General features: G+C 55.8%; 41 protein-coding genes. 21 read left to right on the forward strand and 20 right to left on the reverse strand.

Annotated elements, in window-relative coordinates; translation table 11 throughout:
* On the reverse strand, positions 1-975 hold a 975-nt coding region (gene xylA / locus VH413_15015; protein ID HEX3800002.1), incomplete at its 3' end, for a xylose isomerase.
* A gap of 380 nt (positions 976-1,355) precedes the next feature.
* On the opposite strand from xylA, the gene VH413_15020 reads away from it, so the two are divergent.
* From VH413_15020 to VH413_15060, 9 genes are all read left to right on the forward strand, one after another.
* Complete coding sequence (locus VH413_15020; protein HEX3800003.1) at positions 1,356-2,951, forward strand: glucose-6-phosphate isomerase; 1,596 nt, start codon at positions 1,356-1,358, stop codon at positions 2,949-2,951.
* Between the two features lie 2 nt (positions 2,952-2,953).
* Positions 2,954-4,888: a tRNA uridine-5-carboxymethylaminomethyl(34) synthesis enzyme MnmG gene (locus VH413_15025; protein HEX3800004.1), complete on the forward strand. Its 1,935-nt coding sequence runs from the start codon at positions 2,954-2,956 to the stop codon at positions 4,886-4,888.
* A 173-nt stretch (positions 4,889-5,061) separates the two neighbouring features.
* On the forward strand, positions 5,062-5,394 hold the full coding sequence (locus VH413_15030) for a PadR family transcriptional regulator (protein ID HEX3800005.1): 333 nt from the start codon (positions 5,062-5,064) through the stop codon (positions 5,392-5,394).
* Positions 5,395-5,428: 34 nt separating this feature from the next.
* The gene (locus VH413_15035; GenBank protein ID HEX3800006.1) at positions 5,429-5,845 is read left to right on the forward strand and encodes a permease prefix domain 1-containing protein; all 417 of its coding nucleotides are present in this window, start codon (positions 5,429-5,431) and stop codon (positions 5,843-5,845) included.
* 10 nt (positions 5,846-5,855) lie between these two features.
* Positions 5,856-6,713 (forward strand): hypothetical protein, encoded by an 858-nt coding sequence (locus tag VH413_15040; GenBank protein ID HEX3800007.1) that lies wholly within the window; start codon positions 5,856-5,858, stop codon positions 6,711-6,713.
* 58 nt (positions 6,714-6,771) lie between these two features.
* The gene (locus VH413_15045) at positions 6,772-7,599 is read left to right on the forward strand and encodes a hypothetical protein (GenBank protein ID HEX3800008.1); all 828 of its coding nucleotides are present in this window, start codon (positions 6,772-6,774) and stop codon (positions 7,597-7,599) included.
* 9 nt (positions 7,600-7,608) lie between these two features.
* On the forward strand, positions 7,609-8,481 hold the full coding sequence (locus VH413_15050; protein ID HEX3800009.1) for a permease prefix domain 1-containing protein: 873 nt from the start codon (positions 7,609-7,611) through the stop codon (positions 8,479-8,481).
* A gap of 87 nt (positions 8,482-8,568) precedes the next feature.
* Positions 8,569-9,981, forward strand: coding sequence for a VCBS repeat-containing protein (locus tag VH413_15055; GenBank protein ID HEX3800010.1), 1,413 nt, complete (start codon positions 8,569-8,571; stop codon positions 9,979-9,981).
* A 205-nt stretch (positions 9,982-10,186) separates the two neighbouring features.
* Positions 10,187-13,792 carry a PVC-type heme-binding CxxCH protein gene (locus VH413_15060; GenBank protein HEX3800011.1) on the forward strand — a complete coding sequence of 1,202 codons (3,606 nt, stop codon included), beginning with the start codon at positions 10,187-10,189 and terminating at the stop codon, positions 13,790-13,792.
* 141 nt (positions 13,793-13,933) lie between these two features.
* Here VH413_15060 and VH413_15065 read toward each other — a convergent pair whose 3' ends face one another.
* The 13 genes from VH413_15065 to VH413_15125 form a co-directional block, all read right to left on the reverse strand.
* A complete protein-coding gene (locus VH413_15065; protein ID HEX3800012.1) occupies positions 13,934-15,430 on the reverse strand; it encodes an ABC transporter permease subunit in 1,497 nt (498 codons plus the stop codon).
* Positions 15,431-15,436: 6 nt separating this feature from the next.
* The gene (locus VH413_15070) at positions 15,437-16,324 is read right to left on the reverse strand and encodes an ABC transporter ATP-binding protein (GenBank protein ID HEX3800013.1); all 888 of its coding nucleotides are present in this window, start codon (positions 16,322-16,324) and stop codon (positions 15,437-15,439) included.
* Positions 16,321-16,734: a GntR family transcriptional regulator gene (locus tag VH413_15075; protein ID HEX3800014.1), complete on the reverse strand. Its 414-nt coding sequence runs from the start codon at positions 16,732-16,734 to the stop codon at positions 16,321-16,323. The genes VH413_15070 and VH413_15075 overlap by 4 nt, the downstream gene beginning before the upstream one ends.
* 316 nt (positions 16,735-17,050) lie before the next feature.
* Positions 17,051-18,565 (reverse strand): amidophosphoribosyltransferase, encoded by a 1,515-nt coding sequence (gene purF, locus VH413_15080; protein ID HEX3800015.1) that lies wholly within the window; start codon positions 18,563-18,565, stop codon positions 17,051-17,053.
* A gap of 2 nt (positions 18,566-18,567) precedes the next feature.
* A complete protein-coding gene (purL, locus tag VH413_15085) occupies positions 18,568-20,919 on the reverse strand; it encodes a phosphoribosylformylglycinamidine synthase subunit PurL (protein HEX3800016.1) in 2,352 nt (783 codons plus the stop codon).
* A 6-nt stretch (positions 20,920-20,925) separates the two neighbouring features.
* Positions 20,926-21,165 (reverse strand): hypothetical protein, encoded by a 240-nt coding sequence (locus VH413_15090; GenBank protein HEX3800017.1) that lies wholly within the window; start codon positions 21,163-21,165, stop codon positions 20,926-20,928.
* A gap of 24 nt (positions 21,166-21,189) precedes the next feature.
* Positions 21,190-21,405, reverse strand: a complete 216-nt coding sequence (locus tag VH413_15095; GenBank protein ID HEX3800018.1) for a hypothetical protein — start codon at positions 21,403-21,405, stop codon at positions 21,190-21,192.
* Positions 21,406-21,447: 42 nt separating this feature from the next.
* Positions 21,448-22,161, reverse strand: coding sequence for a phosphoribosylformylglycinamidine synthase subunit PurQ (gene purQ / locus VH413_15100; GenBank protein HEX3800019.1), 714 nt, complete (start codon positions 22,159-22,161; stop codon positions 21,448-21,450).
* Complete coding sequence (gene purS / locus VH413_15105) at positions 22,158-22,394, reverse strand: phosphoribosylformylglycinamidine synthase subunit PurS (protein ID HEX3800020.1); 237 nt, start codon at positions 22,392-22,394, stop codon at positions 22,158-22,160. The genes purQ and purS overlap by 4 nt, the downstream gene beginning before the upstream one ends.
* A gap of 291 nt (positions 22,395-22,685) precedes the next feature.
* Positions 22,686-27,110, reverse strand: a complete 4,425-nt coding sequence (locus VH413_15110) for an amylo-alpha-1,6-glucosidase (GenBank protein ID HEX3800021.1) — start codon at positions 27,108-27,110, stop codon at positions 22,686-22,688.
* Positions 27,111-27,256: 146 nt separating this feature from the next.
* The gene (locus VH413_15115) at positions 27,257-27,415 is read right to left on the reverse strand and encodes a hypothetical protein (protein ID HEX3800022.1); all 159 of its coding nucleotides are present in this window, start codon (positions 27,413-27,415) and stop codon (positions 27,257-27,259) included.
* A gap of 8 nt (positions 27,416-27,423) precedes the next feature.
* On the reverse strand, positions 27,424-27,834 hold the full coding sequence (locus VH413_15120; GenBank protein HEX3800023.1) for a PIN domain-containing protein: 411 nt from the start codon (positions 27,832-27,834) through the stop codon (positions 27,424-27,426).
* Complete coding sequence (locus VH413_15125; protein ID HEX3800024.1) at positions 27,831-28,133, reverse strand: type II toxin-antitoxin system PrlF family antitoxin; 303 nt, start codon at positions 28,131-28,133, stop codon at positions 27,831-27,833. The genes VH413_15120 and VH413_15125 overlap by 4 nt, the downstream gene beginning before the upstream one ends.
* Before the next feature lie 444 nt (positions 28,134-28,577).
* On the opposite strand from VH413_15125, the gene VH413_15130 reads away from it, so the two are divergent.
* Positions 28,578-29,426: a hypothetical protein gene (locus tag VH413_15130; GenBank protein HEX3800025.1), complete on the forward strand. Its 849-nt coding sequence runs from the start codon at positions 28,578-28,580 to the stop codon at positions 29,424-29,426.
* A gap of 5 nt (positions 29,427-29,431) precedes the next feature.
* A complete protein-coding gene (locus VH413_15135; protein HEX3800026.1) occupies positions 29,432-31,174 on the forward strand; it encodes an ATPase, T2SS/T4P/T4SS family in 1,743 nt (580 codons plus the stop codon).
* Positions 31,175-31,198: 24 nt separating this feature from the next.
* Here VH413_15135 and VH413_15140 read toward each other — a convergent pair whose 3' ends face one another.
* A complete protein-coding gene (locus VH413_15140) occupies positions 31,199-32,866 on the reverse strand; it encodes a sigma-70 family RNA polymerase sigma factor (protein HEX3800027.1) in 1,668 nt (555 codons plus the stop codon).
* A gap of 23 nt (positions 32,867-32,889) precedes the next feature.
* Between VH413_15140 and VH413_15145 the strand changes: the two genes are divergently transcribed.
* From VH413_15145 to VH413_15170, 6 genes are all read left to right on the forward strand, one after another.
* Complete coding sequence (locus VH413_15145) at positions 32,890-33,246, forward strand: hypothetical protein (protein HEX3800028.1); 357 nt, start codon at positions 32,890-32,892, stop codon at positions 33,244-33,246.
* A gap of 291 nt (positions 33,247-33,537) precedes the next feature.
* Positions 33,538-35,118, forward strand: coding sequence for a phosphoglycerate dehydrogenase (gene serA, locus VH413_15150; GenBank protein ID HEX3800029.1), 1,581 nt, complete (start codon positions 33,538-33,540; stop codon positions 35,116-35,118).
* Between the two features lie 39 nt (positions 35,119-35,157).
* The gene (locus VH413_15155; protein HEX3800030.1) at positions 35,158-36,270 is read left to right on the forward strand and encodes a peptidylprolyl isomerase; all 1,113 of its coding nucleotides are present in this window, start codon (positions 35,158-35,160) and stop codon (positions 36,268-36,270) included.
* A gap of 718 nt (positions 36,271-36,988) precedes the next feature.
* A complete protein-coding gene (locus VH413_15160; protein HEX3800031.1) occupies positions 36,989-38,194 on the forward strand; it encodes a cysteine desulfurase family protein in 1,206 nt (401 codons plus the stop codon).
* A 208-nt stretch (positions 38,195-38,402) separates the two neighbouring features.
* On the forward strand, positions 38,403-39,512 hold the full coding sequence (gene dnaN / locus VH413_15165; GenBank protein ID HEX3800032.1) for a DNA polymerase III subunit beta: 1,110 nt from the start codon (positions 38,403-38,405) through the stop codon (positions 39,510-39,512).
* On the forward strand, positions 39,512-39,697 hold the full coding sequence (locus tag VH413_15170) for a hypothetical protein (protein ID HEX3800033.1): 186 nt from the start codon (positions 39,512-39,514) through the stop codon (positions 39,695-39,697). The genes dnaN and VH413_15170 overlap by 1 nt, the downstream gene beginning before the upstream one ends.
* A 505-nt stretch (positions 39,698-40,202) precedes the next feature.
* On the opposite strand, the gene VH413_15175 is transcribed toward VH413_15170, so the two are convergent.
* Positions 40,203-41,336 (reverse strand): PEP-CTERM sorting domain-containing protein, encoded by a 1,134-nt coding sequence (locus VH413_15175; protein ID HEX3800034.1) that lies wholly within the window; start codon positions 41,334-41,336, stop codon positions 40,203-40,205.
* Between the two features lie 115 nt (positions 41,337-41,451).
* On the opposite strand from VH413_15175, the gene VH413_15180 reads away from it, so the two are divergent.
* Positions 41,452-41,694, forward strand: a complete 243-nt coding sequence (locus VH413_15180) for a hypothetical protein (protein HEX3800035.1) — start codon at positions 41,452-41,454, stop codon at positions 41,692-41,694.
* 126 nt (positions 41,695-41,820) lie between these two features.
* On the opposite strand, the gene VH413_15185 is transcribed toward VH413_15180, so the two are convergent.
* Positions 41,821-43,230 carry a hypothetical protein gene (locus tag VH413_15185; protein HEX3800036.1) on the reverse strand — a complete coding sequence of 470 codons (1,410 nt, stop codon included), beginning with the start codon at positions 43,228-43,230 and terminating at the stop codon, positions 41,821-41,823.
* A gap of 358 nt (positions 43,231-43,588) precedes the next feature.
* On the opposite strand from VH413_15185, the gene VH413_15190 reads away from it, so the two are divergent.
* Complete coding sequence (locus VH413_15190) at positions 43,589-44,683, forward strand: hypothetical protein (GenBank protein HEX3800037.1); 1,095 nt, start codon at positions 43,589-43,591, stop codon at positions 44,681-44,683.
* A 224-nt stretch (positions 44,684-44,907) separates the two neighbouring features.
* Here the strand turns inward: VH413_15190 and VH413_15195 are convergent, their stop codons facing one another.
* Genes VH413_15195 through VH413_15205 form a run of 3 tightly spaced genes read right to left on the reverse strand, consistent with a single transcriptional unit; the run spans position 44,908 to position 48,880 of the window.
* The gene (locus VH413_15195) at positions 44,908-47,763 is read right to left on the reverse strand and encodes an MMPL family transporter (GenBank protein HEX3800038.1); all 2,856 of its coding nucleotides are present in this window, start codon (positions 47,761-47,763) and stop codon (positions 44,908-44,910) included.
* Positions 47,764-47,774: 11 nt separating this feature from the next.
* Positions 47,775-48,512, reverse strand: a complete 738-nt coding sequence (locus tag VH413_15200; protein HEX3800039.1) for a YebC/PmpR family DNA-binding transcriptional regulator — start codon at positions 48,510-48,512, stop codon at positions 47,775-47,777.
* A gap of 29 nt (positions 48,513-48,541) precedes the next feature.
* A complete protein-coding gene (locus VH413_15205; protein HEX3800040.1) occupies positions 48,542-48,880 on the reverse strand; it encodes a YbjQ family protein in 339 nt (112 codons plus the stop codon).
* A gap of 280 nt (positions 48,881-49,160) precedes the next feature.
* Here VH413_15205 and VH413_15210 point away from each other — a divergent pair, with 280 nt between their 5' ends.
* Positions 49,161-49,538: a hypothetical protein gene (locus tag VH413_15210; protein ID HEX3800041.1), complete on the forward strand. Its 378-nt coding sequence runs from the start codon at positions 49,161-49,163 to the stop codon at positions 49,536-49,538.
* A 131-nt stretch (positions 49,539-49,669) separates the two neighbouring features.
* Positions 49,670-50,266, forward strand: coding sequence for a hypothetical protein (locus VH413_15215; GenBank protein ID HEX3800042.1), 597 nt, complete (start codon positions 49,670-49,672; stop codon positions 50,264-50,266).
* Positions 50,267-50,631: the final 365 nt, after the last annotated feature.

Here is a 50,631-nt window from a genome sequence, read left to right on the forward strand (position 1 = left end):
GATCGAAAGCATGCACTGTGTCGTCAGATAAATGTCCGTCGGAAATTGGTCCGTGTCCCAGCCCAGCAACGCATCGCCCGTGTTCGCGTCAATCGAACCCAGCGCATTCGCCGCCACCGCGGTTTCCATTTCATGCTGCATCGTGTGACCCGCCAGCGTCGCGTGGTTCGTTTCCAGATTCAATTTGAGATGATCAATCAAATCATACTCGCGCAAAAAGTTCAGGCACGCCGCCGCGTCGGAATCATATTGGTGCTTCGTCGGTTCCTTCGGCTTCGGCTCGATGTAAAATTGCCCCTTGAACCCGATCTTCTTTTTGTAATCCACGGCGAGATGCAGAAACCGCGCCAGATGATCCAGCTCGCGTTTCATGTCCGTGTTCCACAACGTCGAATAACCTTCGCGCCCGCCCCAGAAAGTAAAACCTTCGCCGCCGAGTTCGTGCGTCACTTCCATCGCCTTCTTCACCTGCGCCGCCGCGTAGGCGAACACATCCGCGTTGCAGCTCGTCGCCGCGCCGTGCGCGTAACGCGGATGCGCGAACAAACATGCCGTGCCCCAAAGTAATTTAATACCCGTGCGCTTTTGCTCCTGCTTGAAAACTTTTACGATCGCGTCGAGATTTTTGTTCGATTCCTTGAGCGTCTTGCCTTCAGGCGCCACGTCGCGATCGTGAAACGCGTAATACGGCGCGCCAAGTTTTTCGATGAATTCAAACGCCACGCGCGCGCGGTTCTGCGCATTGGCGATCGATTCGGAATTGTCATCCCACGGGCGGATGGCGGTGCCGACGCCGAACTGGTCGGAGAGCCGGTTGCGAAACGTGTGCCAATACACGACCGAGAACCGCAGCCAGTCTTTCATCGCGCGGCCTTCGACGATTTCGCCGGCATTATAATATCTGAAGGCGAGCGGATTTTTGGATTGCGGGCCTTCGAACTGGATTTTGGAAATCTTGGGGAATGCGGAAGACATGGTGGCAAAAATGTTTTTTTTCGTTATTGGTTCAAGCGCGCCATTGCTAGTTCATTGGTTCCAGAAATTCAAGCGACAAAAACGGGGATGGAGGATTGTCCATGCGTATCCTAAAATTGTCCATTGGACTTTTGCCGGTACTTATGGTTCGCATACCTCTCAGCAATCATCCATTCATTTTGACGCGCAGAGAAGAGCCAAAATCATCCACGGATGGAGCACCGATTAAAAACTGGTTAAGAATTTTCTTTTCCGTGTCCATGACTCTTTCTCCCAGTGGCCGTCCGCAAGGACCTCTGCGCCTCTGCGTCAATCCGTTTTTTTCTTTACCCTTTAGTGGTTGTTAAAAAAACTCATCTCTATATACTCCGCCGCTAATTATGAATTCTTCCAAACCCGAACTTTGGCAGCGCTTCCAGAAGTATTACACCGAATTCCCCTCGCTCGGTCTGGCTATGGACTTGAGCCGGATGAATTTCAAGGATGACTATTTCGAAACGATGAAAACCCCCATCCAAAAGGCCTTTATCGCCATGGCCGAATTGGAGAAGGGCGGCATCGCCAACCCCGACGAGAAGCGCATGGTCGGGCATTATTGGCTGCGCAACGCCGCGCTCGCGCCCACGCCTTCGCTCGGCAAGGAAATCACCGATTGCCTCGCGAGCATCAAATCGTTCGCCGCGGAAGTCCATAAAGGCGCGGTCAAAGGCGCGAAGGGCGCGTTCAAAAACCTGCTGGTCATCGGCATCGGCGGCTCGGCGCTCGGACCGCAATTCGTTTCCAATGCCCTCACCCAGGGACCAGCCGACAAGCTGCAGATCCATTTCTTCGACAATACCGACCCCGACGGCATGGACAAAGTCCTGGCCAAAATCGGCAATGAACTCGGCGTCACGCTGACAGTGGTCATCTCCAAGTCCGGCGGAACCAAAGAAACCCGCAATGGCATGCTCGAAGCCGAAGCCGCCTACAAAAAGGCCGGTTTGGACTTCGGCACGCACGCGGTAGCCGTCACCGGGCCGATGAGCGAATTGGACAATTACGCCACGAAGAACAAATGGATTAAGCATTTCCCGATGTGGGATTGGGTGGGTGGCCGCACCAGCGAACTTTCCGCGGTCGGTCTGCTTCCGGCGGCTTTGCAAGGCTTTGATATCCAAGCGATGCTCGATGGAGCGAAGGCTTGCGATGATATTACCCGCGTGCCTGACGTTTCCAAGAATCCTTCGGCCCGACTGGCCTTGATGTGGTATTACATCGGTAACGGTAAAGGCAGTAAAAACATGGTTATTTTGCCCTATAAAGACCGTCTGGAGCTGTTTTCCAAATATACACAACAATTAGTAATGGAATCGTTAGGCAAAGAAAAGGACTTGGACGGCAAAGTCGTCAACCAAGGCATTGCGGTCTTCGGCAATAAAGGCTCAACCGATCAACATTCTTATGTTCAACAACTTCGGGAAGGTGTGTTGAATTTCTTCATGACCTTTATCGAAGTTCTCAACGATCGTAAGGAAAAATCCATGCTGGTCGAACCGGACGTGACCTCCGGCGACTATTTACAAGGTTTTTTGCTCGGAACCCGCACTGCTTTGCACGAAAACGGCCGAGAATCCATAACGATAACGATAAAGGAAGTGACTCCATTCTCCGTAGGTGTTTTGATTGCCCTGTTCGAGCGTTGCGTTGGTTTTTACGGAACCTTAGTCAACGTGAACGCCTACCATCAGCCTGGCGTCGAGGCCGGCAAGAAGGCTGCGGCGGCGGTGATTTCTCTTCAACTCAAAATGCTGAATTATTTGAGCGAGAAAAAAGGCCATGCTCTGACTTCCGCCCAATTGGCCAGCGGCATTGGTGCGCCGGACGATAACGAAACCGTTTTCAAACTTTGCGAACATCTGGCGGCGAATCCCGATCACGGCGTCAAGAAGACCCTGGGCAATTCTCCATTTGATGCGACGTATCAAAAGGTTTAGAGATAGAGATGTTCGTTTATCAGAAGAAGTATGACGTCATCGTCATCGGTGCCGGTCATGCTGGCGTGGAGGCTGCCCTGGCGGCGGCGCGGATGGGTTGCCAAACTCTGCTCCTGACGATCAACGCCGATACCATCGGGCAGATGTCCTGCAACCCCGCCATCGGCGGATTAGCCAAGGGACATTTGGCTCGCGAGATTGATGCCCTCGGCGGTGAGATGGGCAAAGCCACCGACCTCACCGGCCTCCAATTTCGGATGCTCAACACCAAGAAAGGTCCCGCCGTTTGGGCTCCGCGCGCACAATGCGATAAGAAGGCTTACCAATTTCGCTTAAAATGGGTTTGCGAACGCGAACCTAATTTGGACGTTAAACAAGGTCAAACCGCAAAATTGTTGCATCGCGACGGACAAGTTTTCGGAGTTGAAACGACTTTGGAAGTTCAATATCACGGAACCACGGTTATCGTCACCACCGGAACTTTTTTACGCGGTTTGATGCACATCGGCCAGAACCAGCAATCCGGTGGCCGGGCTGGGGAATCAGCGGCGATGAGTTTGTCCGGCTCACTCAAGGAAGTTGGAATCGAACTGGGCCGTCTGAAGACCGGCACCCCACCCCGCTTGCTGCGCCGCTCGATTGACTTTTCCAAGACCGAAGCGCAAGGTGGTGACGAGCCCGTCCCCTACTTCACCTATTGGAAAGACGATTTGTTCCACGTGGAACATTCCGGGCTGAATCCCCAGGATGTCGGCCATTCCAATGGCAAATACCCTCCCGGCTCGACTCTTGACCGGCTGAACGGCCAACTCCCCTGCTATATTACTTATACGACCGACGCCACCGCGCAAATCATCCTTGCGAACATCCATAAATCGCCGATGTATTCCGGCGTCATTGAAGGCGTCGGACCGCGCTATTGTCCATCCATCGAGGATAAGATAGTCAAGTTCCCGGAAAAGGAGCGCCAGCAGATTTTCCTCGAACCGGAAGGCATTGCCACGGACGAAATTTATGTCAACGGCTTCTCGACCTGCCTGCCGTATGAAGTCCAGGTCGAAATGGTCCGCACGATCATCGGCTGTGAGAATGCCGAGATTATGCGCCCCGCCTACGCCGTCGAATACGACTTTGCCTTCCCAACGCAACTTCATTCCTCGCTCGAAACGAAAGCCGTTCGCAATCTTTATCTAGCCGGCCAAATCAATGGCACTTCCGGCTACGAAGAAGCCGCCGCCCAAGGCCTCATGGCCGGCATCAACGCCAGCCGCAGGGTCCAAAGCCGCGAACCCATCATCCTACGACGAGACCAAGCCTACATCGGAGTATTGATTGATGATTTGGTTACCAAGGGAACGGTAGAGCCATATCGCATGTTTACTTCGCGGGCAGAATACCGGCTTTTACTTCGCCAGGATAATGCCGACCTGCGTCTTTCCGAAATCGGCCATGACGTTGGCCTATTGCCCGATCGTAATTATCAAAAGTTTGAAGCCAAGAGGCAAGCCATCGAATCCGAGATTGCGCGACTCGAAACAACCCGCATCGGACAGGAGACGCTTATCCAAATGCTGCGCCGACCGGAAGTGACTTACAAGGATCTGCCCGCTCGCGATGAAAGTCTTTCCGAAGAGGTCGTCCAGCAAGTCGAGATCAACATCAAGTATGCCGGCTACATTGATCGGCAGGAGATTGAAGTCGAAAAATTCAAATCCCTCGAAGGCAAACAGATTCCCGAATCTTTCAACTACGACACCGTCCACAGCCTCCGCACCGAAGCGCGCCAAAAACTGAACAAGATCCGCCCGGCAACAGTCGGCCAGGCCTCGCGCATTTCGGGAGTGTCGCCTTCCGACATCGGAGTTCTCCTCGTTTGGCTGAAGCGCGGTGATTCAAGCGCGGCGCGCGAAGCCGATTGCTCGGCGACGGTCGAGTAGCCGCGTTTCATTCCCGGTATTTTTTTTACGCATTTCGCATCGCTTGTCGGCCAATTTTTTTTGCCGCTTCGTGACAGCAAAAAGTCAGGACGAGACACATAAAAATATTTATTGACTATACATAGCTTCGCAATGTATAGTGTCTCTATGCAAAGCACAAAAGGGTTTTACCTATGATCACCAAGGAACTTGTCGCCGCCTCCGCCGAACCGTTGGTCCTCGCGCTGCTCGCGAAAGGCGAGAGTTACGGCTACGCCATCATCCAGGAAATAAAGAGTTTGTCGGACGGCGAAATCGAATGGACCGACGGCATGCTTTATCCCGTGCTGCATCGCATGGAGGACAAAGGCTTGATCAAGGCGCGCTGGGCAGAATCGGAAACCGGGCGCAAACGAAAATATTATTCCATCAAACAGGACGGCAAAAAGGCGTTGCAAAAACAGCGCGACCAATGGCTCACCGTGCACGGTACTTTGTCCAAACTCTGGAAGGAGAAATATGTTTAATCTCGAACGCGAAATTGAAAATTGGCGCCGTGGAATGCTGCGCGGAGGCGTGCGTCCCGCGGAAGTATTGGATGAACTGGAAAGCCATCTCCGCGAAGACATCGAACGAAAAATGAAGTCTGGTTTAAGTGAGCAACCGGCTTTTGATAGCGCAATCCAACAAATCGGCAACGCCGCCGCCCTCAAGCCGGAATTCAAAAATGGAAAGGCAAAAGAGGAACACGCAGTCTCGATCGCGCTGGCCGCCGCCGCCTGTCTTGTGAGCCTGTATGGAGGAGGCTTTGTTATCTACTGGTCGGTTATTGATCTGCAAACACCGCCCGGCGAAAAATATCGAGCCGTCGCACTGGGATGTTTTCTACTCGGCACTGTCATGGTATTGAGCGCGAGCTACGCGGAATTTCTCTGCATAAAAAACCTAATGAAGCGGCGGGCGCTGAAGCTGAAATAACGAAGCGCATATGTTTAATCTCGAACGCGAAATAAAAGCTTGGCGCCGCGAAATGAGGCGCGCGGGGATTCGGACCTCAAATACACTCGACGAATTGGAAAGCCATTTGCGCGCCGAGTTTGAGATATTAACAGCCTCAGACGGAAACGACAAAGAAGCTTTTCAAACGGCAAAATCACACGTGGGCAAGTCCCATCTCCTAAGCGTCGAATTTGATAAAGTAAAAAATTCGAAGTGTTGGCCCGTCATTATTAGTCGGGCATTTTGGATCGTCTTGCTCGTCCTGTTCATTGGCATGTGGCCGGTGAAATCCATTCCCCAACATTCTTTCTTCGATTTTCGGACACTGGCGGTAGCGACCGTCTTTGCCTTATCTGCCGGCCATTCCGCGTGGTATTTGGCTGGCGTGCTGTGCATCGTCTTTATCTGTTTTCGTTCCACGCACACACTAACGAACGCAAGAGCTGCCGCCTTGGAACAGGCGGTATGGGGCTTCAGCCTCCTCGCCGCGGGATTCGTTTTTCTCGCTTTCATACTGGGAATTATCGGAAACCATCATTTCATGGGGGTCTTTTGGGACTGGAACTCTTTTTGGATATGGACACTGGTCCGGTTGATTTTTTTGGCCGGTTTTATTTTCGCACAAAGATTTGCTGGATGGAGCCAGCATAAAAACGTGGTGCTTTATTTGGCTGGCGCGCTGGTGATCAATTTGGCTTGGACGATTATCAGCACAACGGGCGTTAACATTATGGCAATTTGGCGGCTGATGTTTTGGCCCGCGTGGTTTTCATTGGCGGTTCAAGCGCTGGCTTTAGCTTGGACGGTGATGCCAGCGCGCCGTGAATCAACGAGAGAATTCATCTGAACCCCGGAGAACATTTATGTTCGATCTCGAGCGCGAAATAAAAGCTTGGCGGCGCGAAATGATGCGCAACGGCGTGCGCACGACGGAAGTCTTGGACGAATTGGAAAGCCATTTGCGTAATGAGTTCACAAAATTGCTTTTGCCGCACACAACCGAGACGGTTGCATTTGAAAACGCACTCATGCGTGTAGGCAAACCCGCCGCCTTGTCCACCGAGTTCAACAAGGTCTCTAAAACAAAATTTTGGCCAGTCACCTTGATATGGATCGCATTTTTCGTGCTGTCGGCATGGTGGGATTTACGGTGTGCTTTTAATTGGTCCGATCGTCCGCTGCTGCTGGTCAACGCCGTCAGTTTGTTGTCCGGTTATCTGGCGTCGTACATGATAGACGCCCTGTGCCTCATCTACATTTTGTATTGGCGATTCAGAACAGCGACTCCCGCTCGCGCGACCGCGATTGATCGAGCCGTGCTGACTCTCAACAAAATAGCGATTGGGTTCGTGCTGATCGGATTCGCTTTTGGAATCGCCTACAACCGAACGGCAACCGGTCAATACTGGCACTGGCACATAGGCGAAATCGAAACCCTCTTTCGACTCATGTGGCTCGTGATCTTCTCACTGATACTCCGATTTGGCAGTCTCTCGCAACGTGCAACCTCTTTGCTATTTATGGCCGTGGATCTGGTGGGCAATCTCACCTTGTCAGCGGCTGTGCTCGCGCTTTTTCCCGATCCCACCAGACACATTAAAGTGATGATCTCACACTTCGGATTTATCTATGTGTTGCAATTATTGGGCTTGATCATGGGTTCGTTGCCCGAACGAAATGAACCTTGGCGAATAAATCACCAAATGAATCGAGCGAGGAAGGCTCAATCGTGAAAGGAAAACATGTTTGATTTCGAGCGCGAAATAAAAAACTGGCGGCGCGAACTCACGCGCGCCGGCATTCGATCATCCAGTGTGCTCGACGAACTCGAAGGCCACTTGCGCAATGAAACCGCCTCTCTCACCGCGTCCGGCAAACCAGGACCGGAAGCATTTCGCCTCGCCGCCTCGCGCATGGGAAATGCGTACGAGTTACATGCTGAGTTTAAAAAATTAAAAGTGCGTCCGATTTGGCCAGTGACGATCGGAACAACTTTTTGGGGCGTGAGCGTCGCCCTGCTGGCCTTCGCGGTGATTTCTTTGTTTGTAACTCGTGAGTCCTATCTGCGGATTCATCATGAGCCAATAGACCCGCTTGATCTTGCGGGAATGTTTGCCTTGTTCAGTGGATTTACGGCTGAGTTTCTCGCGGGCGCATTTGCCATCAGTTACTTTTCCTATGAGCGGTTCCACGCGCTGACTTCCCGCCGCGAACAATCGCTGGAACAAGCCGTCACACGCTTCAATTTAATCGCCGCCGGCCTGGTTGGCATCACGTTCATAGTGGGAATCTGCTCCAATCTTCAAAACGAAGGCTATCTTTATCATCCAAAGTTTCGTGAGGCGGGACATCTATGCAGTCTGGTGTGGCTATTTTCCTTCGCGTGGCTTTTAAGGTCAGGAAAATTCAACACTCGCGTAATCATGTTGCTATGCAGTGCGGGCAATATCGTCCTGGGCATTGATTGGTTTGTCGCGGGCTTTATCTCGAAAGAAGGCACGGGCGCGTTTTTTAGTTGGCGGTTTTGGCCGGTGCATGCATTCATCGCAATTCATTTTTTGGTTATCATTTTGGGAATGACCACGCTTAAGCAAGAGACGCTGGCGAAATCTTGAATTAGTAACTCGTAGGCCAGCCAGTTTCAATCGGCTTGACCTGGCAAATTGAAAGTGCCAGATATAGGCATGCTCAAATCTCCGGCGATGGCTATTCTTCTGGCGCTCGGCATTGCGGGATGTTCGTCGGATAATCACGCATCGGAGGCGAGCAAGAAAAAGTCCACCCCGAAGCCTTCGACCAACTCCATCGCCGCAGTTACTAATACCGCGCCGGAATTTTTGCTGCACTCGTTTAAAAAAATCCAGATCTCCGATAAGTTCTGGAGCGAAGGCGCAAACTTCGGTGACTTCAATCGCGATGGCCAGATGGACATTGTCTCCGGCCCGTTTTGGTACGAAGGCCCGGATTTCAAAAAGCGCCACGAATATTATCCCGCCACTAAAACTTTCACGCGCACGAAAAGCGATGGCACGACGGAAACCATTCCCGGCTTTGAAGGCGCGCTCGGCACGAAGAACACTTACTCGGACAATTTTTTCGCGTTCGTCTATGATTTCAACGGCGATGGCTGGCCGGACATTTTAATTTATAATTTTCCCGGGCTCGACGCGTCGTGGTACGAAAATCCCAAGGGCACGGACGGCCCGTGGCAGCGGCACATGATTTTTAACCAGGTGGACAACGAATCGCCGGCGTTCACGGACATCAATGGCGATGGCAAGCCGGACATCGTTTGCAATTCCGGTGGTTATTTTGGCTACGCGACCGCTGATTGGGAACATCCCGAGAAGCCGTGGAAGTTTCATCCGATCACGCCGAGCGGCGGCTGGCAAAAATTCACCCACGGCCTCGGTGTCGGCGACGTCAATGGCGATGGCCGCATGGATTTGCTTGAGAAGGACGGCTGGTGGGAACAGCCGGCGTCGCTCGCGAACGATCCAGTGTGGAAATTTCATCCGTTCCCCTTCGCGCCCGAACGGGGCGGCTCGCAGATGTATGTCTATGACGTGAATGGCGACGGCAAAAACGATGTCATCACCGCAATCGCCGCGCACGGTTATGGCCTCGCGTGGTTCGAGCAAACCAACACGGCGGACGGCGGCATCACCTTCATCAAGCACGTGATTCTGCCCGAACAGACCACGAAAGAACGCCCGCCGCCGGGTCGTTATGGCGTGCAATTTTCCCAGCTTCATTCCGTCGCGCTGGCGGATGTGGATGGCGACGGGCTCATGGACATCATCACCGGCAAACGCTTTTGGGCGCATGGCCACAACGGCCCCGATCCGGATTCCGACGGGCCCGCGGTGCTTTATTGGTTCAAGCTCACGCGTCCCGCGAAAGGCCGCGCGGAATTTGTGCCGCACATGATTGATAATTATTCGGGCGTGGGCACGCAGGTCGTCGCGGGCAACATCAGCAACTCGAAATATCCCGACATCGTCGTCGGCAACAAACGCGGCACGTTCGTATTTTTGCATCAGACCAAAGCGGTGAGCAAAATGCAGTGGGATGCTGCGCAACCGAAAGCCGCCAGTTCCGCGCCTATGCAATAAAAATGAAACGTATTTCAAAACCACCATGCGCTTCTTCTCCCTCTCCCCGCGACAACGCGGGGAGAGGGTTGGGGTGAGGGGCTGTTTATCTCGAAAAGCCGCTGGTTCGGCGCTCCTGGGGCGCCGCTGTTGTTGGAGGGTAGTGGCGAATATTAAGCGAGGCGGCGCGTCAGTAAATGCAGACAAACCCGTTCGATTTTTCAATATGAAATTAGCGCATAGAATTATTTTGCTGGCCGTGGCATCGCTTCCCTTCGTCATGAACGCCAGCCTCGCTCAAGAGATGCCGCCGCCGGACGTGATCAAGTTCGCCGGACTTTCGCCGGAAGATGCCGCGAAGGAAATGACGTTGCCGCCGGGATTCAAAGCCATTTTATTCGCCGGCGAACCAGATGTGATGCAGCCGATTTCATTTGCGATTGATGATCGCGGGCGGATCTGGGTGGCGGAAGGTTATACTTATCCGAAGCGCGCGCCGGAAGGGCAGGGCAAGGATCGCATCGTGGTTTTTGAAGATACGAATGGCGACGGCAAGTTCGACCGCCGCACGGTGTTCATCGAGGGATTGAATTTGGTCAGCGGCATGGAGGTGGGTTTCGGCGGTGTGTGGGTCGGCGCCGCGCCGTATTTCATGTTCATTCCGATGCAGGATGGCGACATGCCGAAGCCGAGCGGGCCGCCGCAAATTTTGCTCGATGGCTGGGGTTACCAGGACACGCACGAGACGTTGAACACGTTTAAGTGGGGCCCGGACGGCTGGCTGTATGGCTGCCACGGAGTTTTCACAGTGTCAAAAGTCGGCAAGCCTGGCACGCCGGAAAATGAACGCACCACTGTGACGGCGGGCGTGTGGCGTTATCATCCGACGCGACACACGTTTGAATATTTTGCCGAAGGCACGAGCAATCCTTGGGGAATTGATTTCGATGAAAATGGCCAATGCTTTACCGAGGCCTGCGTGATTCCACATTTGTGGCACATGATTGAAGGCGGCCGCTACATGCGCCAGGGTGGCCAGCATGTGAACCCTTATATTTTCGACGACATCAAAACCATCGCCGACCACTTGCATTACGCGGGCAACCAGGGGCCGCACGCGGCGAACGGACGCTCGGCTTCGATGGGCGGTGGACACGCGCACGCGGGCCTGATGATCTATCAAGGCGGCGCGTGGCCGACAAATTACAACGGTCAGATTTTCATGAACAACGTCCACGGCGCGCGCATGAACATGGATATTCCCGAACGCCAGGGTTCCGGTTTCGTCGGCCATCACGGGAAAGATTTTATTCTCTACAATGATTCGTGGTCGCAGGTGCTCAACATGCAGTCGGACCAAAACGGCTCCATGTACATGATTGATTGGTACGATAAAAATCGCTGCCACAGCACGGACGTGAATGCGCATGACCGCTCGAACGGGCGCATCTTCAAAGTCGTTTACGGCGATACAAAATGGACGCCGGTGGATTTGCAGAAAAAGTCGGATTACGAATTGGTCGCCATGCTGGGCGCGGGAAATGATTTTTACGCGCGGCACGCGAGCCGGATTTTGCAGGAGCGCGCCGCCGCCGGCACGCTGAGCGCACAAGCCAAAGAACGCCTTTTGGGACTTGTCAGTCCAGACGGAAGCACTGCCGACACCTTGGTTTCGGCGACTTACGGCATCGCATCAAAAGACACTTATGAACTGCGCGCGTTGTGGACTTTCCATGACATCGGCGCGTTGACGGAAGACCTCGCGTTGAAATTGTTGCGCAAGCCGAATGAATATATTCACGCCTGGACGATTCAATTTCTCGCGGAGGACAAAAATATTTCGGATGCGGTAATGAAAGAATTTGTTCGCCTGGCGCACGAGGACAAGTCGCCGGTGGTGCGGCTTTATCTGGCGTCCGCAATGCAGCGCGTTCCGGCGGCGCAGCGTTGGGATGTCGTCGAAGCGCTGGATGCGCACAGCGAAGACGCCAACGACCATAACCTGCCATATATGTATTGGTACGCGGCGGAGCCGTTGCCGACGGTGGATATTGTGCGTTCGTTGAAGCTGGCGGAGGCGTCGAAAATTCCGCGGATGTTGCAATTCACCGTGCGGCGCGTCGCCGCGATTGGCACGCCGCTCGCGTTTGGCTCGATCACAGAAAGTCTGGGGCGCGTCAGCGAAGATTCGCAGCGGCTGGATATTTTGAATGGCTTGAGCACAGCGTTGAATGGCCGCCGCAAGGCCGACATGCCGGAAGGCTGGTACGCGGTCGAAACCAAAATGAACGCGAGCGCAAATGCCGACGTGCGGGCGCAGGCAGAGGCGTTGTCGCTGGTGTTCGGCAGCCCGAACGCGCTGGCTTCGTTGCGCAAAACGGTGATGGACGGAACGGCTAAACCGAATGCGCGGCGCACAGCGGTGGCTTCGCTGTTGTCGGTGCATGACCCGGAATTGCCGGGATTGTTGCTGCAACTTTTGTCCAATCCCGAGCTTCAAGAATCAGCGTTGCGCGGGCTCGCGGCTTATGACGATGCGAAAACTCCCGGCGCGATTCTCGCGATTTATTCCACGCTGCCGCCGCCGCACAAACGCGATGCTTTGAATACGCTGGCATCGCGAATTGATTTTGCGAAACCGTTGCTCGATGCCATCGCGGCAGGCTCGGTGCCGCCCAAGGATTTGACGGCGGACGTGGTGCGGCAGTTGCGCGGATTGAAGAACACGGAAGTGGAGGCGGCAATTTTAAAATTGTGGGGCGTTTCGCGCGACAGTTCGGCGGACAAAAAAGCGGAGATCGCGAAATACAAAGGTATCTATTGGGCGGGCGGTTCGGTGCCGGGCGATGGCCCGCGCGGGCGGTTGGTTTTTTCGCGCACCTGCCAGCAATGCCACACGCTCTTCGGCACGGGCGGACACGTCGGGCCCGACCTCACCGGTTCGGCGCGCGCGGATTTGGATTATATCGTGTTGAACATCGTGGATCCGAACGCCGTGATCCCGAATGATTATCGCGCGTCCATTCTCGAGACGAAGGATGGTCGCAGCATCACGGGCATCGTGACCAAGCAAGACGATCACGCGCTCACGGTCGTCACCGCCAACGAAACTCTGGTGCTGCCGCGCAACGAAATCACTTCGCAAACGCTCAGCCCGCTCTCGATGATGCCGGAAGGTCTGTTGCAATCACTCAGCGATCAGGAAGTGCGCGACTTGCTTTATTATTTGGGCCGGCCGGGGCAGGTTCCGTTTCCAACCGTAAGCGAGATTCCCGCGAACGCCGCGGATTTTTTCAACGATAAGGATTTGTCCGCATGGGATGGTGATACGAATTTGTGGCGCGTTGAGAATGGAGAAATCGTGGGCAGCACGAAGACGGGCTTGAAGCACAATGAATTTTTGAAGAGCCGCATGGAGTTGGAAAATTTCCGGCTGAGGTTGAAAGTGAAACTCACACCGAACAGCGAGAACAGCGGCGTGCAGTTTCACAGCGAGCGCAGCGGCGATTACAAAATGAAAGGTCCGCAGGCGGACATCGGTTTGGGTTGGTGGGGAAAATTATACGAGGAGAATGGCCGCGCGATCCTTTCCAACCAACCCGGCGATGCGTTCGTCAATACGAACGAGTGGAACACTTATGAAATCCTCGCCGTGGACGGCAAGGTTCGCACGGCGCTCAATGGCCACCTATGCGTGGACATGGACGATGCACAAATCGCGCGCCGCGGTATCACGGGTTTGCAGATGCACGCGGGCGGCCCGATGGAAGTGCGGTTTAAGGAACTGAAACTGGAGTTGAATCCGAAGTTTGAAATGATGACGGTGAAGTGATGTGGATGGTTTTCACTTTCACGGGAGGGCGAGCGTACTCGCGAGCCCCATATCTATTGAGGGTTTGAAAACAATAATCCAGTTACGGCTCGCGAGTACGCTCGCCCTCCCATTGACAAGTTTTCAATCAGTCCATTGTCACTAGATACCGAAAACCTCTATCAGCGACGGGATGCTGGCGGCGGCGATGATGACGCCGGTCTGAATTTTTTTTCTACGGGAATTTAATTCTCCGCCGCGAAAATTGAAAAAAGACATGCAGCAAACCAAGGCAAACATCGAACACAGCCATTCTAATACCATCGTGCGCGTCAGGCCGTTTCGTGCGTCCCCTACGGGAAAATAATTCTTTAATAAAAATAATAAAAATGGCAGATAATAATTCAAAAGTCCCATCAAGGCGGCACAGGCGGTGATCAGCAGAAACGCAAAAATGATTGCTCGCATGGCGTTAAGCGAAATGGACGAGGCGAAAACGAACGCGCCGAACGCCAGCACATAAGCCATCGTGAACAGGGCGAAGTCGAGAAGGTCGGAGCTGTCGGATCCTTTGAGGCCGTGTTCCACGGCAAACCAAAGCACGGGTATTATCACTCCGAGCACAATTAGCGAGGCGATTGAAACACCCATTTTTACTAACCATTGTTTGAGTGGCGATATCGGAAGAGTCAGTTGCCAGCCGATGGTCCCCCAGTTGCGTTCTTCCGCCGTTGAAATCGCGCCAAGGAGGATGGGGAGCAAAACAATATATATGGCAGCGTCGGCGAATCGCAATGCGTTGGCCGTTTCCGATTTCGTAAGCCTCCAGTCAATTGTCCCGAAGACGAATATCACAAACGCCACAAATGCAACCAGGTAAACGGAGCGTTGGAGTTGAAGTTCTTTGCGGATGAGGCTGGCGAGTGGACTGGTGTAGCTGGGGAGTAATTTCTTCAGCGGCTGGCTCAAGGCGGCTTCCCACGATTCCGGCAGCTTCACTTCCTGCGAGTGCGAATCAATCACTTGAAAATTCATGAACACGCAATAGCCAAACCAACAGACCGTCGCGCAATAAATGGCGCCGGGAACGCCTATCGCCCAGCGGGGATGTTGCTGAAAAAAGTCCTGCAAGAACGGCACGTCAGGATGCGAGGTATATTGTGCCGCTCCCCAGCAGATAAAGAAAAAACCACCGGCTAAAGCGAGCGGCATCAGCACCATCAGCGCAGCGCCGCCGATGAGATTCTTGCTTATGAGCGGCATTAATGAGGCGGAACAAAAGGCGATCACAATCTCCGGTCCAAAAACACGAATCATTTCATGGAGGGTAACGATTTCCCCGCCGCGATATAAAAATTCCAAGCTAAGCATCGCGGCACCGGCAGCGAGGATCAACGCGACCCCCAGGACTAGCAGTTTCTCGAACCAAACTTGCCGCCGTGAAACCGGTTGTGCCAGCAACAAGAGCAGGGTGCGGGAGTCTAGTTCACCGCCAAATGAACTGGCCGCCAGCAGACATGCGCAGCCCGCGAAGACGAGGTTAATAATCCCGACGGTGTCATTTCCCCGAAGCAGCCACGCGAGCGCCGCAGGCAAAAACACCGCGAGGCAAAAAGGGCCCCGCAACAACCGCATTTCTTTTAAGGTTCGCGTGTTCATATTCTCCTATTGCAAGGCGGCCACGAAAATTTCTTCGAGCGTGAGAGCCTCAGTGGTCACCGTTTCGGGGCGCAGGGCGTTGAGTTGCGCGAGGACTTTTTCGGATTCACCATTAACGATGAGTTCGACTTCGCGGCCTTCACGCCGCACGCGTTTTGCGCCGGGAAAATCCGTGACGGCCGGCATGGCGGCAAAGCGCGCGCGGATTTTTTTGTAGCGCGAGCGCGCCTCGTCGGCGTTCAGCGACACCGTTTCACGGCCATTGTCTATGATGGTAAAATCGTCAATCAACCCTTCAAACTCGGTGATCAAATGCGTGGAAACAAAAACGGTGCGGCTCGGATCAGCGGCTTGATACGCGCCGATGACGGTCTGGATGAATTCGCGCCGCACGATGGGATCGAGGCCGGAGGTCGGCTCGTCGAGAATCAGCAAATCGGGTTCGGGACAGACCGCGCCGATCAGGGCGACCTGGGTCTTCTGGCCTTTGGACAATGAATTCGCTTTCTGTTTTTCGTCGAGGCGAAATTGGCCGAGAAGTTCGCGTTCAGTTTTTTTGTTCCAATGTTTGCGGAAGGACGCGAGATAATCCAGCGTGTCGCGCACGGTCATCCACGGGTAAAACGCGACGAAATCCGGGACGTAAGCGATGCGCGATTTGACGGCGACTTCATCCTTGCGCGGGTCGAGGCCGAAGACGCGCACGGAGCCGGACGAGGGTTGCAACAGATTCAACAGGCACTTGATGGTCGTGGTTTTGCCCGCGCCGTTGCGGCCGAAAAAGCCGTAGCATTTGCCGGGTTCGACGCGCAGGCTGAGGTCATTGACGGCATCCATCTTTCCGTATTTGCGGACGAGATGCTTGATTTCGATTGCGGGTGTTTCGGTGTTCATAGGTTGCGGGCCTCGTCGTTGGACTTGTTTTGATCGGCAAAAGCTTTGAGACGTTCCTTTACCATCGCGAGAAAATCGGCATCGCTGACTTGAAGGTTGTGGGCCTGGACAATGGCGGCATCAATGTCCGCGGCGAGAAGATTTTCGCGCACCTGCCGTTTGAACGGCGAGTTGCCTTCCGAAACAAAACAGCCCTTGCCCGCGATGGTTTCGATGATGCCCTGGCTTTCGAGTTCGGCGTAAGCCTTGGAGACGGTATTGCGGTTGATGCGCAACTGTTCCGCCAGCGGACGGATCGAGGGCAGCGGTTCCCCCGGCCGCAATGCCCCCGAAGCCGTCGCGGACTTGATCTGGTCCACCACCTGGAGATAGACCGGTTTGCCGGACTTGTAGTTGAGTTGAATAACCATCGCTTGGCGTCTGTTGTTTTACTGTCATAGGATACTAGGACAGTTTAAAGAAAAGGTCAAGAGGTTTTTTGAAAATACTTTTTTGGGAGGGCGAGCGTACTCGCGAGCCGTGACATTTTCGAGAGGCTAGACGAACATTACGGCTGAAAATGACAAGGCCGAGTTGCTGCTGGTACGTTTACTTTATCGGATATTCAAAGCCCGGCGGCGTCAAGTAACACCTTTTTTGCGGCACTTTGGAGAATAGATTGATCTGGAAGAAATAAAGCCATGATCATGTCACGGCTCGCGAGTACGCTCGCCCTCCCTTTTTAAGTTATAGCAGTTTTACCTGCAACTCTTCGCGGGTGAGTTCTTCGCCGAGGCCTTGCGTGCCAGCGCGGCGGCGTTCCATGATGTGCTTGTCCACGAGGGGATCGTAGGCGACGGGATATTTTCCGTCGTAACAGGCCATGCAGAAATTTTCCTTGGGCAAACCGGTCGCGCGGACCATGCCTTCTTTCGACAAATAGGAAAGCGAATCGGCGTTGAGATATTTGCGGATCTCTTCGAGGGTGTGATTGGCCGCCATGAGTTTGCTGCGGTCGGGAAAATCAATGCCGTAAAAGCAGGGGTTCATGTGCGGCGGACAACTGACCATCACGTGCACTTCCTTCGCGCCGGCTTCCTTCAAATTGTTGACGCGGGATTTGCAGGTGGTTCCGCGCACGATGGAATCGTCCACGACAATGACGCGTTTGCCCTTCACCAGTTCGTGAATCAAATTCAATTTCACGCGCACGTCGAAGTCGCGGATGAGTTGCGACGGCTGAAGAAAACTGCGGCCGACATAGTGGTTGCGCACGAAGGCCATCTCGTAGGGAATGCCGGATTCGAGCGAGTAACCGAGCGCGGCGCAGTTGCCGCTGTCGGGCACGGGGATGACGAGATCGGCCTTGACGGGATGTTCGCGGGCGAGTTCGCGGCCCATTTCCACGCGGACTTTATAGACGTTTCGATTAGCGATGGTGCTGTCGGGTCGCGCGAAATAAACGTATTCAAAAATGCAGAATGCGCGTTTGTCCTGCTCGGGAAAAGCCTGAATGCTGCGCAAACCATTCTCGTCAATGATCACGATTTCGCCGGGCTCGACATCGCGGACGAATTCGGCGTGGATCAAATCAAACGCGCACGTCTCGCTGGCGAGCACCCATGCGCCATCCACCTTGCCAAGGGAGAGCGGGCGAAAACCGTAGGGATCGCGCACGCCGATCAATTCGCGCTCGGTCATGATGGCGAGCGAATACGCGCCTTCGATGCGGCGCACGGTTTCGACGAGATTATTTTCCTGGCCGTCGAGCGTGGGTTGCGCGAGGAGATTCAAAATGATCTCGCTGTCCACGCTGGTCTGGAACATCAAGCCTTGCGCTTCAAGTTCGTCGCGCACCTTGGCGGCGTTGGTCAAATTGCCGTTGTGCGCGACGGCGATCTGGCCGAGGCGGCAATTACCGGTGAGCGGCTGGGCGTTGCGCAGATGCGACGAGCCGGTGGTGGAATAACGCGTGTGGCCGACGGCCATCGAGCCTTTCAACAGGTCGAGGGATTCGCCCTTGAAAATTTGCGAAACGAGACCCATGCCGCGGTGCTCGTGAAAACGCGCGCCGTCGCAAGTGACGATGCCCGCGCTTTCCTGCCCGCGATGTTGCAGCGCGTAAAGGCCGTAGTAAGTGAGTTGCGCGGCGTTGGGGTGGCCAAAGATGCCGAACACGCCGCAATAATGTTTCGGATAAATCTGCGCGTCATCCCCGGCCAGCGCAGCCGTTTCCAAGGGGTCGTTCGACGTGAGTTTCATCGTCAGTTCATTGCGCGCGCGATCGCATTCCACCAGGCGTCATACAAATCGCGCGTATCCGCTGTTATTGTTCCCTCACTTGTTTTTATTTGCAAGGCCGGGCCGCGCACCGTGCCGATTTGCAAGGCGGGAACGCCGAGAATTTTCGCCTGCGCCAAAACTTTGTGCGCGTGCAACGCCGCGACGGAAATAACCACGCGACTTTGGGTTTCGCCAAACAGGAGCGCGTCCAAACGGGTTTTAGCGACTGCGGACAAATCAATTTCCGCGCCGATCAAGCGCGGGGTTTCGCGGGCGACCTGTTGCGAGATGCAACTTTCGGCGAGCGCAACTGCCAAGCCGCCTTCACTGCAATCGTGCGCGCTTTTCACGACGCCGGAGCAGATCAACGAATGCAAGGCGAGGTGCAATTCTTTTTCCTTCGCCAGACCGCAACGCGGCGGCGTGCCGGTTTTGAGGCCGTGAATCTGTTGCAAATATGCGGAGCCGCCGAGACCGAGAATGGGATCGGTGGTGTCCACGACGTCGCCTAATAAGATAATGGCGTCGCCCTCGTCCTTGAACCATTGCGTGGTGACGTGCTCGAGTTTGTCAACGAGGCCAACCATCGCGACGGTGGGCGTGGGGTCAATCGGGCCGTTGGGATTTTGATTATAGAGACTGACGTTGCCGCCGGTGACGGGAGCGTTGAAAGCGCGGCAGGCTTCGGCGAGGCCGCGAACGGATTCACGCAGTTGCCAGAAAATTTCCGGGTTGTGCGGATTGCCGTAGTTCAAATTATCCGTGCTGCCGAGCGGCACCGCACCGGCGCAGGCGAGATTGCGCGCGACTTCGGCGACGACCGTTTTCGCGCCTTCGTAGGGATCGAGATACACATACGCGGCGTTGCAATCCACTTTCATGGCGATGAATTTTTCCACCGCGCTTTTGCCATCGCTATTCTCCGCACCGGGCACGGAGTCAGCCTTGATGCGCACAACCGCGGCATCCGAGCCGGGACAAACCACCGTGCCATCGCGCACCATGTGATCGTATTGGCGATACACCCAATTCTTCGACGCGATCGTGGGCCACGCGAGCAGCGCCTTCAGATCGGCGGCGGCATCGCGCGTGTCGGGAACGCCATCCAGGCGGAACGCGCGAACGGCTTTCAAATATTCCGGCTCGGTGAATTCGCGTTGATAAATGGGCGCTTCGTCGGCGAGTTTTTTTGCGGGAATATCCGCGACCATCGTGCCGTGATTTTTCACGACCATGCGGCCCGAGTCGGTCACGCTGCCGATCTCCGCCCACGGCAAATCCCATTTGTCGAAAATGCGTTTCACCTCGGCCTCGCGGCCTTTATGCACGATGATGAGCATGCGCTCCTGCGATTCGCTGAGCATGATTTCGTAAGGCGTCATGTTCGGCGCGCGCTGCGGCACTTTGCTGAGATCAATCTCGATGCCGGTGCTGGCGCGCGCGGCGGTTTCGCAAGTGGAACAGGTTAAACCCGCCGCGCCCATGTCCTGAATGCCGGCGACGGCATCGGTCGCGAGCAATTCGAGGCACGCTTCCATCACGAGTTTTTCCATGAAAGGATCGCCGACCTGCACCGCACCGCGTTGTTGCTCGGCGGATTCCTCGGTCAAGTCTTGCGAAGCGAACGCCGCGCCCGCCAAGCCATCGCGACCCGTCGCGGGGCCGACATAAAACACCGGATTACCAATGCCCTTCGCCGCGCCGCGAGCGATTTGTTCGTGGCGCAATACACCGAGACAAAAAGCGTTTACGAGCGGATTGCCCTCGTAGGATTTGTCGAAATAAACTTCGCCGGACACCGTGGGGATGCCGAAACAATTTCCGTAATGCGCGATGCCCGACACCACGCCCGCGAACAAGCGCTTGTTCTTCGCGACTTCGGCTTTCTGTTCGGCGGTGGCTTCGCCATTCGCGGCGGATTGGATGGGGCCGAAGCGCAGGGAATTGATCGCGCAGATGGGCCGCGCGCCCATCGTGAAAATATCGCGGATGATGCCGCCGACGCCGGTGGCCGCGCCTTGAAACGGCTCGACCGCGCTCGGATGATTGTGCGACTCGATCTTGAAGGCAATCGCGAGGCCATCGCCGACGTCAATGATGCCGGCATTTTCCTCGCCCGCGCCGACGAGAATTTTTGGCGACTTGGTGGGAAAACCCTTGAGCAGCGGACGGCTGTTTTTATAAGAGCAATGCTCGCTCCACATCACCGAGAAAATACCAAGCTCAGTGTAGTTGGGATCGCGGCCGAGAATCGTTTTGATGCGCTCGAACTCGTCCGGCGTGAGGCCGTGCTGCTTGATGAGTGCGGGAGTGATGGCGGGGTCGGTAATCATGAATGGCTAGTTAGATGGTCGCTTTTTAAGACCAACGATTCTCACTTCCTTGACGGCATGATCCGCCCAAAAGGAAATCATCCACGGATGGAGAAATTTTACCTGAACTTTCCGGCCGGAAGGCTCGTAGAAAAAAGAGCCGGTCATTTGATAGGGATCGGCAGCCAGAGCGCGAAAAATTGCATCTAATTGTTCGCGCTGACGCAGTGGTAAATGAATAATTACCTCCATCACCGCGCCGTGCAAAATGTACGCGTATGCCGAGGGCATTTACAGGCCCCTGGCCTTTAACTCGTTGTGCTTCCTCTCGAATTCCTCGGCGGTTACTTTGTGACCGGCGTCCATGTCTTTCATTCGCCGCCCGATTTCCTCCCTGAATTCGGCTTCTTCTTGTTGCCCCATCCCGGCGAGAAAAGCAAATAACTGCGAACGCTCCTCTGGGGAAAGCTCGTTTATTTTTTCTGTCAGTTCGGCGACACTCATCAAACATCTGTAGTCTATTTTAAGTGATTTTTCAATGTTAAATCATCACGCCGCCTTCGCCACCGGCTTGCTTTCCAGCGCGTGAATCAGGCTCTCAAAAATCAACCGTCCGTCCGTGCTGCTGAGCATTGGTTCGCTGGCGCGTTCGGGGTGAGGCATCAGGCCGGCGACATTGCGGCGCTCGTTGCAGATGCCCGCGATGTTTTGCAGGGAACCGTTGGGATTAGCGGCGTCGCTGGTTTCGCCCTGCGCACTCACGTATTGCCAGAGGATTTGATTCTTCGACTTGAGTTCGGCGAGCGTGGCTTCGTCTGCGAAGTAGCAGCCTTCACCGTGCGCGATGGGGATGCGCATCAGTTTCTCGGCAGGGACGCGGTTGGTGAACGGCGAATCGGGCGTCAAAGTTTTTACGAAAACGTGTTCGCAACGGAATTGCAGCGAGCGATTGCGGATGAGCACGCCTGGCAGCAGACCCGCTTCGCACAAAATTTGAAAGCCGTTGCAGATGCCGAGCACGTGGCCGCCATTCGCGGCAAAAGTCTGGACGGCTTGCATCACGGGGCTGAAGCGTGCGATGGCGCCAGTGCGCAAATAATCACCGTAGCTGAATCCGCCGGGGACGATGATGGCATCGGCATTGCCCAGCGACGTTTCCTTGTGCCAGAGCAGGCGCGCGGAATGGCCGAGGACATTGCGGAGAACGTGCACGGCGTCCTGATCGCAATTCGACGCGGGGAATTGGAGGACCGCGAAGTTCATTCGAGTTCGAGTTTGTAATCTTCGATGACGGGGTTGCTCAGGAATTTGTGGCAGGCCTCGTCGAGCTGTTTGCGGAGCGTCTCGCGGTCGCCGGAGACTTCGATCTCGAGATATTTGCCGACGTGCACGGCGCCGATGCCGGAGTAGCCCAGGTGTTCAAGGGCGTTTTGGACGGTCTTGCCCTGCGGATCGAGCACGGCTTTTTTTGGCGTGATGATAATTTTTGCTTTCATGTCGGCGCGAAATCAAATACCCGGCGAATAATTCGCCGAGATGTTGCGGAAAGCAAGCCGCGGACGCTAGATATTTTTTTGATCACTGGATTCGATAGCGGTGGGTTTGGCTTTTTTGACGCAGAGGCGCGAGAGGCGCAGAGACGCAGAGGGCGGAACAAATTGATCGATAGAAAATTAAGGCAAATCCTTACAGTCAGAACATTTTCTCCACTCGGAAAATATTTTTTTTGCCGCTTCTGCGCCTCTGGTCAATTTTTTAATTCAAAGCAGGAAGCTATCGCGAGAACATTATGCTTTTGGATTAGGAGCCGGAGTTTGGCCGTTCTGCAATAATTTCCACACGCGCAGGGCTTCGGTGACGCCCCAGGCCTGGGCGTCGCAGCCGCGCTGGGTGTGGGGGGTGTCGCCGTCCAGGATTTCGGGGATTTGGCCGACGCAGTTTGTCATCAGCGAACGGTCCAGGCTGCCGAGGTAGGCACGGGCGGCAGCGTGGGCTTCGGGCGCGTTTTCCCACGCGCGGGTGAGGGCTTCGCAGAAGACGGGGAAGATCCATGTCCACGCGGTGCCGTTGTGATAAGCGGGTTTGCGGCGCGTATCTTCATCGCCTTCGTAACTGCCCCAATACGGTTCAGGAGGATTGTTTAATAGCTGGCCCTGGTTGCCGTAAATGGGCAAGGGCGGCTCGACGGGCAGCGGCGCGAGGGTGCGCAATCCCCCGGGAACCACGAGGTAGCGCGCCGCGGCGGCGACACAGCGTTGGGCTGCGGTGCCGGTGAGCAGGCCAAGGCTGATGGCGAAGAGGCAATTACTCCGCAGGGCATTGTCCACGACGGCCTGGTCGGCGCGTTGATCGGATTTGGCGATGAGCAGGTCCGCCAAGTAACCTTGCGAGTCGAGCCAAAAATATTTCGTGAGGGAAACTTCCGCTTGTTCAGCAAGGTCGCGCCAGCGTTTGCGTTCTTTCGCCGGAGCGATGCGCGCAAGCTGGCGCAGGAGGCGAATCCACAGCACTTGAATTTCCACGGGATAACCTTCGCGCGGTGTGCCGGCGGGGAAATTGGTGTCCATCCAGGTGAAATGGCTGGGGCTCCAGATGAGGCCGGAGACGGTGTCCATGTGGATACCGTTGGGCGTGCCGGTTTGATAATGCGACGCGATGTCGGTGAGCACGTCGGCGATGGTGGGGCCAGTGTCATCCACTTTCGTGCGATAAAAATCTTCGCCTTCGCGCGCGGTCATTTCTTCGCACACGACGCCATACCACAAGGGTGCGTCGGTGGTGTCGCGGTTGGAGGCGTCGTCGCCGTGGATGGTATTGGGCAGCGTGCCGTCCTTCACGAAACGGCCAAAGATGAGTAGCAACTGTTTGACCTCGTCCACCATTCCGGCGGCGAGCAATCCGCGCGCGCAGATGAGGGAATCGCGGCCCCAATCGAGAAACCACGGATAACCGGCGATAACGGTGCTGCCGTTGTCACGACGCACGACGAACGCCCGCGCGGCGCGAAGAAGCTGGCGGCCAAATTCATCGTCCGGGGCGAAGACCTTCGCGGGGTCAACGGCTTTTGGATCTTCGGGCGATTTGGATTTTTCAATTTCGTCGGCGGAAGGATTATTGGCGTCGGCGCAAACGACCAATGAAAGTTCCGCGCCTTTTGCGAGTGGCAAGTCGAACCAGCCGGGGCTGTAGGCATCGCCGCTGGCAGTTTGGCCGCGGCTTTGCTCGACGGGATGCGGGATATTTTCCGACCACTCCGCTTCGTGATGATAAAATCCGCCGCTGCTGAACACGCGCAACTGGCGATCGGCGGCGGGCGTGAAAATAAATCCGGTCTGCTGGTCGAGTGGGCGTGAGTTGGACGAGAAATGAAAATCCGCGCCGCCGTTGCGCTTGGTTTCAGAATGGAAATTGCGATCCTCGATGTCCACGCGCACGGTGATGCGGACTTCGCGATCATCGGGCAAGGGTTTGCGCGTCGCGAGGGTGCGCGTGAGGCGGGCGAAATGGAGGACGGTGGTGTTGCGGCCGGGCAGCATGCTTGCGGTCACCTGAATTTCGACGGTGCGGCCATCGCCGGCGTTGGCGACGAAATGCCAGCGCGCGGGCGGACCGGGCTCGAAGGAAACGAGGTTGCGCAAATCAAGCGCGGTGATGAAGCCATCAGCATTGACCCAGAGGCGCGCGCGCTTGGCGAAGACGTGGCGGTCAACGGGCACGCGGGGGTTGAGGTTCGCACCGAGGAGACAATCGTATTTGGATTTGATTGCGCCGAAGTCCACACACAAGCGGGCCATGCCGCCGATGCCGTTGGTGAGGAGCACGAGCGGTTGTTCCAGGGTGTGCGTGAGGCCCGCATTAGGAGACGCGCCGGGTGCCAGCGCGGCTTCGTCGCGCAAGACCGGGACATTAGAAATGGAGAGTGGTTTGCCGGTGCCGGAATCGAGGACGGGTCCGGGCGCGAGAAAGCGGATAGGCGATTCCATTTCCTGCGCGGCGATGGTATAGCGTTCGAGCACCAGCGTGGCATCGCCGGGCGGTTGCGATGGCGCGAAGCATGCGACGTGGCCCTGCGAAAGCTCGATGGATTCGGCGTGAACTTCTTTTCCGGCGAGACGGAGCGTGGCGCGAAAGCGGGCGGAGTCGGTTACCAAAAGCCAATGGCCGGGCGGCACGGGGAGAATGCGCCGGCGATCCAGCAAGGACCAGGTTACGACCGGCTCGTATTTTCCGGGTGAATTGGCGCGCGGATCTTTCAGCAGGCGCTCAAGATTTTCGCGAACGACCTTGGCATCAGCGGACGCGGCGGAGGCCAGCACGCCCGAAGGGTTCGCGTCAACGAGTTTAGCCAGTTCGCGCCAGTCCACGGAGGGAATATCCTCGATGGGAAGCTGTTTGCCAAGCGCGGTCAGGGCCCATGCAGCGCGGGCGCGGGCGCGGCGATAATCCTCACCGCTCAAACCTTGCGGCTGCGCGCGCGGCGAAAGACAAAAGCACGCGCCGGGTTCAAGCGTGAATTCCAGTTTGCCGTCCCGGGATTTCTTCGGCTTGGGAACGGGTTGGCCGATGAGTTCAAATTTCAAACCGCCGAGGTCGCGCGCAATTTCGCTTTCTAGCACGAAAGTTTGCGGCTCCTCGATGTCCAGGTTCGCGAGCACGAGCAGCGAGTCTTTGCCTTCCTCGGAATCGCGGCGCAAAACATAGACGGGCGAATCGGCGGCGCTGAGACGGGTGAGTTTCGCGCCATCGAAAAAGCACGGGTGATCGGCGAGCAGGCGGTTGAGTTGCGCGAGTTCGGGCACGATATTTTCCGCGCTGTCCCACGCGAGGCCGCGGCTCGAATGAACATTGATTTGTTCGGGCGCGAGCCATTCCACGCCGCAGGTGAAGCCGTAACCGCCGTTCACGCTCGCGAGCGCGCAGAGGCGATTGCGCATGAGCGACCAGACGCGTCCGTGCTTGGCAAGACGCTCGTTGTCGTGGGTTTCGCTGTAGTGAACGAGCAGGCCGAGGCGTTCACTTTGGCGGATGCTGTGGTCGAGGTAACCGGAGACTTGCACGGGCGAAAAGTTTTGGAACAGTTCGGAGTAGGCCCATTGCATGTTGCCCTCGGTGAGCAAATTCTCGGTCAAATCCCACGCGCCGCCGAGTCCTTCGAGGAGAAAAACCGTGTCGGGAAATTCCTGCCGCACGCGGGCGATGATGTATTGCCACGCGGTCAGCGGAACTTTGTAACCGGCGTCGCAACGAAAACCATCCACGCCGCGCGCACACCAGGTGAGAAAAACTTCGCCGAGATAATCCCAAAGTTCGACGTGCTTGTGTTCGAGTTCGACGAGGTCTTCCCAAACGACATCCCACGCGCCGGGGCTGACGAACGCGCCGCCCAGCCCGCGCAACATCCATTCGGGATGATTTTCCTGAAGGTTCGAGCCCCAGCCGGTGTGGTTGATGACGATGTCGAGGAAGACGCGTCCGCCCTTGAGATGCGTGGCGTAGGTGAGTTCGCGAAATTGATCCACGCCGGTCGTGCGGCGATCAAAAACCACCAGCGCCGGATCAATGCCCGCGAGGTCCAGCGCGGCGTACGGACTGCCAAAGCGGCCATAGCGCGCGTAAGTGGTGGGCACGGGATTTACCGGCAGCAAATGGAGGATGCGGCAGCCGAGGGTGTCCATGATGTGCGGCAGTTGCGGCACGAGATCGCGGAACTTTCCCGAAGGCGGGATGACGGAATAGCCGGCAGCGTCAAGCTGTTGAAGTTGCGCGGATAATTTTTCGTTAGTGGTGAAGACGGCATTGCGGCTTGGGCCGAACATGCGGGTGAAGGCGCAGTAAATGGTGTTCGCCGTGCGGTAATGATTCGGGTGAACGGCGATGCCGAGGTCGGGGCCGTCCGGCCAATGCTGCCAGCCCTGGGGATCAATGAGGTAAGCCTTGGCCTTGAAATAACCGACCTCGGTGAGCGGCAATTCGAGGCTCCACGCGCCGCCTTCCGCGCGCATCGGGAGGTCGTGCCACGACGCACCGGCGGCGGCGAGATTTTTGGCCTGGGCATTGACGAGTTCCTGGCCGAGCACCGCGGCGCGGCCCAGGTCGGTGCGCAACCGCGCGTGCCAGCCATCCGGCGCATGGCGGCCCGCGCCATCGCCCAGCGTGAACCGGATGCGATCACCGACGAACCGGCGAATGCGTTCGCCCGGAGCGGGTTTCATGACCGGCGCCAAATTTTCCATGCGGATGTAATAGCGGAAGCGGGAAGGAAATAAAAGGAGGTTAAGAGAATCGTTGTTCGATTTGAGCAAGTTCCCAAAAGCCATTCTGCGGCCGATTCTTTCGTCTCAACGGCGGCTATTAGAAATTAGTTATGATTCGAGCCGTCATAGATCAGGGCAACGCCTTGATCGAGGAGAGTGCACCGCTGTTTATCCGAATATTTATTCGCCTTGGCCCGCGCCTTATCAGAAATAACCGTTCCTTCGGACTTGGTTTTGATTTTTTCTGTTTTCTTTTTCTTCATTGGCGTGGTTATGGCTGGATTCGACGCACGCCCTTAAATTTATCAAAGTCGCGATCGAAGCTGGCAACCGGTTCTGACAATTCAATCGCCGCTGCCGCTAGATAGGAGTCGGCAAAATGGGCATTTTGTTCCCGGCATCGTTTTAGTGTTTCAAAAATTCGTTCACGCTCCACGACTTCTATGCCTCGACCTTTAAGAAATGCCGCAAGCTTTTCGGCCACCAAATTGCGCTCGATATCATAAAACGATTCCAAGGTGTAAAACACTTCGGCGACGATGATGGGGAATACCACAAGCGTCAGTTCGCCGCTGTCTGCCTTTTCCACTAACTTGCGAACCCTCCCCGCCATCTCAGGCGGATTATCGGTGAAAAAGCGAACTAAAATATTTGTGTCCACCAACTGCCGTGGCGGACTCATTTTCCTCGCAAGTGTTTCGTTACCCTTTCACCAACGGCCCGCTGCATTGCGGCTCGCTCCTGCCTGGCCCCAGGGAATTTTTTGGTTGAGCGAAGGCTTCCAAACAATGCCAAAGCGCTTGGCTGCGCTTCGACAATTGCCGTGCCGTCCGGTTGGATCTTCCATTCCAGGCGCTGCCGTGGTTTTACTTTTAAAGCCTCGCGAATTTCACGGGGAACGGTGGTCTGTCCTTTGTCGGTCAATGTCGAGCTTGGCATTTGAATTATATTACCACAGTTTAATGTAATGAAGAAAGACATTTCATTACTTTCTTAATGCTGCATTACTTTCTATTTTTTTTGCGCGATTATAAAAGGCGCGGCGATTCTTTTCCGCTCGGATCGCGGGTCTGCGAACCGCAGCCATGCTCAAAGAAGATTGCCGCTCAAGGCTGAGCCGAAAGCGGCCTGACCAGATGTACCTTGCTGCGGGTCATAGACCCGCGGTCCGGGTGGAGGAGGAAACTTCTCTACCCTATCGGCATTTCAGTCGTTCTTCTTAACTTTGCTTTCAGATGGTGGGCAACTGTCTCAAAATCAGCCGGTCTTGGGGTTTTTGGGGTTTTGGTTTTGGCGTATTTCCGCGTTTTTTGTGGTCTCTCCTTTGGCAACGAATTTGCTAACTTAGTTTTGATTTTTTAGGACTTCCCCGGTTCGTTTTGGGGAGCGGGCGCGTTGTGCGTCCAAATCAATAGAATAAATAGCATGTCCGCCACGTTATCCGCGAGCGAAGAGGCCCAACTGTCTCAGACGATTGAGATGTTTGAGGTCATCACGCAATCGCAGCCGCAGGATTACCAGTCCCTGGAGATCCTCAAGGAAGCGTATTCCAAGCTTGGCCGCGAAAAGGACCTCGTGGCCACGTCCAAACGCATCGCGCAGGCGTACGTGCAACTCGGCCAGCTTTCTTCCGCCATTCTCGAATATGAAACGGTGCTGCAACGGTTCCCGGATGATTCGGATGTCCAGGCCGCGCTGAAGGAAATCGAGCACAAGGCGAACAATCTTTCCGCGCATCCCGCACTGGCCGAACCCGCGCCCATGCGCCCGGCCAACGCCGCGCCGCGTCCGCAAAAAACCACCGGCAAACCCGTGCCGCAGGACATTGACGATGGCCGCGCGCAGATGCAGAAGATTTTCGTGGAGAGCAAATTGATCTCGGCGGGGGATTTTGATTTGTGCTGGAGCACACCGGACCTGGCCGAACCGCCGCGCGGGGTCAAAGAGCCATTCATCCTGACCCTTGCGGACAAGGGCATTCTTCCCTCCGATAAAAGCCTCAAGGTTTTGGTGGAAAAATCGCGCCTGGCTTATCTGCCGCTGGAAAAATACGAAGTGGATATGGAACTGGCGCGCGGTTTTCCGGCGGATGTCTGCCGCCGCTGGTGCGTGTTGCCGTTCGATCGCATGAGCAAGACCGTGCTCGTGGCAACGGCGAATCCTTTCAATCGCCAGGCGGCCAAGGAATTGGCGGACGCCACCAAACACCGGCTGTTGTTCTATGTGACGACGCCGGCTGAAATCGTGACCAACCTGCGCAAAATCTTCCGCTGATCACCATGCCACCCGTCGTCAAATCCTTTGGAGAACGCATCGCCGACGCGCTGGTCGAGGACGGCTTGCTTACGGTCAAGCAGGTGGAGGAATTGCTCGATCAGCAAAAGAAGGAAGGCACGCGCCTGCTCAAGCTCGTCGTCGAGAAGGCTTACGTCAGCGAATTGGACATGACGGTTTCGATGGGCCGCATCCTCAATACGCCGCCCGTCAACCTGCCGCGCATCGGCATTCTACCCGAAGTCGGCGACCTTTTGCCGCGCGACCTGGCGCGCAATTACAAAGTCGTCCCCGTCTCGCGCCTCGACAATAAATTGTTCCTGGCGATGGCCGACCCGCTGAACGTGCTGGCGATTGACGACGTCAAGCGCATCACGAAGCTGGAGGTCGTGCCGATGATCGCATCCGAGCGTTCGATCGTCGAGAAGCTCAACACCCTGGACGCGGCCAAAAGCGGCAGCATGGAGGACATCATCAATGATGCCCAGCGCCAGGCCAACGATGAGTCCGATGCCGACAACCTGGAAGTTTCCAAGGAAGCGCTGGAAGACGTCAGCCTCGATCAACTCGCGGCTTCCAGCGAAGAAGCGCCGGTCATCAAACTTGCGAATTTGATTTTGGTGCAGGCCATCAAAGACCGCGCGAGCGATATTCACATCGAGCCCTTCGAGAAAGTCGTCCGCTTGCGCTATCGCGTGGACGGCGCGTTGCAGGACGCCACGCCGCCGCCAAAAGCGATGCAACTCGCGCTGGCTTCGCGTTTGAAAATCATGAGCAGCCTGGACATCGCCGAACGGCGGTTGCCGCAGGACGGGCGCATGCGCGTAAAAGTGGGCGGCAAGGATTTTGATTTGCGCGTTTCGTTTTTGCCGACGGTCCATGGCGAAAAATGCGTGCTGCGCGTACTGGATAAATCCAACCTTTCCGCGAGCCTGGACAAGCTTGGCCTGGATCCCGATACGTTCCAGCAATTCAAGCAGGCGGTGGACGCGCCGCACGGCTTGATCCTCGTCACCGGCCCCACGGGTTCGGGCAAAACCACAACGCTTTATTCCGCGCTCAACGAACTCAACAGCCCGCAATACAATATTGTCACGGTCGAAGACCCGGTGGAGTTCCAGATCCCGGGCATCAATCAGGTTCCGGTGAAAAAAGAAATTGGGCTGACGTTCGCGAATTCGCTGCGCTCGATTTTGCGCCAGGACCCGGACATCGTCATGATCGGCGAAATCCGCGATACGGAGACGGCGGAAATCGCGATTGAGGCCGCGCTGACGGGCCATCAGGTCTTGAGCACAATGCATTGCAATGACGCACCCGGAGCCATCGCGCGTTTGGACGACATGGGCATCGCGCCCTTTTTGATTTCGTCGTCGGTGATCCTGGCTTGCGCGCAACGCCTGATGCGGCGCATCTGCCAGCACTGCAAAGAGCCGGTGGTTTATCCGGAGAAAATGTACACGGACCTGACGATTGACCCGAGCCTCTTTGAAGGCGTGACGCTTTTCCGCGGCCGCGGTTGCGAGCGTTGCAAAGGTTCCGGTTACGCGGGCCGCCTGGCGATCATTGAAGCGATGACCAACACGGATGAAATCCGCAAACTTATCATCGCCCGCGCCAGCACGCGCGAAATGGCGAAGGTAGCCATCGGCCAAGGCATGCGCACGCTACGCATGGCCGCGCTGGACCGCGTGCGAGCGGGAGTTTCGACGCTGGAACAAGTGTTGGTGCTGACGTCGTCGCATTGACGATTGCTGGCAACTCTCGGAGATTCACGGCTTTTCTTGCGGAGCAGATTCATTGAGCGCATTCCGCTTCAGTTGCCGCCACCGCAAGAGCCATACGATCAGTCCTAGAAACATTGGGGAAAAGCAGATGGCGTAGAACACATTTCGCGTGGTGGTCTGGGTGATGTCAAGCCAGTGATAGCGCGTAAAGAATTCGCGAGCCACGGCGTCATTGCCGTGTTTCGCCAGCGCGATTCCACCGAGGGCGATGTCATGCGCGGCAGAGAGGCCGCCAATCGCGGCAAACCAGCCGAGCGTCACGCCACCCGAAGCGATGAGGCCAATCGCGGCGCCACCCAAGGCGATCGCACCCAGCGCCATACCGCCAAAAGCCAGAATGCCCACGCCGAATCCGCCGATGGAAATGAGGCCGACGCTGAGGCCGCCCATGCTGATGCCGCCGACCGCAACGCCACCGCTGGCAAAAAGAATTCCGTAAGCCACATCGCCGGACGCAATCCACGCGATGGCCGGTTGCAGCTTTTGTCCGGGCAATCTTCCCTGCCGGCAATGAACCAGCGGAAGACCGAACAGCGTGGCGCGGCTGCGGTATTCCCAAACCAACGGCAACGTCCGGCGCTCGACGCGGAACGACTCAGGGCAGAGCCGCTTTTCCTCCTCGCGCAGCCGGGAAAATGCCCGGTTGAACCGCCAGCCGCTGACAAAAATAAATATTCCATACGCCATGACGATGCCCATTCCAAGCGTGATGACGAGCGCCGGATGCTGCTGCCAAAGCCGGCTGGCGAAAAAAATAAGCGCCAGGAGAGCCGCGACGAAAACGGCCACGGTGGCGACGACTATCCATATATATCGCACCATGAAGGCACGCTCGCGCGGAGTGGCGGCATTTTTGAGGCTCATCCGCGCGCCGACATAACCGCCGGCCAAACCGAGTAACGGCCCAATTACGATGCCCAGCACGGATAAAAACGTCGCTCCCGTTGCGGCAGCGCCTCCCTTGGCCGCGACGGTGGCGACGGTGGCGGCCTTGGCCGAAGTCGCAAATTCCGGGAGTGCCGCGAGCACGCCGATAGTGAATGCCGCCCCTGGATTTGTCCGTTCCAATGCGCCCGCGACAAATTCCATGACTTCCTCGGCCAGCAATTTGCGCCCGCGCGACAATCTTTGGTGAACGGCATCTTCGCTCAATTCCAACGCTGCCGCGACGCGTTCCACAGATTGATGTTCGCGGTAAAATAAAATCAGCGGCTCGCGATAGGTTTCCGGGATGCGTTCGATGGAACGCCACAGGATGGCTTCCTCTTCCTTGCTAATGGTTTGATCCGGCGGCGAGGCTTCGTGCGACCGCGCTTGACCGGCGGATTCGAGGGATTCGGCTGCGTGCGAGGGTTCGCGTCCCTGCCGCCGCAACGCGCTGTGGATGAGATTCCGCGCGATGCCGCAGAGCCACGGGCGCAGTTTTTCCGGTTCGCGCAAACTGGAAAGTTGTTTCCACGCGGCCATGAAAGTTTCCTGCGCCAAGTCTTCGCTCTGGCTCAGGCTGCCGGTGGCATTGTAGGCCAGCGAACAAACGAGCGATTGATAACGCGCGACGATCTGGCCGAAGGCCTCGCGATTGCCGGACAAGCTTTCGCTGACCAAATGTGCATCGTTGTTTGCGGCGGCGGACATTTCTTTGGTGGTAATCATATCGCCGCATAAGTGGGCGGCCAATGAAGAAGCTGACAAAGTATTTTGAGGGTTCGAGGATTTTTTCGACCGTTGATTGGGAGGAAACGCGGCTCGACTTTGGGTTTTGGAAGGAGTATGGTGGTGGCATGACGATGGTCACTCAAGTAGGCGCGGCCCAATTAGCGGATCTGCTTAAACAGGTTCAGGCGGGCAATGAGGTTTTGCTGGTGGATGGGGATAAGCCGGTGGTGCGTTTGACGGCGGTGGCTGAGGTGCCGGTTCAAGAGTCATCATCGAGAGATCCCTCTGTTTTGCAGATTCGCGCCATTGAAGGTCCCCGCGTATTAATTCCTAATTTCACTCGGACCGAATTGGCTGAAGAAATGTTTGACCGTTAATGATCGGGTTGGACTCCAATTTCCTCGTCCTACTTGCTCTTGCTAAGCATCCGGTTTTTTCAAAAACCTCCTTAGCCATCGAAATCGGCGCGCCTTTCAAACTTGTAATGTTCGGGAAAGGTTCTCGACAGGGGCGGGTGTCATGGTGGGGTTCATAAATGCAATACGCCCATTACCTGACCGGTCCGTTCATCGTTAAATGCCCACAAAAACCTCGCTTTTTTGTGCATTTCATTATTTGACCTGTCCGCGGGGTTTCCCTAGACTTCGCCACTTGTCGTTATGCATATAATGATTTGCGACCCCATTTCGCCGAAGGGTATTACGCTGTTTCAGCAATGCCCTGAATTCAAAGTCACGGTGCTTAAACAGCGCCTGCCCGAAGCCGAACTTTTGCCTCTCGTCAAAGACGTGGACGCAATGGTGGTGCGTTCCGAAACCAAAATCACGAAGGCCGTCATTGACGCCGCGCCGAAACTTCGCGTGGTGGGACGCGCCGGGGTGGGCGTGGACAATGTGGACGTGGATGCCGCCACGCAGCGCGGGATCGTGGTGATGAACACGCCCAGCGGCAACACCATCTCCACCGCCGAGCTTACTTTTTCCATGCTCATGGCGCTGGCGCGCAAGATTCCGCAGGCGCACGCCTCGATGAAGGCGGGCGAATGGAATCGCAAGGCGTTTCAAGGGGTTGAGCTTTATAACAAGACGCTGGGCATCCTGGGCATGGGGCGCATCGGCACGGAAGTGGCGCGGCGTGCGATCGTGTTTGGCATGCGAGTGCTGGCGTATGATCCGTATCTCACGCTTTCGCGGGCGAACGCGCTGCAAGTGGAATTGGTCGAGCTGGACGAAATTTTTGCGCGTTGCGATTTCATCACGGTTCACATGCCGATGAGCGATGAAACCAAGGGCATGATCAATGCCGCGGCGTTTGCCAAGATGAAAACCGGCGTGCGGGTGCTGAATTGCGCGCGCGGGGGCATCATCAATGAGGTGGACCTGGTTGAGGCGGTCAAGAGCGGCAAAGTTGCCGGGGCGGCGCTGGATGTTTATGAAACTGAGCCGTTGCCGAAGGATTTTCCGCTGCGCGATTTGCCGCAGGTCATCATGACGCCGCATTTGGGCGCGAGCACGGAGGAAGCGCAGGAAAATGTGGGCATCGAAGTGGCGGAAGCGATCACGGATTTCCTGGTTAATGGCGCGGTGCGCAATGCGGTGAATTTGCCGAATCTCGACGCGAAGACTTACGCGCTGGTCAAACCGTATCTCGCGCTTGGCGAAAAACTCGGCCGGCTCGCGGCGCAACTCGCGCCGAAGCGCAATGACCGCATCGTCATCACTTACGGCGGCAAGGCGACTGAAGCGCCGGGCGATCCGATCACGCGTTTTGTGCTCAAGGGATTTTTGGAATCGGCGGGCGGACGCGACGTGAATCAGGTCAATGTACGGACATTGGCGACTTCGCTGGGGTTGCGCGTGGAAGAAATCAAGTCCAACGAGCAAACGGATTTCAACGAGTGGCTGCACATCGCGGTTCACAGCGGAGAAGGAAAAGTTTCCGTGGGCGGCACGCTTTACGGAGCGAAGCAGCAGCCGCGCATCGTGCGCATCAACAGCCAGCCGGTGGAAATCGTTCCCGAAGGCGTGTTGCTGTTCCTCAACAACCGGGACCGTCCCGGCATGGTTGGTTATCTCGGCACTTTGCTGGGGCGCCATCAGGTGAATATCGCGAGCATGAACTTGAGCCGCGACACCATCGGCGGGCAGGCTTTGACCATCCTCAGTTTGGACAGCGTGCCTTCGCCGGCGGTGCGCGAGGAAATCGAAAAAGATCCGGACATCACCAACGTGCGCGTGGTGAAATTATAATTTGAACGTCGGCAATACAAACCTCAGTCACACTTTTTTATGAAATCAAACAGCAAGTTTTTAGGCGTCCTGCTCGCGGCGTCGGTCTTATCCACGGCCGCGTTGAAAGCGGACGATAAACCGGCCACCACGAATGCGCCCGCCGCCGCGGGGGCCAAACTGGACGATCTTTTTCCTGATCCCGTGATCGCGAAGGGCACGGGTTTTGAAATCAAACGCAGTCAGCTTGACGAAGCCATCAGCGGCGTGCGTTCCGCCGCTGCCGCGCGCGGCCGGGAATTGACGCCGGCCGATCTTTCCGCCATTGAAAGATCCTCGTTCGATCATTTGCTCGAAGTGCAGTTGCTCAAAGCGAAGGCCACCGCCGATGACAAGGCGAAGGCCACGGTGGAAGCGGACAAGCGTTTCGCCATCATCAAAAAGCGCGCGCCGAGCCAGGAAGCCCTCGACCGGCAGTTGAAGGTGATGAATTTGACCGAGGAAACGCTGCGCGGCCGGTTGATCGAGGAAGCGACGGCGGAACAGGTGTTGCGCGACAAGGTGAAAGTCACCGACGACCAGGTGCGCAAATATTACGACGATAATCCGTCGCAGTTCGAAGAGCCGGAAATGGTGGATGCGAGCCACATTTTGCTGATGACCGTGGACCCGAAGACCGGCAAGGCTTTGCCCGATGACGAAAAGAAAGCGAAGCTGAAACAGGCCGAAGATCTGCTCAAGCGCGCCAAGGGGGGCGAAGATTTTGCGAAGCTCGCGAGCCAATATTCCGAAGACCCCGGCTCGAAGGAAAACGGCGGCAAATATGTTTTCCCGCGCGGCCGCATGGTGAAGGAATTTGAGGCGGCGGCGTTCACGCTTCAGACGAACCAGATCAGTGACATCGTCACGACGCAGTATGGCTATCACATCATCAAACTGAACGAAAAAATCCCGGCCAAGAAACTGGAGTTCGACAAAGTGAAGACGGACGTCCGCACCGCGCTGGAATCGCAAGCGATGGAAAAAATCCTGCCGGATGTCACCGACAAACTGAAAAAGGATGCGAACGTGCAAATCCTCGACGCCGAGTTGAAGACGTTGATGGAGACGAAGACCGAGATGCCGGGCGCGCCTGGGGCTTTGCCTTCGAGCCTGCCGCCGCAAACGAAATAAGCAGAGTTTTGTTTTCAAAAAAGAGACCGGCTTGAAAAGGCCGGTCTTTTTTTTGGTGTGCGGCGGTGAAGGGGGGCGCAGCCAATTAATGGGGGGTGTGGGATTGTAGCGTTTGAGGGCGATGGGGTTCCAGAGATGCTCGCCTGGGCTCGCCTCGCTGCGCTCGATAGAGAGGTGAGTTGTTTCGACGAGAATTCCCCCAACTGAAGTTGGGGGTTAATGAGAAGCGTTGGACGAGTGGGTAAGGTTTGGTTCCAAGAGGAAAATTCTTTCGTCCCTGTGGGACTTGGTTTGGAATGGAGGCAAACCCAGCCATAAATGGCTGGGCTAAGTTCTGTCGTCCCTGCGGGACTTTGGACGGCGGCTGCGCAGCCCCACCACGCGTTAGGATATCAGTTGTTCCTGCGGGACTTGGCGGAGCGGCGGTTTTGTCTTTTGGGTGGTGTGATTTTTGGGCTCCTTTTTCGGACGGCTGCGCGGCAGCGCAGCCCTACCAGGTTAGAGGAAGGGGTGGGCGGCGCGATTGCGCCGCGGGGGTGGGTGGGGAAGGCGTTGGGTTTGGTTTTGTGGGTTGCGGGGGTGGGGGTTTTGATTAGTTACGGCTCGCGGGTACGCTCGCCCTCCCTTTTTGGGAACGACAGTTTTATATCGTCGTTGCGAGTTGCAGGTTCCTTGCTTTACGGGGTTGGTTCAGGCAGTTTTGTTGTTTGATGAAAAGATGGCTGCGTGGCTGCTGAAGCGTGTGGGTCTTTTCGGACGCTTTGATTTTTCGACGGGAATGCGCACGATTTATTTTGATTATAATGCCACGACGCCGCTGGATGCCGGCGTTCGCGCGGCCATGTTGCCGTTTCTCGAGGGCATTTTTGGAAATCCGAGCAGTGTGCATCATGTGGGCCGACGGGCCCGGGCTTTGTTGGATGATGCCCGGGATCGCACGGCGCGGGTGCTGGGCGCGAAGCCGAGCGAAATCGTTTTCACCAGCGGCGGAACTGAGAGCAGCAATCTGGCGATTTTTGGCACGGCGCGGCTGTTGAAATCGAAGGGGCGTCATCTCATCACTTCGGTGATCGAGCATCACGCGGTGTTGCATTGCTTTCAATATCTAGAGAAGCACGAAGGCTTTCAGGTGACGTATTTGCCGGTGTCGCGGGAAGGCGTGGTTTCGCCAGAGGATTTGCGCAAGGCGTTGCGGCCGGATACGACGCTGGTTTCGATCATGGCGGCGAATAATGAAATCGGGACACTGCAACCGATTGCCGAGTTGGGCGCGATTTGCCACGAGCGCGGGGTGATTTTTCATTCGGACGCGGTGCAATGGTTCGGCAAGGAACCTTTTTCAAACATTCATCAGTTCAATGCGGACCTGGTTTCCATTTGCGGGCATAAATTTCATGGGCCGAAAGGGGCGGGAGCTTTGTATATTCGTTCGCCGTTGCTTCCGGACCCGATCATTTTTGGCGGTGGACATGAAAATGAGCGTCGCGCGGGGACGGAAAATGTTGCCGGGATCATGGGTTTTGTGGATGCGCTGGAAAAGTTTGTGCTCGTGCCGGTGTTTGACCGGAATTTTCTTGCGCCTTTGGCGGAGCGTTTGATTGCGCTGGTGGATACGTTGCCGGGAGTTCAATTTGTCGGTTCGCGTGATCTGCGGCTGGCGAATACGGTGTCCTTTGTCGTCGCGGGCTCGGATAGCATCGCTTTGCTCGCAGGTTTGGATCTGGAAGGCTTCTGTGCTTCGAGCGGTTCGGCATGTTCGGCGGGATCGCTGGAGCCTTCGCACGTCATCCTTGGGCTGGGAGTGGAACCGAAGCTGGCGAATTCACTCGTGCGCCTCTCGCTGGGTCGGGAAACGACGGGGGAAGAGATTTCTCTGGCGGAAAATCTGATTCCTCACATCCTTAAACGCGCACAACGTCTCTAATAAGATTCCAATGATGTGCGAATGGTTTGTGAGCAAGTTTAATAACTTAAAGTTTGCGAAGTTTTGCGCGTTCTTCCATCTTCTTTTGGTAGTTGTTTTTTGGACGCAAGTATTTGTAGCAGCCTTGACAGCAAGGGTTGTTTGCCTTATTCACAACGCTTAATAATAAGAAGATTTCATTGAATTGTGAGACACTATTAAGGGCCCCATGAATTTAACCATCACCAAAGAGCAGTTGATCAACGGGCTCCAGGCCGTGCAGAACGTGGTCAGCACGCGGACGACGCTGCCGATTCTTTCCAATGTGCTGATTCGCGCCGAAGGTGACCGGGTGGAGTTCACCGCGACGGACCTCGACGTGACGGTGGCCTGCGCCGTCGGAGCGAGCATCAAGAAAGCCGGGGCGACCACCGTGCCGGTGAAAAAACTTTTCGGAATCGTCCGCGAGTTGAACAATCTCGAGATCGAGTTGGAAGTGGATGATAAGAATGTTTGCAGCGTTCGTTCCGGGGCGTCTTTCTACAAGATCAACGGACTGGGCGCGGATGAGTTTCCGCCGTTGCCGAAGTTCAAGGAAGATAAGAAAGTGATTTTGCCGCAGGAAAAGATCAAGGGGATGTTGAAGAAAACGTCTTTCGCGATTTCCAGCGATGAATCGCGCTATGTGTTGAACGGCATTTTTATCAGCCTCAAGGAGCATAAGATGACGATGGTGGCGACGGATGGCCGCCGCCTGGCGCTGGTGGATGAGGAAGTGGATGTCTCGGAGAAAAGCCAGGGCGAATTCATCGTGCCGGCGAAGGCGGTGAATGAATTGAATCGTCTATTGCAGGACAAGGGCGAGATGGAGGTGCGTTATTCGGACAACCAGGCATCGTTCACGCTCAAGGATGAAAAGGGATTTTCAATTTTGATCATCACGAAGTTGATCGAGGGGAATTATCCGAATTATCGGCAGGTGATTCCGGCGGAGGCCAAGGAGCGCGTGGCGCTGGCGCGCGAGGAATTTTTGCATGCGCTGAAGCGCGCGGAAATCATGACGAGCGAGAAGTCGAATTCGGTCAAGCTGGCGTTCACGAAGAATAACCTGGCGATCACGGCGAATTCGCCGGAGGTGGGCGAGGCGCGGGAAAGTCTGGCGATCAATTACAAGGGCAAGGACATGGCGATCGCGTTCAATCCGAAATATATGATTGACCCACTGAATGCGCTGCCGAATGAGGAGGTTTTTCTGGAGTTGATTGATGAATTGAGCCCGGGGGTGTTCAAGATCAATGGACCGTTTCTTTATGTGGTGATGCCGATGCGGTTGAGTTGATGGATGGAGATTATGAAGGAGAAAAAACCGTGTTAAAAGCACGGTTTTTCTTTTTTGTGAGCCAAGGAAAAATTGCGTGGGGGAATGATGCGGGCGGTGGGGTGACGGAGATGCTCGCTTGGGCTCGCCTCGCTTTGATCGATACAGAGGGAGATGTTTTTGTGGAGATTTTTCCCCCCAACTGAAGTTGGGGGGAAATGAGAAGTTTTGGGTTGTGTGGATGATTTGGGAAAAGGGGCGTGAGGTTCTTTCGTCCCCTGGCGGGACTTGGTTTGGAGGGGAATTCAACCTAGCAATAAATTGCTGGGCTAATTTCTGTCGTCCTTGCGGGGCTGCGGTGGCGAAGCAGATTAGCCGGTCGTGAAGGGCGGAGGCGGTGGGGTTCTTTTTTTGACGCAGAGGCGCAGAGAGGAAGGGATTTGGGTTGGGAATTGAGGAGGGGCGGCTAGGCAGGGTCGCACGACATGGTTAACACTATTTCAAAGCGTCTTCCCTTGTTTTTCCGAGAGAAAATCAAACCTCGTGTTGGTTCAAATTTATCAATGCTTGGAGAACAAGGGTGTTCCTTATGTGGGGAGAAGGTTCATAAGCGCCGTCCTGCCTTGCAAGCGTTGAAAGGGGAGCACGCTCTGAGCGGGAAAAAAAACGCGCAGAGGGGTTGCCTCTGCGCGACCATTAACACAACCAAAATTATTTGCGGTTACGGCGACCGAAGAAGAATGCGCCCGCTACGCCGCCCAGGCTGAGCAAGGCGAGGGTGGTGGGTTCGGGTGTGGAGGTCGGCGCATCAAAAACAATTCCACGGAAGGCTTCGTTAGCACCAGCGGTGGCAATCGTGGTAGCGGTTGCAGAAGCTCCGGTATCAGTAACTTCAATGGCCGTCGTTCCGGTCGAGCCGTAAAGATCCACATTGCCGCTGCCATCAACGAAGCCCGACAAACCGCGAACAACGGTGTCCGCCGTGCCGTTATTAAGCAGGGTGTATTGCAAACTCCAGGCACCGGACGAAAACACCCATTTTTGAATGCCACCACCAGCGGCCGCGGAGCCGTCATCCGCGACGTAAAGGGTCGTCGGAGTGGCAAAGAAATAGTCGTAGGAAGAGTGGGAGCCGGTCGTCGGAAATCCAGTCAGCAAAGTGGAGGTTTGACTACCGGTGGTAGGAGTGCCCGTACCGATGGTTCCCACGCCTAAAAAGGTGCCGCTGGCAGAAGTCACGTAAAGCTGGCCATTAACCACTTTGGTAACGCGAGTGTTGGAAGGGGAGGTTGAAAGTTGGGTTGCGCTGCTGGCGGAGCCGAAGGTAGCATCATAGCCGACACCAGCGCTGGAGCTTGCGGCGTAGAAGGAAGTGCCGTTAGCGGTATAAACGCTGCGAATGTTGCCGGAAGTTCCGCCATTGATGGCGGTGGAAGTGTCCAGCGCGCCGGTGTTGAGATTGAGGAGGCCCACCACGCGGTTGACGGTAGCGGCAGAAGAAGTGCCAGTAGTTCCGCCGGGAGCGAGATTGTAGCCGCCGATGGTGACGTAGTTGCCATCGCCGGAGAGTTCGAGGAAGCCTTCGGCGGTGGAGGAGCCGGAAAGCGTCAAAGCGTCCTGGCTGCCAGAAGCGGCGGTCGGAAGCGCGAACTGTTGAACCAAAGTGCCGGTCAAAGAATATTCATCAAGAAACGTGGCCGTGGCCGTTCCAGCCAAGGCGGCTGAACCATTCCCGACCTGAACGACCAAAATGTCTCCCGGGGTGACTGCGGCTGCGAAAAGCTTCGGAGAGATGAGAACGGCGAGCGAGGCGGAGGTTAGGCACTTATTCAGGGTTGGTTTCATATGGGTAAACAGTTCGGATTAAAAGCGTGCAGATAATAGAAATTTATGACCAACGAGGCAAGTTAAATTCTTGTGACGAACACTACGCCTACGTAATAAATCCAATATCATCACTATGGAGCAAAGCTGGTGCCAAAACGAAACCATAAAATCCTCAATAAAAGCAGGCCTGAGTGAAAAAAGTGAATGTTTAAAAACAGACAAAAGGGACAAAAGAAAACAGAAGAAAAAAGAAGGGGGAGGAGAAAATATTTTCGAATTGCGCATTAGGGGTGAGCTTATATGCGCATCGCGGAGTTACCTGGCGGGGGGTGAGAAAGAATTAGTGAGTTATTTAGTTGGGCAAAACCGGAGTTAGTCTCTACCCGGTAAGTGAAGAGAGAAAAAAACGGGAAAAACACCAGGAGAGATGTTTTTCCCGAAGTGGAAAGATACGCACGCGTATTATTTGCGTTTGAATGCGCGTGATTGCGCGCGGGTTTGGCTAATTTTCGGGCGGGCGGAGGATGGCGCCGGGGGTGATGCCGGTATCGTCGAGGATGGAGGCCTTGGAAAATTTTTCGCGGACGCTGTTGATGGCGACGCGGCCGGCTTTGATGTCGTCGCGCCCGAGGACTTCGCCGGTGGTGGGGTCTTTGATTTCTTTGCCGAGCACGAAGACATCGAAGATTTGGCCTATGTGCAGGCCGCTTTGGGAACCGCGATTGAGGGTGACGATCTTGTCATCCTTGTCGAGCACCTTGATGGGAAAGACGTCGTCACCGACGCGCAGGGCGGTCCAATCGGCGACCTGGGTGGCGGCGGCATCAAAGAGGTCGGAAGTGGACTCCATATTATTACCGGCAGCGAGGGCGACGTAGGCGCGGTTGGTCGCGAAGGTATGCGTGATGGAATCGAGCAGCGCGCCGGAGTTGGCATCGAAGAGGCGACAGCGGATGACGAGGCGGACCTTTTGTTCTTTTTGAATGTGTTTGTCATAGACGCTGGCGCGATTGTTGATGGCGCCTGAAACGGAGCCGTTATAGGCGATGTTTCCATTGGCGCGTTGAATCTGGCCCTGCCGTTGGGCGTTGTAAGTGGTCGAGGAGGTGGCAATCGTCCCGGCGGCTTCATCGAGCGTTTGGTCGGAGGCATCTTCAAGCGTGGTGACGAGAAGATAATCAATGCCGGCCTTCTTGAAGGCGGCCTGGGTGGCGGAATCTTTCACATTATATTCCGCGCCTTGCAGGGGGACGGCTTGTTTCACGTCGGCATCTTCAACCACGGTGAAAACATGGCCGCCTTGAAAACGATCCACGAATTGGGTATCGAGCGAATGCAAAATAATGTCGAGCGGAGGCAGCGGCGGCGGTTCGGATGCGGGGGCGGAAGCCATTTGCCCGGGCGGCGGCGCGGCTGGTCCTGGTTGGCGGGAAAATTCGTAGGGCAAGTGGCGTCTAGGATTTGAGCTTATTAACGACGTGGCATCAATATTGCCGGTGGCTGGGTTGAGATTGCCTTCCAGAGTGGCGAGGCCTCTTTGGGTAGGGTAGGAGACGCGTAGATGGGACCCGTCGCACTGCACGTTGTCAGTGCGAGTTTGTTGATGAGTGGCAAGATTGGTCATGTCGGCATGGTAGGAACCGTTGGGATTTTTGACGATCACGATGGAAGAAACAGTGCGCCGCTGGTTATTGGCAAGTTTAGGGCCGAAGTACCATAGACCGGTTAAATTGCCGGGACCAGTAGCGGCCGAGACAGCCGGAGCGGGCGTGACCGGCGGGGCGGGGAGCAAGCCGAATTTCTTGGCCAAAACATGGGAAGGTTCCACGCTGACAATCGCGAGTTTGGGCTGGGCGAAAGCGGCAGTTCCAGCGAACAGGAGCAATAAAGAATAGAGTGCTAGTTTTTTCATAGTGTCGAATAGGGTCTCAACGGTCCCCTTGTTACAAAACGGGATGCGGCAGAGTGTTCTAAGCAGCCCTAATGGAGTCAAGGGAATAGTCTTAAAAGTGGTACGCACGACCGCGGAAGTTCTGACAAGAAATTTTTTATTACTGCCTATGGGTTGCGGTCGCGTCAACTCAACGGCAAAGGATCGTTTAAGAATTGCGAAAACGAACGAGAGATTTAAACTCCGCGGACAAAATCCTGCGGGGTTCAATCAGGTCGTGATCCAAAGACAACGAACGGTAAGAAAAGAGTTAGGCAAAGCGGAGGCATCCATGAACACCATCACCAAGTGCGAAGAGAAATCCAAACGGCGAGGATTAATGAACAAATTTTTCCTGGTCCTGGCGTTGCTCGCAGGGTTTTGTTCTTCGGTCAATGCCGCCGAAAATATCGCCGAGGAAATTTTGAACCAGGACAAGGAAACCCGGACGGTGACGCCGCAAATGGTTTCTCTCTTGCGCGAAGTCATCGAGGACGCGTCGAAAAAAATCGAGCAGCTTCAACGGCCGCCGAAAAATACCTTGGATATTCACTACGTCACGAATGTGTTCAAGTGCATTGATGATACGCTCATCGCGCATGGCTTTGTTTATCCCGACGACGGCCTGGTGAGTCTGCTCGCCGATGGCCTGACGCCGTTTCAAATGGCGACGAACCGGCTGCGTTCTTTTGAAGCGAGCGCGCACAACCATCGCCGCCGAGACATGATTGCGGCCCGGTTTCCCGGGCCTTTTTACGCGGTGGATTGCGATACCGCATCGTTCATTTATTTGGGTGTGGGTGAGCAGTTGAAATTGCCGATTCACCTGATTGAAATTCCGGGACGACTCGGTTACCCCGGCCATAATTTTGTTCGCTGGCGCGAGGGCGCCGACTATGTGAATTGGGAAACGATGGATGGCAAAGTCGAATCCGACAAAGCGTATCGCGCGGAATTTGAAATCCCGGCGGCGGAAATCGAAGCCGGATCGGCGATGACAGACATGACGCGCGAGCAGGTCCTTGGATACGAACAGGTGTTGCTGGCCATCGAATACGAAGCCCGTGGGCAGTTTGAAACGGCGCTCAAAAAAATGGACCAGGCGCTGGCGCTGTACCCGGCGAATTTGCTCGCGAGAAATAATTTTGCGTGGGACACCGCCGTCGGCCAGGGCGTGACGGTGCGCGATTATTCCAAAGCGATCATGCACGCCGACTTTGTGCTCAATGTCGTGGACGATCCTGATGTCAGGGATACCCTGGCGGCGGCGTATGCTTCAGCTGGATTTTTTAATCTCGCCGTGGCGGAAGAGCAGCGGGCCATCAAAGGCCATTCATCAAAAGAATATCAGAAGCGGCTGGCGCTTTATAAAAAAGGCCAGGTTTACCGGCAGAACAAGGCTTCGGACGGGCCGGTGGGAGAGTTTAAGCCTTAAAAGGAGCAGATTTATATTGATTCATAGAATCCAATCCCAGCACCTATACTAAAGTACTGCAGCAACTAAAAGGTTGGGCCGCGTTATCGTTATCGGAACCGATCAAAATGTAGAATAACCAGCTTTTAGATTAGAGATTGACTTAAAACCATCTAATTTGCTAATCTGCGTTTGATTGAGGTTTTAACCTCGGTTCCTCCCGACCCGGCGGTGGCCGTGCATTGTCACTGCTGGGTTGTTTTTTTCTTCTCGCGATGTTCCTGCCACAACGTCAGCACCGCCGGCAAAAAGGTCAGCGCCGCGATCATACATAGCGCCACACCCGCCGCCATGACTTCACCAAGACTGCGGATGCCCTGATGTTTCGCCAGCATGAGACTTCCGAAACCGGAGAGTGTGGTGAGCCCGGAGACGAACACCGCCTTGCCCGTGCTTTTGGAGAAGATGCTCGCGTTTCGTTCCTCGACGTAGCGATTCAAGATGTGAATGCCATTGGTCACGCCGATGCCGATAACCAGCGGCAGTGTCATGATATTCGCCGGGTTGAACGGGATGTGGAACGCACCCATCAATCCGCCCATCCAGCACGAACCGATCGCCACCGGCAACAATGCGAGCACTACAAAAACCACGCTGCGAAAATGAATGAACACCATGATCGCGATCACCGCGAGCGCGTAATACGATGCCTGGATGTAACTGTTCTTGAGCAGCGTCGTGTATTCGAGAAGTTGCACCGGCGTGCCCGTGACCTGCGGGCCCACCGTGCGCAATTCCTTCACGAACTCTTCCTGGTTCTCGTGGTTCCACACATCTTTTTTCGGATACACCTGGATCAGCAATTTGCCGTGCGCACCGATGAAGCGATGCAGCAGCGGCCCCGGCAAATCCTCCTCACGCAACCGCGAGCTATCGTCCTGTTCCTGGATCGAGCGAAAAGTTCCGTCCACGTCGTTGAACAAGGCTTGTTGGAACGCCGCGAGTTTTTCCGACGCCACTTGCGGATTCATGCCGAGCATTTGTTTGCGCAAATGATTGATGGCGTCCTTGAGCGCGGCGAGTTGCTGGATCAACTGCTCGTCGGTCAGCGCGTTTGTATCGGCCTTGACATCGCCGGGAGATTTGAGCGTCACCGGCGCGGGCGGCGAAGTGGGCTGGGCCATGTCCTTGGCGATTTCGTTCGTGGCCGCGCCCATGTAACCGGCGGTGTAATAAAGCGTGGAACTCAACGCACTAAGTTTGACGGGCGCGGTATCGGGCGGTTGAAAATGAATCGGCGCGATGTCCTGCTTGATCTGGCCAATGAGTTTTAATTTTTCCGAAACGTCGCCGGTCAAAAATTGCGCCATCGAAATATTCGTGGAGACGGACGGAAGCTGGCGAAGTTTCGTTTCGAGTTCGAGCGCCTGTTGCGGGGAGTCGGCAACCACCGCCGCGAACAAAACCGATTGCGACGTTTCATCAATCAATTTTTTCTCGAACACCACCGCCGGCAAACCTTTCGACTGCATGTTGAGCAAATCGTAATCGAAATAGACGCGATGAAATTGCGTCGCCGCCAGCAGCGTGAGAAAGCCAGTCGCGATGATGATAATTTTTGGCCGGCTCAACCACATCTGCTCGACGCGCGAACGGATCGGCGCGAACTCTTCGGGCTTGTGAACCGCCGGGTCGTGGTCCATCCGATTTTGGCGTCCGCCAAAAAGCATCACCGGCAGGAGCGTCATCATTGGCACGAGACACACGATCATGCCGCCGCCGCAGATGATTCCCATTTCCTGGATGCCTTTGAAATTGGTGAGCGCCATCGCGAGAAACGCCGCAGCCGTGGTCATCGCGCCCGTGAAAATGCCTTGGCCAGTATAAACCATCGCCTTGTGCATCGCTTCTTCTTCATTGCGGCCGTGGCGCAATTCCTCCTCGTAACGCGTGATGAGATGCACGCCAAAATCAATCGCCAGCCCGATCAGGATCGGCGCGAAGGTGATCGTCAAAATATTTAAATGCCCGACGACGAGCGTGGTGAACGCCAGCGTATAGGCCAGGCCGACGATGAGGCAGACCGTCGCCTTAAGCGGACGCCCCGTCTCCTGATAACCGTAAATAAAAATCATCGCGCACACCACGAGCGATACGATGCTCGCGACGAGCGAATCATGTTGCGATTGCGCCATCTCGTCGTGTTCAAGAATGGATTCACCGGTGATGCCGACGTTCAGGCCCGGCACTTCGCGTGAGGTGTCGGCGACGAGTTGGCGCAGGCGATCAATCGCCGAGATGCCCGCGGGTTGCGAGACGAGATCGCGGACGCGTTGCATGGAGGGAAGGTCGGGGTCGTCCACGCGTTCGCGCGCGGTCACGAGATAAATATAATTGCTGCCGGACTTGGTCGGCAGCGCGATATAAATATCCTTCTCCGCTTCTTCGCCCGCGCCGAACAGCGCATAAATTCCCGGCGAAGGCGGCGTGCCGGGACGTTGCAACGCGCTTGTCGCCTGGTTCGCGATGCGCGAGAGCATCGGGATCGCTTTCATGAGCGCGTTGTTGTCGGCGTTGGTTTCGTTTTTCGCGTGGCGGATCTGATTATTGATCAGCGAGAAAAGCGAATCGAGATTGGTCGCGCGCGTGAATTGCTGAACGAACGGGAGAAAATTTGTGAGCGTGTTCCGCATGTCGCGCAAGTCGTCCTGCGGCACGAACAGCAGCGCCTTGCGGCCCATCATTTTTAAATCACCTTTGTAAAAGACATCGGTGAAAACATTCGTCTCCAGTTCGAGCTTGTGGCCGAGACGCTCGACGAACTGCCGGTTCTTCTCCATGTTCTCGCTCTCGACCACCACCACGAGATCGTCCTGCGTCGGAAATTCTTTTTTATACTTTAAATATTGCTGGTGATACGACTTGTCCGAGCCAACGAGGTCGTCGCGGTCGAGATCAAACTGGAGATTGAAATAAACGTAGAAAACGCAGACGACAAAGAGAATAAATTGCGGCCAGAGAAACAGCCAGCGATGGCGCATCACCACCGTGGCGAGCGTCCCGAGCGCGCGCCCGATCAGCGTCTCCGACAACAATTTCATGCGCGGCCCATTCACGCGGCCGCTTCGGAAAATTCCGCGTTGGAATAAACTTCCTTCACGTCTTCGTGATCTTCGAGCAGATCGGTGAGATGCGTGACGGCCTTGACCGCGGCAGGATCCGCCAGCGGAATCGTGAGCGTCGGCAGCGAAGTGATTTCGGCGGAGGCACACTTGATGCCTTTCGCCTCAAGCTGTTTGTGGACAGCTTCGAAATGCGCCGGGTCCGTCAAAATTTCATAACCCTCCGGCTCCGCTTTGAAATCCTCCGCACCCGCTTCGAGCGCAATTTCCATCACCGCATCTTCCACCGCTGCGTCGCGCTGCACGATGAGTTGCCCGCGGCGATGAAACAGCCGGCTTACCGCGCCCGCCGCGGCGATCGTGCCGCCGTTCTTCGTGAGCAAACTGCGAATCTCCGATGCCGTGCGATTACGATTGTCTGTGCTCAGTTCGACGAGCATCGCGACGCCATGCGGCCCGTAAACTTCGTACGTGAGGTCCTCGAAATTTCCCGTCTCGCCGCCACCGGTTCCCTTCTTGATGGCGCGCTCGATATTATCATTCGGCATGTTCGCCGCGCGACTGCGAAGCAGCGCCATGCGCAGGCGCGGATTCATATCGGGATCGCCGCCGCTAATTTTTGCGGCAATGGAAATTTCCTTCGCGAGCTTGGCAAAGATGCGTCCGCGCTTGGCGTCAATCGCGCCCTTGAACGTCTTCACCTTTGCCCATTTGCTATGACCAGCCATAAATAATTTTACAATTCCCCGCGCAAATTTTACGCGCTTGCTTCCACACTCACCGCCGTGCCGTAGCAGATCACTTCAGTGATGCCCTGTGCGATTTCCGTCGCGTCATAACGCACACCGATCACCGCATTCGCGCCGAGCTGCCCGGCATGCTCGAGCATCAGGTCAAAGGCATCCTCGCGCGCTCGTTCGCACAGCTCCGTATAGAGCGTGATGTTCCCGCCGAACAAACTTTGCAAACCCGCCCCAATATTTCCCACGATCGAACGCGACCGCACTATGATCCCGCGCACCACCCCGTATGAACGCGTCACGCGATACCCCGGCAGCTCAAACGCCGTCGTCGTCAAAGCATGTGTCTTATTCATGATGCCAGTATTTAACCACAACTCGCCGCGCGCCAAGAAGGATTTTTCTCACCCCCACCGCGCTGCCAAACCCCCGATCCCTCCAAAATCCCCCTCGCCACCATTTATCAAAAATAAATTCTTTCTCACCCACAAAAACCTCAATTTCAAACCACTCACCAAACCCCCATAAACACTACTCCAAACCCGCCTCCCACCCCACAAATCCCCTCCAAAACAAAATCATGTCAATCCTTCCATAGGTTACAAAATCCCGCCCCTCTTTTGGCAAACTCATCCCATGAATACAAAACATACCAAACTCAATCATCCATCCTCCAAACTCGCCCACGCCCTCGCCGCCGCGGCGCTCCTTGCCGGCGGCTGCACCCTGCGCCAGTCCTATCCCCAGACCCAGATCCGCGGCTACATCAACGGCCAGCCCTTCTCCATCAACGCCCCCAAAGATTCCACCCTCGCCGGCTTCGATGCCTCCGCCGAAACCAACGGCGCCGTTCACGTCCACATAGACAGTCTCCAATCCGCGCTCAACCCCACCAACCTCGCCAACGCCGCCAACGGCCAGGCCGCCATCATCACCGCCACCGCCCAAGCCATCAACACCGGCATCCAAACCGCCACCGCCACCGCCACCGCCGCCAAAGCCGCCCTCCACTAAAAATCCAAGCGAAGGCGCACATCCCACAACCCCAAAATAACCCCACAGAAAACCCCATCCCCCAGTGGCCGTCCGCAAGGACCTCCGCGCCTCCGCGTCTCCGCGGTAAAAATCCCATCCCCATACTCCCTATGCCCCTCCAATACCCCGCCGACTACGACACCGGCTACATCGGTTTCACCTGCGCCCCCGGCATCGCCTACGCCGGCATCGCCTACGCCGAACACTGGCACCGCCTGGGTCGCGTCCCCGTCACCCACACCTTCATCGTCACCGGCAACAACGAATGCGTTGAAGCCCACATAGACGAAGGCGTCGCCCGCGTCCCCCTCGACAAATATTTGCGCGACCCCGCCTGCCGCACCTATTTTCGACGCCCCCGCGCTTGGACCCCATCCCTCGGCGCCCGCATCGCCACCGCCGCCGCCAGCCGCATCGGCGCCCGCTACAACACCAGCCTCATCCTCGCCCAAGCCACCGCCGACACCTGGCTCGGCCACTGGTGCAACCGAATATTCCGCGACTGGCCCAACCGCGTATTCAGCCAACTCCTCAACCGACGCGACCACTGGATCTGCAGCCAACTCGTCGCCTACGCCTTAGCCCAGCAACCCGAATTCGCCAACAACGCCCTCCTGCGCCAACCCCTCGACACCATAGACCCCCAACAACTCTTCGACGACCAATCCCTCTACGAAGCCCCCCCACAAAAAACCCTCGCCGCATAAAACAAATCCGGGAGCGCGAGCGTACCCGCGAGCCGTAACCTTCACCCACGCATGGTATCGTCCCACCGCGAAACCACCCCACCCGCGAGCCGAAAATTTTTTACCTCCGACCCACTAAAACGGTAGAGCAGAACCGCCGCTCCGCCGTCCGAAAAAGAGGCTATAAAATTGCACTCACCATTAAAACAAAACCGCCGCTCCGCAGTCCCGCAGAGACAACTAAAATCCTGGCGCATGGTAGGGCTGCGCTGCCGCACTAGTGTCCAGCTATATCTATTGGAACTGGAATGACTTCTGGTTTTCCGGATAAGAGTTGTTTGAATGGTTTTGCGGGATTTGTTGTGCAAATAGTTCCGCAGCAGGTA

It is taken from the genome of Verrucomicrobiia bacterium (genome assembly GCA_036268055.1).
GTDB lineage: Bacteria > Verrucomicrobiota > Verrucomicrobiia > Limisphaerales > Pedosphaeraceae > DATAUW01.

Coding starts and splice junctions, on each gene's coding strand:
- VH413_15020 (HEX3800003.1), top strand. CDS start 1,356: ATGAATTCTTCCAAACCCGAACTTTGGCAGCGCTTCCAGAAGTATTAC.
- VH413_15030 (HEX3800005.1), top strand. CDS start 5,062: ATGATCACCAAGGAACTTGTCGCCGCCTCCGCCGAACCGTTGGTCCTC.
- VH413_15035 (HEX3800006.1), top strand. CDS start 5,429: ATGCTGCGCGGAGGCGTGCGTCCCGCGGAAGTATTGGATGAACTGGAA.
- VH413_15040 (HEX3800007.1), top strand. CDS start 5,856: ATGTTTAATCTCGAACGCGAAATAAAAGCTTGGCGCCGCGAAATGAGG.
- VH413_15045 (HEX3800008.1), top strand. CDS start 6,772: ATGATGCGCAACGGCGTGCGCACGACGGAAGTCTTGGACGAATTGGAA.
- VH413_15050 (HEX3800009.1), top strand. CDS start 7,609: ATGTTTGATTTCGAGCGCGAAATAAAAAACTGGCGGCGCGAACTCACG.
- VH413_15055 (HEX3800010.1), top strand. CDS start 8,569: ATGGCTATTCTTCTGGCGCTCGGCATTGCGGGATGTTCGTCGGATAAT.
- VH413_15060 (HEX3800011.1), top strand. CDS start 10,187: ATGAAATTAGCGCATAGAATTATTTTGCTGGCCGTGGCATCGCTTCCC.
- VH413_15065 (HEX3800012.1), bottom strand. CDS start 15,430: ATGAACACGCGAACCTTAAAAGAAATGCGGTTGTTGCGGGGCCCTTTT.
- VH413_15070 (HEX3800013.1), bottom strand. CDS start 16,324: ATGAACACCGAAACACCCGCAATCGAAATCAAGCATCTCGTCCGCAAA.
- VH413_15075 (HEX3800014.1), bottom strand. CDS start 16,734: ATGGTTATTCAACTCAACTACAAGTCCGGCAAACCGGTCTATCTCCAG.
- purF (HEX3800015.1), bottom strand. CDS start 18,565: ATGAAACTCACGTCGAACGACCCCTTGGAAACGGCTGCGCTGGCCGGG.
- purL (HEX3800016.1), bottom strand. CDS start 20,919: ATGATTACCGACCCCGCCATCACTCCCGCACTCATCAAGCAGCACGGC.
- purQ (HEX3800019.1), bottom strand. CDS start 22,161: ATGAACTTCGCGGTCCTCCAATTCCCCGCGTCGAATTGCGATCAGGAC.
- purS (HEX3800020.1), bottom strand. CDS start 22,394: ATGAAAGCAAAAATTATCATCACGCCAAAAAAAGCCGTGCTCGATCCG.
- VH413_15110 (HEX3800021.1), bottom strand. CDS start 27,110: ATGAAACCCGCTCCGGGCGAACGCATTCGCCGGTTCGTCGGTGATCGC.
- VH413_15115 (HEX3800022.1), bottom strand. CDS start 27,415: ATGAAGAAAAAGAAAACAGAAAAAATCAAAACCAAGTCCGAAGGAACG.
- VH413_15120 (HEX3800023.1), bottom strand. CDS start 27,834: ATGAGTCCGCCACGGCAGTTGGTGGACACAAATATTTTAGTTCGCTTT.
- VH413_15125 (HEX3800024.1), bottom strand. CDS start 28,133: ATGTCTTTCTTCATTACATTAAACTGTGGTAATATAATTCAAATGCCA.
- VH413_15130 (HEX3800025.1), top strand. CDS start 28,578: ATGTCCGCCACGTTATCCGCGAGCGAAGAGGCCCAACTGTCTCAGACG.
- VH413_15135 (HEX3800026.1), top strand. CDS start 29,432: ATGCCACCCGTCGTCAAATCCTTTGGAGAACGCATCGCCGACGCGCTG.
- VH413_15140 (HEX3800027.1), bottom strand. CDS start 32,866: ATGATTACCACCAAAGAAATGTCCGCCGCCGCAAACAACGATGCACAT.
- VH413_15145 (HEX3800028.1), top strand. CDS start 32,890: ATGAAGAAGCTGACAAAGTATTTTGAGGGTTCGAGGATTTTTTCGACC.
- serA (HEX3800029.1), top strand. CDS start 33,538: ATGATTTGCGACCCCATTTCGCCGAAGGGTATTACGCTGTTTCAGCAA.
- VH413_15155 (HEX3800030.1), top strand. CDS start 35,158: ATGAAATCAAACAGCAAGTTTTTAGGCGTCCTGCTCGCGGCGTCGGTC.
- VH413_15160 (HEX3800031.1), top strand. CDS start 36,989: ATGGCTGCGTGGCTGCTGAAGCGTGTGGGTCTTTTCGGACGCTTTGAT.
- dnaN (HEX3800032.1), top strand. CDS start 38,403: ATGAATTTAACCATCACCAAAGAGCAGTTGATCAACGGGCTCCAGGCC.
- VH413_15170 (HEX3800033.1), top strand. CDS start 39,512: ATGGATGGAGATTATGAAGGAGAAAAAACCGTGTTAAAAGCACGGTTT.
- VH413_15175 (HEX3800034.1), bottom strand. CDS start 41,336: ATGAAACCAACCCTGAATAAGTGCCTAACCTCCGCCTCGCTCGCCGTT.
- VH413_15180 (HEX3800035.1), top strand. CDS start 41,452: ATGGAGCAAAGCTGGTGCCAAAACGAAACCATAAAATCCTCAATAAAA.
- VH413_15185 (HEX3800036.1), bottom strand. CDS start 43,230: ATGAAAAAACTAGCACTCTATTCTTTATTGCTCCTGTTCGCTGGAACT.
- VH413_15190 (HEX3800037.1), top strand. CDS start 43,589: ATGAACAAATTTTTCCTGGTCCTGGCGTTGCTCGCAGGGTTTTGTTCT.
- VH413_15195 (HEX3800038.1), bottom strand. CDS start 47,763: ATGAAATTGTTGTCGGAGACGCTGATCGGGCGCGCGCTCGGGACGCTC.
- VH413_15200 (HEX3800039.1), bottom strand. CDS start 48,512: ATGGCTGGTCATAGCAAATGGGCAAAGGTGAAGACGTTCAAGGGCGCG.
- VH413_15205 (HEX3800040.1), bottom strand. CDS start 48,880: ATGAATAAGACACATGCTTTGACGACGACGGCGTTTGAGCTGCCGGGG.
- VH413_15210 (HEX3800041.1), top strand. CDS start 49,161: ATGAATACAAAACATACCAAACTCAATCATCCATCCTCCAAACTCGCC.
- VH413_15215 (HEX3800042.1), top strand. CDS start 49,670: ATGCCCCTCCAATACCCCGCCGACTACGACACCGGCTACATCGGTTTC.